The organism is Pedobacter sp. Leaf216, assembly GCF_001421515.1.
GTDB lineage: Bacteria > Bacteroidota > Bacteroidia > Sphingobacteriales > Sphingobacteriaceae > Pedobacter.
Genome location: NZ_LMKM01000036.1, coordinates 1 through 57671 on the forward strand (window position 1 = coordinate 1; position 57671 = coordinate 57671).

Consider the following 57671-nt stretch of genomic DNA (forward strand, 5'->3'; position numbering starts at 1 on the left):
ATATTTTATTACCTCAAACAAAAACTGGTGTACTTTGGCTCGGAATGACTGGTGCACTATGCCTCGGAATGGGTGGTGTAGTATGGGTCGGAATATCCAACCCTTGATTTTAATAAATTCATGTAATGTCTGCCCAATGAGATTAGCATCCTCTCGATTTGAGCCCTTGTAAATGCATGCAAATAATTATTGGTGAGATGCATTTTTCCTTTATGCATTTAACATTTGTGGATTTGCCCCGAGTCGGAAGCCTATATGTTCGTCAGATTCGACTCTTTCGATTTTAAACAAATTCAGCATGTAAATGGATTCCCATCTAACCATTGTTATTGGATTTATTTAATTCAATTTGAGAACGCTGGGTAAAATTTTAAACCGGACTTGCATATTCAATGTATTAACTCATCAGTCCATTTCTTGCATTCGACTATATTTAGATGGTTTAGTAAATCTGCGACAAGTCGGTTTTATTTTTAACTATTCCGGATCAGGAATACGCCCATTTTTGGCAGATTCAATATAAAGCAATACTTGGTTAATGCAAGCACTCAGCTTTTTTTGAATTTGATGTTCCCAAAAACGCATCACAGTAAATCCCTTTTCAGAAAGACTTCTGTTAACCTGCTCATCGCGCTTAATATTACGCTCTATCTTTGCCTGCCAAAATTCAGTATTTGTTTTTATACGCTCTTTTTTCTGTTGCCAATTATAGCCATGCCAGAAATCCCCGTCGACAAAAATGAGAAGTTTATACTTAGTGATATAGATATCAGGTTTTCCCAGAATAGTGTTAGAGTGGATTCTAAATCGCACATTTTTCGACCAAAGAGCCTTTCTCAGTTTGATTTCCGCTTTTGTATTTATCCCCCTAATGCGGGACATATTGAAACTTCTGGCCGCACTCGGCGCCAGTTTAATATCTTTTTTAGTTCCTTTCTTTTTTTTACGAAGGTGGGATGCCATGTCTAGACAACAAAGACCTAGGCTTAAGGTTTTACTGCTTTTTATCTTATCTTTTGATAATGCTAAATAGTATACATAAAGATTTTACGGCATTCCGTAAAAAAAAGCCAAGGACACTTGTTATATTTGGGGGTATCGCTATGATTCCGATTACCGCATGAAGATTCCCTTAATCGGTTTCAAATGGTTAGGGATTTTCGCTAGCGGTTTTTATCAAATTTAAATGTTAATATGCCAATCCCGATTATAGATATTTTTGCAGGCCCAGGAGGACTAGGGGAAGGGTTTTCTGCATTACAGGATGAGCAGGGGGAAAGGATTTTTCGTATTTCGCTCTCTATTGAAAAGGATCCCTTGGCTCATCGGACACTTAGGCTGAGAAGTTTTTTTAGACAGTTTCCGCATGGGGAGGTGCCACAGGAGTATTATGACTTTGTTCGTGGTGAGATTGATATTCATGAGCTTTATAGACGCTGGCCTGACCAAGCCGCGCATGCGCACAATGAGGCTTGGTGTGGAACGCTTGGTGATCCCGACGAACAGGATGTGAATGCTGTATCTGATCAAGAGGTGGACGAGAGGATTTCGACAGTTTTAGAAGGTGAGCGCAACTGGTTACTTATAGGTGGGCCACCTTGTCAGGCTTATTCACTAGTAGGGAGATCCCGCCGTCAGGAAAAGGTATTGAACGAAACCACAGATAAGCGTGTTGGTTTATATAAACAGTACTTGAGGATCCTGGCTACGCACAGCCCCGCGGTGTTTGTTATGGAAAATGTCAAAGGAATTCTCTCTGCCAAGACCAATGAGGATCAGATTTTCTCACGTATTTTGCAGGATCTATCCGATCCGACTATATGTTTTCCGGAGGCCGTGAAGGCCGGTGAAGAATGTCCTGGCTATAGGATTTATTCTCTTACCGGCGAGCCTAATGGATTTGATGAAAATGGAAATCCTCAATATAGGCCGAGTCAGTTTGTCGTTCAGACGGAAAATTATGGAATCCCTCAAACCCGTCACCGCGTGATTCTCCTTGGGGTAAGAAGAGATCTGGATATCCATCCTGGCATTCTGGAACCTAGTCAGGAGGTTAATATTTACGATGTAATCGGCGCACTGCCTCGACTTAGAAGCGGTCTATCCAAACGCATAGACAGTTTTGAGGCATGGAGAAACTTGATTTCAGAGGTCTTCGATAAGGATCTCTCTGAAACCGATCCCTCTATTATTGCTGAGATGAAGCGTGCATTTACCAATACAAATGAATCTGAAAAGGGCAGTGATTTTATTCCAACCGATTTACAACAGATTAACTACCGTGCAGAGTGGTTCAGTGATGAGCGGCTTAATGGTGTGCTCAACCATACCTCCCGATCGCATATGGACGGCGACATTCACCGATATCTTTTTGTAGCCAGTTTTGGAAAGGTTAAAGGACTCTCACCCAAGCTCAGCGATTTCCCTCTATCACTTCTTCCCGCACACATGAATGTAAGGGAAGGGATTGATGACAAGAAGTTTGCAGACCGTTTCCGTGTCCAGCTTGAAAACAAAGCGTCAAAGACCGTGACCAGTCACATTTCCAAAGATGGCCATTACTATATCCATCCCGATGGGAGCCAGTGTAGGAGCCTCACGGTAAGAGAAGCTGCCAGAATACAAACCTTTCCTGATAATTATTTTTTCTGCGGGAACAGGACCTCACAGTTTCATCAGGTGGGCAACGCTGTACCTCCCCTCCTAGCTTATCAGATAGCTGGAGTGGTAAAGGGGGTATTTTTGGAGATAGAAGCCGCCGTTCTCAATGAACACTAATTAACAAAAAATCATTAACGCTCAAAATGAATGAAAAAAATATAGAAAAGCCGAATTTTGAGGACGTAAGTCCGAACCCAGAACATCTGATAAAATCCATAGCTGAGCAGGGATACAACCTAGAGACAGCTCTTGCTGATCTGATGGATAATTCCATTTCTGCATCAGCTGATAAAATCGAGGTCCTCATAAGAATGGATATGGAACCATTTACGCTTTACTTAGCGGATAATGGAAATGGCATGAATAGTGAGGAACTTCGTTCAAACATGCGGTTTCCAAGTAATTCACCAGATGATACAAGGGAAAATATTGACCTAGGCCGTTTTGGGCTGGGAATGAAAACCGCCTCATTTTCGCAGACGAGATGTTTCACGGTAATGTCGAGGAAAAAAGGTACTGACCATTATTCAGCCAGAACTTGGGATGTCGAACATCTGAAAAAAACTGGTGTCTGGGAATTAAAGGTGAATACAGATAAGGAAATAGGCCAGATAATTAAGGAATATCGCAATCTGAGTAATGGACATCTAAACCCTCATGAGGACTTCAAAGCCAATACTATCATTGTGTGGAGAGGTCTTTATAAATTTGAGAATTATCTGGAGGATGACAATAGACAAAGTGCATTGAAACGCGAAATCACTGAGGTTACCTCGGACTACCTCTCCTTGGTATTTCACCGATTCATGGAGCGCAAAGAAATGCCCCTCCGAATTCGGATTAACAATAACCACATAAACCCATTCAATCCATTTCCAATTCAAGAGCAGGATTTCAGGCCCATGGAATTCAAGCAAAGGCATTTTAGTACTGATCTGATCAGAATGGAAGGATTTATTCTGCCATCCAGAAGTATTGACGAAAGTAAACAGCGTTTCTCAATATGGACAACAAAAAACAGGGGTTTGATGGATATGGAGGGTATTTATATCTATCGAGCAGATAGAATTATTCTGTTTGGAGGATGGAACGGTTTAATAAAAAAAGGCCCTAGGTTACAGCTCGCCCGCTTAAGGGTGGACGTAGGGAACAGCGTGGATCACCTCCTACATCTCAATGTTGCTAAATCACATATCGTAATACCCCATGATCTCAAAAACGCATTTGAAAATTACATAGAAGAACTGAAAATTGAAGCTGAGCGAGAATTTTACAACCGCGGGCTAAAAAAATTCACGGGCAAAAAGAAGGAGAGTCCAACTCAGCTATTTGAAAGGATTGCAACAAATAAAGGTGTAATGTTAAAGCTTAACACTAAGTTTGCACTAATAAACAAACTCAGCTCCACTCTGAACCCAGAGCAAGCGGTTTTATTCAAGCTGGTTTCAAAAATGATAGAAACCTCTATTAACAGTGTCCGTCATGCACATCAGGAGAAGGAATTTACCGGAACAGAGGAAAAAGACGGCATCAATTTCAAAGAGCTTGAGCAATGTGTCCAAGAACTCAAAAAATCAGGAATCTCATCAGAAAGTATAAAAGATGATATCCTCCCTAGCCTAGGCTTTAGCATTAGTTCTTTACCCGAATCCCTAATTAATCTCTTAAAATAAATGACCCACACCAACTACATAGAAATCATTAAAAATGTTGTTGCAAGCAAAGCAAAGGAACATGCATCCACAGCTAGGCTTGACACACATTTTTTCGAAACTCTGCCCTCACAGATCAAAGAGAGTGTCCTTGTCATTTTCAGGCTTATGGGCTATGCAGAGCTGGATGATGTCACATTCGCAGAATATTTCCAGATCGCAAAAAAGGAATATCTCTCAGTAAATCCTATTGTTATTGAACCAGCCCATTCCCTGACGAAAAAAGGATTTAAAACTTGGCTCACCGCAGAATACCTTGGCCCAGATTTTAAGTGGAACTATACTGACAGATATTTGAAACTACTTTCAAAAACCGGAAGAAGTGAGAAAGTGATTGAGGAAGTAAGGGATTCGAGTCGTTCAATTGTCGAAAAGATGGGGAATCCCAAATCATCAGAATCTTTTTATACAAGAGGCCTTGTGGTGGGAAGTGTTCAGTCAGGAAAAACAGGCAACTTCAATGCTGTCATAAATCGTTCGGTGGATCTTGGTTATGGGCTCATTATTATACTTTCAGGGATCATGGAAGATCTTAGAAGCCAGACCCAGCTTCGGATTGAAAGTGACGTGGTAGGGGAAGGACTGAATATTGAAACCCAGAAAAACCAGATCAAAGGAGTAGGAAATATTCACAGATTTGGAAAACTTGGTGATAATGAAACTGAGCAGGTAATATCAATAACTTCGTCAAAGTCCGATTTCAATAATAATCTGGTTAATGCAGATTTTTCGCTTAATCACACAAACATCCTCGTCTGCAAGAAGAATGTCGGAGTACTTAAAAACCTAATTATCTGGCTCCACGATTACATGGGTGAAGACAAGAAAAGGCATGACATTCCCTTGCTGATCATTGATGATGAAGCGGATAATGCCTCTTTGAATAATGAAGGAAAAAAAGGCAGGGAATATGCGTCAAAAATTAATGGTCACATACGTGCGCTACTAAGTCTTTTCAACAAAAAAACTTATCTAGGCTATACCGCTACCCCCTTTGCCAATGTACTTCAGGACCGAAATCCTGCAGGTGAAGCAAAATGGATTATAAATACGAAAATTATAAGTGAAGACGGAAGCCTTGAAAAGAAAATTCTTGAACTAGAGGATTATCTATTTCCCGATGACTTTATTGTTCTGCTTAATACCCCTTCAAATTATATCGGAGCGAAACAAATATTCCAGACAGCTATTGAGGATTATCAGAAAGATAAAATACCTTTGATTGAGGTTGTCTCAGACCATATTGCGGAGTTCCCCTCAAGGGTCATGGTTTTGGAAGACGGCAGTTTAATTGGGATAAGGTCATATGGGAACAAAGAGGCATTTGAAGAAAATGGTGGTTATCTTGATTTTGAAGATTATAATCATTACAGAAAAAGCACAAGAGGTTCAAAATCCGGCGATAGTTTTCCTGCCGTTCTTCCGCAATCCTTAAAAGAAAGTATTATTTGCTTCATCCTAGCCACTGCAATCAGAGAAAGCCGAAAAAAAAACATAATCCAGTCGGCACTTTTTAATCCGCATAATACTATGTTGATTCATATTTCACGTTATACCCTATGGCAAAACCGTACCCGAGATCTAACTCAGAGGTATCTTACAAAACTTGAGGGTGACATCAGCAATGACTTCCCATCAGATCCTCAGTCGGTTTATGCTGATTTTGAGCGTCTTTGGTATAAATACTATGCTGCAATTACTGAATCAATACAAAACTATCTACCAGTAAATTACGAAGACCGTTTTATGGCTCCTGTAAGCTTTGAGGCAATAAAAAAACATATACCAGATATCATAAAGGAGATTGAAGTTAAAGCGATAAATAACGTCACCAAAGATAAACTGGAGTATCCTTCTGCATCGCCAAAAAAAATTATAGCAATAGGTGGAAACAGGCTTTCAAGAGGATTCACCCTCGAGGGTCTAACAATAAATTATTTTATCCGATCCACCAATTTCTCGGATACACTGCTTCAAATGGGAAGATGGTTCGGCTACAGGCCAGGTTATCTTGACTGTTGCAAACTTTTCATAACACAAGATTCCGTGGACAAATTCAACTCCACAACTCGGGCCATTGAGGAATTGGAAATAGAGTTTAAAAAAATGGAAGCAAAAGGTAAAACCCCCGCCAATTTCGTCCTAAGAGTAAAAAAACACCCGGGAACACTAAAAATAACCAGACCGTCCATCCTAAAAGGCACTAAGGAAGTAAAATGGTCTTATCAGGATCAGCTGGAACAGACGACAGAATTCAGTGTTAAACCGGAAAAGATCAAACAGATCTGGGAAAGTTTCAAATACAACATCGTGAAACGGCATAGTTTTTCTGATAATGGGCTTGGGTTTCTTACGGCAGAGACAGATAGTGTGGGAATTACAGACATTCTCAAGCATAGCACGAATTTCAGTGTGGAGGACGCGATGAGCATGATAAAATTCATAGAGCTGTGCAATGAAAAAGAGTTCTTGACAAAATGGACAATCGCAATAAAAATCAAAGGCCAGGCGAACAATCGAAGCGGAAAAGGCAAACTTAGCGCTATTGAGTCCGGGTTGAACACTGACATTGATTTAAGCATCCGCAGAGGACCGAAGGATAATGAGGATGGAACACATAATATCTACAGAAAACAGTTTTTGGAAGATTTTAAGTTTACTGCCTCAGGAAGATCGGCAAATATTATATCTTCAGGATCTGATCTTGCCATTTTGCTAAATAATGATGAAAAAACATTAGCGGAAGCAGAGTTCAGAGATCAGATAACTAGGGTCCTGTTAAAAGAGCATAGGGATTGGACAGAAGAAAGAGCGCGGGAAGAAGCGTTAAAGAAAACAATACCTGAAAGAGTATATCGTGAAAAGATGAGTTCCAGGGAAGGGCTCATGGTAATATATCTTTTTGACTCTTGGTACACTTTCCTTCAGGAGAGAGGAAAGGTAGACGGACACTTTAAAGACTTTATCACAAAAAACCAAATCAATCTGGATATACCGATTATTGGTACAGCAATAGGCTTCCCACCTATAGAGCCAGATCCGGGAGGTGTTTATCTACATGGGGATTATGGCTTTGAAGACGAAGAAGAAATGGAAAATACTGAAGAAACTGATCTGGCAATTCCTGAAGATTATAAGACTATATGAGAAAGGAATTCTTAGAAGAGCAGTGGCTGAGACTTTCGGTGGAAAAACCAGAAGGAGGTATAAACTCTATCAGAATATCTGCAGCATGTATTCCTGATTTGTATTTGGGCCTAGATAAATCAGGATCTAGGAACCTGATTCTTGAAATTCCAAAGAGTCTGCAGTTTCGTTTTAAATCAGTCATAAAAGAAAATCTATCAATTGAATTCTTTAACGAGAGTCATCATATCGTGCTCAAACTTATTAAGCATGCTTTTGAGGATCTCTTCAATGATCTGATACTATCTCTTTATGGGAAAATTTTTGAAATGAGTGACCCAAAAGGGTTTGCAGAGGAATTCATACATGCTTTTTATCGATGGAACGGTTTTTTTAGCGGAATGAATTCGCAAAACCTGACTGATGAAATAGTGAAAGGACTTTTTGGCGAGATGATTGTTTTGAAACAACAGATGGAAGCTTCAGAACCATGGTACATTGACTCCATCCTAGATTCTTGGAAAGGCCCATATGATGCAAGACACGATTTTGAGTCTGATGAAAAGTGTATTGAGGTTAAAACAATAGAACATACAAAAACACAGGTTAGAATATCCAGCGAATTTCAGATGGATTTAATACCGGATAAACCGCTTGAGCTTTGTATTGTGTTCTTAGAAAATGGTGGCTTGGAGGGAAAACCTATTTCCGCTCTTATTTCAGCAATCAGGGAAATTATTTACAGCAATGGTGGTGACCTTGGAATATTTGTAGCTGCACTTTCGCGAAAGGGTATTTTTGGAATAGTTCTGCCTGAATATGACCACTTGAAATTCAATCCGATTAAGTTATCTTTTTATGACTGTGCTGCAGAAATTTTCCCAAAATTAACCCCCTCAAACCTTGCTGACGGAATATTTGATGTCAGCTATAGTATCCGTCTTAGTCAGCTGGAAAGCTGCAAATTGTCAGAAAACGCAATCTCATGGAAATAAAAGAATTATTAAAATACAGATCAAATCTATTAAAGGAGTCCACCGATTCCGACCAGTTTGTAAACCAGAATAGTTTTCTATCGCAAGTACTACCATTAATGTATGATGCAAAACTCATAGACAGCGAAGACTATAGCGAGAGTTACTACATATATGATCAGGACAATCTTAAAATAAACGGGTATGCGGTGAATGAATCCGGTGAACGCCTTCAGCTTTTTCTAGTGGATGAGAGCAAACTTGATCTCTCCGCGAAAGCCGACGACTTGAGCATATCAATAAGAGCATACTACGAAAACCAGTTCAAAAGAGCAACAAGATTTGTAAATAAAGCAATAAAGGGCCACTTAAATGATGAGCTTCAGCTTTCAAGTCCCGTTGGAGCACTTGTATCAATGCTTTCGTCGGCCGAAGGTGCTGATCAGTTTGATGTGGTTGAAATATTTGCTATCTGTGCATCTGCAACGGTGGAGTCACGGGGAACCAGTCCACAACCCAAAAAATTGGATTTTGAGGACGAGGAAATCAGTATCAGCTTTAATAAGAACAGAGAAAAAATAACTAAAAAAGTGCTGATTATAAAAAGACTGATAGATCTAAATTTCCTTCATTCAGTTGAAATATCCCGTGGTCAACGTGAAGCACTGGTTATTGATTTTCAAAGAGATTTCAACTATAGTATTGAAGCCATCAAAGCCGCAGATGAAGAAAATTTTGAATCTTACCTGTGCGTACTTCCCGCGTGGATTCTAGCGGATTTATACCGTAAATACAGTACGAGACTACTCGAGAAAAACGTGCGTTCTTTTCTCCAGTTTAAAGGTGTTAATGCTGGAATAAGGGAAACAATAAGACTCAGCCCAGAAAAATTCATAGCTTTCAATAATGGGATAACCATTACGTCTACGGGAAAAACCACATCGGAAAAAAATGGCAAGACTTATATAAGTTCGCTTACAGACTTTCAGATTGTTAACGGCGGGCAGACCACTGCAAGCATATTTTTTACACGAAAAGATGGTTTTTCTGTAGAAAATGTAAAGGTAATGGCCAAAATAAATATAGCTAAAAATGTTTCTGAAGAAGGCTTGGATGAACTTATTTCAAAAATCAGTCGATTTTCAAATTCACAGACCAAGGTTTCTACGGTTGACCTAGGGTCGAGAAACCCTCAGCTTACAAAAATAAAATCACTTTCAGACAGTGTAATGATGCCAAGCGGTAAAAAATGGTTTTTTGAAAAATCAAAAGGAGAGTTCAGTACCCTTGTACGTATGGGGGGAAAGGCGGAAAAAGATTACCCGAAAGAAGTACGCTTCTCAAAAGAGCAACTGGGGAAATACTATACTGCTTGGGGAGAACAGCCTTATGTAGTTAAAAAGGGAGGGGACAAAGTATTCAAATACTTTATAGATGCACTTAGCGGAGATGAGAATGGCAAAGGGAAAGCGTTGATCGACAGGAATTTCTACGAAATGCTTATTTCGAAAGTAATAATATTCCGAAGAATGGAGGAACTATATGGACAAGGGAAAAATGCGATAGGACAGATACGCTCCGCGGTAGTACCGTATTGTATATCGGTCCTTTACGATTATACCGATGCGAGCAGGAGCAATATAGTATTTGATCTTGGAAAAATCTGGGTGAAAGAAACACTTGAGGACGATTTAGAAACGTTTATGAAGGAAATGATGGAACTTATGAATGGGCTAATCAAAAAATACTCAGCCAGCGATGACCTTGGCGAGTATTCAAAGCGCAAAGAACTTTGGGATAACATATCGAAAAGTGAAGAAATAGAAAACCATATGTCCAGCATCAATGCTAAAAAGATACTGGCAAAATATTGCATTAGTAAGGATGAATTTAAGTCCAGACTCGCGAAAAAATCGAAGCAAAAATTCGCTGACCTTGGGATTTTGCAGCAGAATATTATCATTTTCAGCAGGACGGCGGACTACTATAAAAAACTTGGATTGATAATATCGGAAAACATCACCACTACCCAACGCAGTAAAATGGATCATATCATTAACTGCATCGTTAACAAAAATGATATAAATTCCGAGCACCTTGAATTCGAGCGGGAAACCGTACATGCAGTGCAGGCTGCATATCCAGAAGTCTTCGATACCATTCACATAGAAGCTGATGAAGGTTGGCAGTCCGCATTTGAGCTGGTAAGTGGGATCTACAACAAATGTATGGAAGACTCTGGTAACATCATGTCGGCTTTCCAGCGTCAGCGGGAAATTGTAAAAGCCAAAGGTGCTAAATTCTATTCAGTTTACGACGAAATCGGTAAAGCGCTGAGTGATGGCAAGAGCCCCACAATGAAGCAACTTTACAGTGTAAAAACCACAATTTCAATACTCTAATCTAATCCTAACAGCAAAAATTATCTTACCATAAGAAATGAATTTTTAAGCCATTAAATAAATCCTTAAAACAGGTGCGGTGAGTATGGTTTGCTCACCGCCTAGTATAAGGCACCTTCATATTCTGGCTCGAAAAGAAATGATTATAAAAACTGCAAAGATGGAATAATATAAGTACTCTAATTTAAATTCCATCTCTACAATCCCAATTCTTTTTTACTTTTTTCATAATCAGTAATCATCATACCTAAAACATCGTCATAATTTATTTTAGTACTTGGGTGCCCCATATCTTTTCTAAGGGCAATTATTATATCTACGAAATCTTTTAATCCTTGAGCCGGCGTCTTATTACCGTTGCCGGAGGTTCTTTTCCAATAACTAAACTGTTTTAAAGCTCCATCCGAACCATAAATTGTAAGTTCTTTAATAATCTCAAGCATTTTGGAGTCAATATCTTTTTGGGTTTCCTCTTTCTTCAAAATGGTATCTTCAAATAGGCCAAAGAACAAATTGATAATCTTGATGTAAACTTGATATTTTTTATCCGAAAGTTGATTTTGAATACTTATTCTTTTCTCTTTTTCCCTTTGGTACAACCATGAGGTATAGCCTATTACAGCAGTAAGAATTATGGGCAAAGTGGTTAATAATAAAGTTTTAATTAAGTCCATTTTTAAAATAATCTTAAGATTTCTTGTAAGCCTCCGCAAATTTTCTCAACCTCTTCACCAGCTCCGGATTATTTACCTTCACAGTCCCACCTTTTTTTTTATCAAATTTTTCAACTTCATAAGAAATTCCTTCAATTTTATTCAATCGTTGAAGTTCAGACTCTAGTGCTTCTGCAAAGCCTGTGTTAACACGCCCTTGTGGCTCATACAACATCCTATTATCTATTTCAACTAACTCCCCTATCTTATTTAAATTTTCCGCCTCTGGTTGAGTTACATTTGAGTTCCAAGAACTTACCGTTGTATAATTAACATCGAGCCATATAGCAACTAAACGCTGTGATGCTCCGGATGTTTTCACTACTTCTTTGATCCTATTTTTTTGAATACTAATATTATTTTTCCTTCTAGGCATTAAAATTATAATTTAGTACTTGGTACAAATAATTATTTTACTATATTTGTTATCAGTTATTTACAGCGACTAATAGAGTAGGACTAAAACTTACTTTTTACGATGTCACTCATGATAGAAAACCGTCAATTTTCCCTATGAGTAATCGTGAGTTCGCTTTCTATTGAATATTTGTATCTTCGCATACTTATTCAATAGGGCGAACTTCATGGAAGTCTTTTGGGGAACTCAAGCTTAGGCTTGAGCGGTTCTTGACGGTACCACTATCAAAAGCGTTGAAGTTCGCCTTATTGGTGCTTTACCAATTTAGCTTCCTTCTACTTTTGTTGAGTACGCATCGTTTTACATAAAATTAACCGTTTATGAAAACGAAAAAATTAATTGCAGCCATTTACCAGCACCTCCAAGAGGAACTGCATGGTTATTCCCAACAACTCTTATTAAAGAACGTTATTTGTTCTCCATCTTAATACGTGCCAGAATTCCAAGTAAAAATATAGCCCAAAAGAGCGGAAGCTGTGTGAAAGAGAGAGCGCACAAAGTCCCCGCGGGTTAATTTAGCTTGGTACCAGCCCTTTATTGCTGATTAGGCAAAGGTGCAGTACGATGGTTTTTCGCAATCCCAAGGTAAGTATCTTTTTCCTAATAACAAATACGGTTTCCCGTATCCGCACATTAAAATGCGGAAGGGCTGGTTTTTGCCTAAATTTTAACACACCAATAAAGTCAATTTAAAACATGAGCTTAAGCAACCACTATCATTTCGATAGGCTTTACGCTTTAAAGCCTAAGAATCCCGTATGATTTGAAAAAACCAAAGGCAGGTAACCAGAATAGTTAAATAGAAATAGGTTCTTTAATGATGACCTGCCTTGGTTTCCTCGTTTTATTCCCATTCCATTTTTTTTAAATCGACAAACTAGACTCTATGAAAATAAAAATGTTATATGTAGTCATGGCTATGCCATGGCCAATATTCCCGCGCTTCCTAATATCCATTCTTTTCCCCTTGCTGCTGATTTTAGTTTTGACCCCCTACTATGCCTCAGCACAGGAGAGCCTCTCCACTGCAATTGCAGTAGGTCAAAAAATTCCAGAAGTAATCCGTAAAGCCCAAATGATTTCTATATCTCCATACGGAGAACAAATTATTTCCCTATCTGACTTTAGGGGTAAAGCTATAATTATTGATTTCTGGGCAAGTTGGTGCTCGCCCTGCCTTCAGAATATGCCTATTCTGGACAGCTTGCACCGCAATAACAATGCTGATCTACAGGTCATTATGATGAACGCGAGTTCAAGCAAGGACGGCTATTTAAAGGAACGTAAATTTATTCGAGAGTATTTGCTGCAGCATCCAGCTTTTATTACTCCTATTGTACTTAAAAATGATGTTTTCAGGCAGTACTTCGGTTTTACCATTGTTCCGCACTACGTCTGGATCGGAGCAGATGGAATTTTGAAAGCAATTACCGACCACACCGATCTGACTTCTGTTAACATCTCCAGACTGATCTCAGGGGAAAAAATGGAATTAACCGTTAAAGTTAAATAACCATGGGGAACTTAAATTTCAGCACCCATGAAAAAAAATGGGATATTTTACTGGCATCGTCGGCAATTCTTATCCTTTTATTCTCCTTCATGGGCACCTATGCCCAGCCGGCGATACCTTTAGTGGTGAAAGGAAATATTGTTTTTTCAGACGTCAAAGTGCAGGCAACGCTTTCAACTAAGCTCAACGGGCGCGCCAATTCGGATGAGAATGGAAAGTTTTCTTTACCCATTACAAAGTTACCGGATACCCTCATTGTTACAGCTATCGGTTACCGTACCGAGCGCCTTGCAATTATCACTGGAAAAGAAGAATTCAATGTCGAATTGATCATGGATGTATTTGAGCTAAAGAGTGTAGAAATAAATACCGGATACCAGACACTCAAGCCAAATGAAATAAACGGTAGTGTATCAGTTATCAGCTCAGATAAACTCAATGCCCGCGGAGGATCTAATATCCTGGATAGACTGCTCGGACAGACTTCCGGACTGTTGATGAATATTGGTAAAAGTGAAAGCAACGTAATGAATAAAACAGGGCTTTCCATTAGGGGGGCTGGTACTTTTAACGGCCCCCTAGACCCGCTGATAGTTCTGGACGGTTTTATTTACGAAGGGGATATAGACAACATCAATCCAAATGACATTGAAGGGGTCTATATTCTAAAGGATGCTGCCGCGGCATCTATTTGGGGTGCGAGGGCAGGAAATGGCGTTATCGTTTTAACCAGTAAAAAAGGGAAATTCAACCAAAAAACAGAGATCACTTTCTCGGCCAGTCAACTAATAGCTTCACTACCGGACCTATATGCCGTCCCGCAAATGTCTTCTGCAGATTTTATAGAATTTGAACGTGATATGTTCAGCAGGGGATATTATAACGACAGGATAAATTCCACGCCTTATCTGGCCTTATCTCCCGCCGTAGAACTACTGCTCAAACAACGTAGGGGATTAGTTTCCGCTGTCCAGATGGAAGATGGGCTAAGTCAGCTGAAAGAGATTGATAGCAGAAAATCATATCTCGATGAATTTTACACCCATGCATTAACCGCTCAGTATAGTCTGGGGATAAGAGGAGGGGGAGAAAATTATTCATACCTGTTATCGGGAAGTTTTGACAAATTAAAAGGCGGAACTAAAAGTAGTTCTAAAAAAATGAACATAAATCTTTCGCAGTCTTTGAACATTACCAAAAAATTAAGTTTAAACACAAAGATTTATTTCACGAACCTAAATTCGAGGTCAGGTGGGCCGACCTACAATTCGATCAACGTCGGAGGCAGGCTTCTGCCATATCTTTTCTTCAGGGATGCAGATGGAAATCCTTCGGTGATACAAACATCTTATAGAAGTGAATATACCGATACAGTTGCCATTGGAAAATTTTTGAACTGGAAATACTATCCGGCCGAGGAATACAAACATAGCGGAACAGCGGTTTCTTCCCAGGAAATTTTTGCCAACGCAAATCTTGTTTACAAAATATTTGATTTTTTGAATGTCAGTGCCGCCTATCAATACCAGTTTCAATATTCCAAAAATGAGCTTTATAGCGATGAAAACAGCTATGCAGCAAGAAACCTGATCAACACTTTCAGTGAGATCAACCGCATCACAAAAGTGGTCACACGTGCCGTACCTTTAGGCGGGATTAGCAACCAATCGGTCAATGATCTGAACAGTTATACATTAAGAGGTCAGCTTAACCTGGATAAGACATTTGCAAAACATAGGATTAACGCAATTGTGGGTATAGAAATGAGGGAGCTGCGTTCTAAAAGCAATGGCAATACCAGATATGGATATTACCCCGATCCTCTGTCCTATACCGATGCAGATTATGTAAATGCCTATAGAAATTTTCTTTCGGGCAGTCAGCAGAAAATCCCTTCAGGGATATCCCTGAGTGATACCCGCTCGCGTTTTTTGAGTAAATATGCGAATCTGGCCTATACCTTTTTGGATAAATATACAGCTTCAGTAAGCCTGAGGGAAGACGGGTCCAACATCTTTGGTGCCAGTACGAATGACCGGTTCAAGCCGCTCTGGTCAGCTGGTCTGGGATGGTTATTGTCCGGGGAAGAGTTTTATAAACTAGCCTGGCTGCCAAAACTCAGGCTGAAAGCAAGTTTTGGTTATAGTGGCAATATTGACCTATCGAGGACTGCATTGTCAGTCGGTGTATACTCAACAAATGACCTGTCATCCCTCCCCATTACCCGGATTTCAGGCATCAACAATCCAAGTTTACGATGGGAGCAGCTCTCGCAGTTGAGCATAGGAACAGAATTTGAATTCAAGGGAGCAAGGCTGACGGGTTCGATATCCTATTTTCAAAAAAGAGGAAAAGATCTTTACGGGCCGGCACCTTACGACTACACTTCATGGGGGGGATCGAACGTTTTGGTACGCAATGTCGCCGATATGGCATCCAAAGGTATCGAAGCGGATGTTCATAGTCTGAATTTTATATCCGGTCAGTTTAAATGGTCCACAGATGCCTACTTCAACTTTAATAATTCAAAAACAGTCCGTTATTATACCTCATCATCTTCAAGTCTCTTTTCATTGGTTGGCAATGGGAATAGCATTACGCCGGTTATCGGAAAGCCGCTTTATGCAATCGCGGCATACAAATGGGCCGGACTAGATGCGGCCGGTAACCCTATGGGATATCTTAATGGAATGCCCAGTATAGATTATCTCGCAATTTCAAAGGAAGGAAGCACAACAGGAAACAACATCGTTTATCTGGGATCGGCAAGCCCCTTATATTACGGATCAATGATCAATAATTTTCATTGGAAACAGTTTGGTCTATCTTTCAACCTTTCTTACAGGATCGGGTATTATGCCCGCAGGGAAGCACTTTCTTATAGCTCGTTGATGGATTTTGGAAAAGGGAATAGCGATTATGCCCTCCGATGGCAAAAGCCTGGAGATGAGCAGATAACCAATGTGCCCTCTTTCGTTTATCCGGTCAATACGGCAAGGGATGGTTTTTACGCCAACTCTGAGGTCAATGTTATCAAAGCAGACAATATCAGACTGGATTATATCAATCTAAGCTACAAATTCGACCTGAAATTCAAAAGCATGGCACTAAGAAATGTTGAAATATACACCGGTATTCAGAATCTAGGCGTCATCTGGAAAGCCACAAAGCTTGATGTTGATCCCGATTATTTAAACACAATTAAGCCTGTGAAAAATTTCCTCTTTGGAATCAGGGGTGCGTTTTAAACTTATATACTAAGATGAAAAAATATAAATTACTGATCATGCTTTTGCTTGTTGTTATTGTGACTGGCAGCTGCAAAAAATATCTGGACCTTAAATCCAATGCAAAGCTGGTAACCCCGCATACCCTGGCAGATATACAGGGCATACTGGATGACGGAGAATTGCTGAACTTAAAGACCACTCCCTCTATGAACGAGTCTTCGGCAGACGATTTCTTTTTATTGCCTGCTACGTTTAATTCCCTTCCTGTTAGTTTCCAGGCCATTTATAGATGGCAACCCAATGATACGCGCTTCCCAAATGACTGGAGCCTGGGTTATCAGGCGGTTTTTAACGCGAATTTAAGCCTGGACCTTTTGGAAAATGTAGAAAGAAATTCCGCCAATAATATGCAGTGGGACAATATCAAGGGATCGGCATTATTCTACAGGGCATTCCATACGCTCAATCTTACCATGCAATATGCCAAGGTATACAATGAGGCGACCGCTGATGCAGATTTGGGTATAGTGCTGAGGTTATCTTCCGATTTCAATGTGCCATCGGTCCGCAGCAGTGTCCGTAATTGTTATCAAAAGGTTATTTCCGACTTAAGAGCAGCTCTGGAACTTTTGCCCGTGTACCCGGTCCACCTGATGAGACCCTCTAAAGGGGCTGTCAATGCATTGCTGGCCCGTACATATTTATTTATGGGGAAATATCAGGAGGCAAAATTCTATTCCGATGAAGCGCTAAAAATAAATTCTACCCTGATGGACTACAATGGCGACGCTTTCATCGGAGCCCTAACTGCGGCCATACCTTTTAAAAAACTTAACCCTGAAACAATTTTTTATGCAGAAATGGGGCAGATCCAGGTTCTGCATACTGCAACCAGGGGAAGGATAGACACGACATTATATGCAGACTATGCCAATGCTGATCTAAGAAAAACAGGCTTTTTTAATCTTGTCTCGGGATACCCCCAGTATAAAGGTAGCTACACAGGGGCAACATCAGTTTTTTTTACCGGATTGGCCACAGACGAACTTTTTCTGATCCGGGCTGAATGCAATGCATACTTGGGTGAACTGACAGCTGCTCTTTCGGATGTTAATACACTGTTAAAAAATCGCTGGAATAGATCGGTAGTCTTTGTACCAGTCTTGGGAACCAACCGGGAAGATGTACTTTCAAAAATACGTCTTGAAAGAAGAAAAGAGTTGCTAATGAGAGGACTTAGATGGATTGATCTTAAAAGATATAACCGGGAAGGGGCCAATATTGTAATTTCAAGGAAGATCAACAACCAACTGATTACTTTACCTCCAAACTCGTCTTATTTTGCATTGCCCATCCCATCAGACATCATTGAAGAATCCGGCATCGCGCAAAATTAAGCCAAAAATTTAGCTATTTTTAAGAAAAACCAGGGGGCCGAAAGACCTCCTGGTTTAATTGATAAGTTCATCACACTGTTGATCGGGTTACTCTGCCTCGCGGTTCAACTTTGTAATAGATCCATCTGCTGATCCGGTAACTACAGCCCCGAATGCTGTTGAAGAAGCAGTCAGATTTGCACTTGCTTTTAATGTAGCAGAAGGGGTGCCAGGATTGTTAACATAAGTATCCTCAATACGGATAGAACAAGCCTGGTCAGTACCAGAAGGACATTCAAGTCCATCAGGGTCATAAGTCCAGTTACTTTCAGTTTCAACATCGCCAACAGTCATCGCAGAAGGACCGGTATAATGAAAAGTATACTTAACCCTTTTCTCTGCCGATAAATCTTTACCGGGTGTGAAGGCACTTTGTGTCAACACTAAACCGAACCCCAACATTAGGGCTGCAAGGTTTAAAATTTTACTTTTTAGCATAGTAATTACTGCTTTATTGCTTTTGAAAAAGCAGACGAAAAAGTTTAGTTTAAATATATAGTTGCACTTCAGCCTGACCGGATAAACGGCAAAGTACATGGTTCATCCCGGGTTTATCTGCCGGGCATTTAATTAATCAGTACTGTGCCCGGCGTCCCCCTTTCTTTTTTAATTCAACAAAAAGACAGTTAGCATTTATAACCATGAAAAATATGTCAAACCAGAAATGTGTCTTCCAGCTCATCTTAGAGATCATCCCTCCGCAGCTGCATGGAATTTTGGGAAAGAAGTGACTTAAAGCCAGGATGACATAGATGGTAAAGCCAAAGAGTAGCAACAGGGAAATCAATAATCCCGGTTTCCTCTGGTTTAAAATCAGAAGAATGACTGTCGAGGCTTCCAGAATCGGCACCACATAAATCAGCACCAATATCACTGCACTGGAAAAAGGTTGCTGGTGCATTTGTCGCTGAAACAGGGCTAAATCAGCAAGCTTTATAAACAGGGCATAAGACCAAAGCAAAATGAGCAGAAACAATCCCAAAGAATTGAGATATGAACATGTTGGGAATTTCGCGCCGCTTGATTTTACAGAATATTTTCCTGTATCTTTTATCGTTTCCATAACAATTATCTGATTACAGATTAAAGTTCGGATGGATCCAGATGACAAACCCTACAGTATTTTGGTAGATTTCAATCTCTTTAATTTAGGGCAAATACTCAAATTTTTATGACAGATTTAGGTGGAATAAGATACCATTTAAGACTTTTAACGGTATAATCGCTTTATCCTGTAGAGGTATTTTGATTCAATGTTCAGAATCGATGCCAGGATATCATGAATGGGAAGATAGATGAGTTTTGGATGGTGCCGTTTAAAATAAAGATATCGATCTGCAGCATTGCTGATCCTCAGCATAAGCTCTCTCTCCTTACCAGCATGTAGACTTTCTTCGTAGATTTCCAGCAGCATCCGGTAAAGGCGGGGTTCTTTCCTGGCAAGCTCATCTGCCTTTGCGAGGTTGAGCGCAAATCCTCTACTTTCTTTAAGAAAGCCAATATACTCGATTGATAAATCACCGGTAAAAAAACCTGCAGAAGGTAAAAAGAAACCGCTTTCCATAATCCAGGCTGTATGTTGCTCCTGGCCAGAAACAAAATAACCCCTTACCAGCCCATGTTCGATAAAATAGATTACCGGAAAAGAATATTCCGGAGTACTCACCAATAAACCTTTCTCAAAAACCTTAGGCACAAAAATATCCAGCAAACAATCAACAAGATGTTTTTCCGCAGTCCGCAGGTTTAATAGTTTATCTATGAGTCTTTCCATTTTCACAGGTAACTGTTATCGTAAATCAGTAGATAATCAAGGATCTGTTCATGCGGGTAGGCTTTAAATAAGTCCGGATGATCTGATCTGTATTCTTCGTAAAAAGCTTTTTTACCCTTTGCCTTTCTGCAGTGATATTCAATTAAACCCCAGGTATGCGTATTATCTTCAATTCCATCCGCAATTTTCTTTAGTTCCATAAAACGGGCGCTTAATTTCAAAATTGCCGCAATCTCAACCTGTACCAGTAAACTTCCCTTTAGCACCTCAATATCACTTCTGTTTTGATACTGACCGAAAGGATTGCCTTCGCTGGTGATAGCGCCCGGAAAAGAAAACCTAACCGTCCTCGCTGGATATTCTCCACGTGCCGGCCTGACAAAACGGATATATCCATCAAGGATAAACCAGATATACTTTTCCGCTTCCCCTGCGTTTTTGATAATCTGTGTAGATTGATATTCTACCAACTTTAACAATGGACGAAGCACCTTACGCAGGCCCGGGCTTACATAGCCATACCAATCGAGCTGCCCGATCAGTAGATCATATTGAATGTTGTCAATCATAATAAAAGTTTAAATTTTCCATACCATCAAAATTCCTGCACCATGACCGAAGGATAAAAAAACACCTTTGCCAGTCATTTGCAATAGCTAATAAATAAGGCCCTTAAAACAAAAAATATTATATATCCTTGTCGAATTATTATATAACCTGTCCTAAGGGCACTAACAAAAACTACTTCTCAATAACCATCTGTATCTCTATCAACCATAATGATTACCTCAACCCCTTACTCAATTTCGCCTGCTCAAATGCACTTCATATTGGATTTTTATTTGTTTATATCATAATTTATTATGTGAATAACCTAAATGTCCATGCGAACGACATAAATGACCATGTGAATGACATATACCTCGCCATCAGATCCATCAGCCTAAAGTGTTGGCTTTACCCACATCAGAAATTTTCATCTCACGATCCTTTTAAAATATCCTGAATTCACAATTTTTTCTAACACCATAAATGCAAATGAAACTCCTTATCACATATCTGTCAAGTGGCAAAAACTGCCACCCCAAGCCACCCCCTTAATTTTTATCTAATTGTTACTAAAACCTTTATAATTATGGAAAAAGCTCAGCCTTTTATGGCAAGTAGGGAAATAATCATAATTCAGGTGGAATTTATGTTACTTCCAGGTGAGTTTTTTAATGTTTCGAGGTAACATTTATTACTTCTTGAAGAGATTCATGGGCCAAATACAAGAAAAATGGCAAAAATGCCGAATACTTTTTGGTAAGAATCCTGCTGTGTTTACAATATTATGACAATCAACCTATGTTCAGTTGGCACAATAATTAGGTTTTTTCTTCGGTATATGCAGAAGCAAAAGAAGGGACGGCCCAGAGAATTGGGTTTGCAGGCCGAAAATGTGCGAGGGGAGAACCAAGCTGTCTGTTTGCTTTTTTTGAACTTGAGCTATCCGAACGTTCGGATTCAACGTTGCATACCTCGTCCCCGCTTCCTTGACTTTTTACGTCTCCGTTTTTCAGCCTCCTCAACAGTATCAGCCGCAATATCGGGAACATAAACAGGCGCTATCAATACCTCTAAAAAGTCTCCAACTGATTTACCTGTCACCTGCAACATATCACCGACAGAAGAAAACAATCCTTTATCTACATCACGAGCAAGATCATTGGCTACTGATCTACTTTGATAACTTTTAGCAGCACCCTCCAGCAGAACATCTAGCTGCTCCCTTTGCTGTAAAGTGCCATTCTTTAAAATATTGGCATAGGCCAGGGTATCCCTGAGGTTGCGCTCAAAGCCAAACTGCTCATCAAACAAACGCTCCCCACATTGCTTAAAAGCCATCCGGTCAAACTGCCCCATTTTTTTAGAGTGCTCAGCATTTTTACCTTTCGAGCTGTTCATAGGGCTCAGCTTTATTTTATTGGTGATATCCCTGCGGCTGACGATTACCTGTATATGCAGCTGGTTTCCACTCTTTTTTTCTCCGCGCTTCCGGCTACCATCTTTAACCGCTGCATCCTTATGGCTATAATACCGGTTATGCTCCACTTTACCAAACCAGAGCAAATCCTTATTGCCGGCAATCCCAGCTCGTTTAAAGTTCCTGGCATATTCATCCATTACTTTCTCTGTATATGCTTTCAGCACATTTTTCATATCAGAATCCCCAACCGATTTCCTTAAGTGCTCGAGTTCCTTTTGGCTTGGGCTGATGTTGATCAGGAAAAACTTCGCCTCATGTCGCCCCAGCTTGGCATTGTTTCCATCCAGTGCCCTGCGCACATCATAGGCCTCCACATCCTGATGGTTTCCATTGAACCATAGTTCCGGCTGCTTTAGCTCCTCCGTGCGGTTCTCCTTTTCCAGGTAATTTACCAATCCTCCACTGCTGCCCTCGTTACTCGCTTCCTTATTGTCCGTAATATTGATGAACATCGTTATAAAAGGTCAATCTGGTTTTTGGCGATCCTGATCAGGTCCTCTTTCTCCTTGGCCGAGGTCATTGTACCAAAAGCATCCCTGTTTTTGATGTAAGTGCCTAATATGTAGTGAAACTGTTTTTTAAGCTGCTCTTTGGTAGATAGTTTCATTAGGATGCTTTTAAGCACTACATCTGTATTCGATAGTCTGCTGCTGTAGTTTTTTCCAGCTGATAAAAGTTCATCCTGTCCACTAGCTAGCGTACCACTTTTTTTCTCCAACTCTTTAAGAATGTTATTGATATCACGTTGGTTACCCGTCATCCGATCCACCTCTCTTTTGATCGGAATAAGCAGGTCATTTTCCTGGGTCTTGATAAAACCGATGTAATCCTTGTGCTGTTTGAGCAGTGTATTCTTCAATAGCTCATCGTTAATGTCCAGTGGATCTTTCTTACTCCGAAAGAAGTAATCCACCATCTGCGCAAAAACCAGCCGGTTCGGGCGGCCAAGCTTTTGCGCGATCTTATCCATTTTGACCGCGATCTGTGCATTATATTTTATGGTTCTTAACGTTTCCATTTTCAGCTCTTCGTTGTTCATTAATTAACTTGTTATATACATTACGGTATATATTGCCCCATAGATATGCAGCTATATGACTATGCATATATCTGTATATCCCGAACCCTGCAAAGGGTTCCTTTTTCTTTAATCCTATCGCCACCAGCGGCCAAGAGAACCCCCGGAGGGTTCTCTAAACAGCCTTTACGCTAGCGTAAAGGCTAAGATGGTGAGGCTCTGCCCAACCACCGCTTGCTCCTTTTTTTGGAAATGAAAAAGGACCTTTTGCATACTGCCATAACCCCTCAAAGTTTTTTAGTGAAAGACCGATCCCAACAAATCTCCCATAAGAATTATTCAAAAAAACTATTTTAAAATGCTCAGATTATTATGTTATACTCACAGATCCTTAAGATAAATTGCAACTTAACACAGTCTCGTTTTCCAGGTTCCAAGATACCCGGCTTCCGAGGAATGGGTTATAGGATGGGCTATAAAAGATGTACCCAAAAACCTGAAGTTCACCAATACACTTATGATAAGTTGAGGTTGAATAGATCTTGGATGAACGCATGAGCCTGCTCCGGCTGACCTGAAAAGGGTGAGTCAACCCAGAATTTTCCGAAGCAAAAATCAGCGCAGCCAAGAGACTCACATGAAACGCCGAAAGCCTTTGATCCGCGTAAATCCGGTCTTTGAGATAATCAAGGTTTCTATTTATGCTCCCCATGTGCCTCCCCCCGAAATAATCGTTTGACAACCGCATTCTCTGGCGTACCATTACCCAGGATCCGCCTGATATCCTCATGGCTAAAATATACGATGCGGCCAATTTTGGTAAAGGGCAGTTTACCGCTGACCCGCAAGTGCAGCAAAGTACCTGCAGAAATTTTCATCAGTTTCCTGACCTCAGAACTTTTGAGGTATTCATCAGGCATTGCCGTTTGGAGCGGAACAATTTTTTTGATCTCTTCGATCAGATCGCTTTTTAGTTCAAGCAGATCACTTTTGGTAACCAGGTCTAAGTTCATGTCTCTTAAAATTTAATGATCAATGCTCTCCAGCTAGCCATAACAAGAAGCTATCTATTTGGAGATTTAACATCAAAGGTGAGAACAGAAACATGTAATCAGATGCCCAATGGAGGTGTTTGGGCATCACTGCGCTTTAAACTACGCTAATGTTGGTTAACAGGCTTAACCGGAACAATATCAAAAGCCCTATCCTTGTCAGATATGAAAATATATTTAGAAGAGTCTTCAGAAGAAAAATAATTCTGTGCAGTTGCCAAAGGTATTGGCTTATCTCCATGAACAAAATTCTTTGCAATCATCTTATACCATGGACTATGCCCCTGAGTGCTCACCAGTCTTTTGCCATTTGGCAGCATCAGTTTTTGAAACTGGCGCATGAGATCCATAAATGCCGCTATATTACCACTGTTGATTACAATTTTTTCACTCGCCTCATACTGCAATATTTCATCGAGCTGAGTCTGTAAATCTGCTAATTCATCTTTGAGCAACGCAATTTCCACATCCCTTTGACGCAGCATCTTTTCTGTCGAAGTGTTTACTTTCCACTCATCAATGGTATATAAGAATCCTTGGAAGGCTTCTAATTTATCCAGGTTGGCAGAGTGAATTTCATATTCAGATTTAAATGGGTTTTTAGCTGAATAAAAAGTAATTCTTCTTTGGATGCTCTGGTTTACCTTGCGGAAGAAAGTTTCCCTTCCATCCGGGTTCCGTAGCAGATAATGGTTTAAATGGAAATCATAAAATGCTTTATATTCACCGTATGGCAGGCCATAAAGCTTCAGTGCAAAGAAATTATCTTCTAATTTTCTGTTAGAGAATATAGGATTGCCTATCTCATATGGATGTGCGGAGAAGTCGAATCTCCCCCTAAATTTAAAAAAACGTTCTGTCATGATAAATTAGCGAGTGGGAGTTCCCTTTCAGTAACCAGACAGGGAACTGTTAACAATTTATAGCAATATACAACTATTCAGGTCTGCAGACAACTTCCGGCTTTCGCCGCTTCTGAAGTTGTTTTTTAACAGTACAACCTTTGGATGGAAGCACCCTCGAACACTGAGTCGACAAAGGCAAAGCATCAATTTCGAATACCGATCCCTATCCAATCTCCTCACCAGATCTAGGTTCACCTGGTTAATCTTCCTGAGTATCCATCACCTCTGGCGTTATAGTGAATTATCCGCGCCATGCAAGAAAAAGGTCTATTTAAAACTTAATCGATTTAGGATGTATGAAATGGGCTTTTTTTTATATTTCGATTTGACTTTTTTTTATGACTTTCAGGCTAAAATGATATATTTGAATTCGTCTCTGGACTAAAAAAACGCTCTCAGGTGGTAGCAGCTTATCATCGTGAAGGGAAATATTTAACTAATCAATTATAGAAAATGAGTATAAGATGCATTGTAGTAGACGATGATGTGGCAGCGATTGAGGATATCACCGAATATATTCATCGAATGCCGGAGTTGAAATTATTGAGGACCTTTCACGATGCGATAGATGCCTTGCAATATGTAAAGGATGAAGGGGGAATTGATCTTATGTTTGTGGATGTGGATATGCCAGTGATTAATGGAGTGGAACTTTCTTCTCTTGTCAAAACGCATGTCCACTATATTATATTTACAACTTCTCATTCCAAGTATGCACTGGATGCCTTTGAAGTCAATGCGACTGGGTTTCTTTTAAAGCCTTTTAATTTTGCTCGATTTTTCCGGGAATTGCAGAAGATTCTGGTAAAATCGGAAATTACGGCCCTAGAGCCAAAACAGGATTACGTCTATATCAAGAGTAGAGACGAAAACACGAAATTAGTGAAAGTACGTTTTGCAGATATTGTGGCGTTGGAAAGTCAGTTGAATTATATTACTGTCCATACCGAGAAACGCAAATTTACAACTCACCTTAGTCTTAAAGAAGCAATCGAGATTTTAGCCCGACCGGATTTGTTTGTGCAGGTGCATCGTAGTTTTGTAGTATCCAAGGAACACATTGAAAGTATGGAGGGCAATACCTTATCGATGACCGGTGGATCTAAGTTTACCATTAGCGAAAGTTACCGCCAACATCTTCATGATATTGTCAATAGCAGAGTTTTGAGGCCGCGTATCAAATTGTAGTTTGCAACGTGGCTTATGTCATTTATCTGATCACTCCTGTTACTGTATAGGTGAGGGACGTAAAAGTTGGATCAATTGTGGTGTCTCCATAGGTTTTTGTTTTAGACAGATAACGGAATACTGTTCTCTTAACTAACTTCTTGTTGTTCTTCATATTTTTTTTTCGAACATAATCAGTCAAGCCAGGGGTGTAAAACCGCTGGGATACAAACACTCACTTCTGCTATGAACAGTTTATTTTTAGTGATCAATAAAAACTTCGAGCGGTTCGTCCAAGAATATCGGATTCATCTTCTATGCTGGATGGTTTATATTTTCTATGAATCTGTGCTTACCGGATTTTTCTCTGGTAGATTCGGAAAAATGGAAAACTACGTCGTACACTATTTTCTCAATATTAACCTGTTTTATCTACACGCACACTTTTTCGGAATGTTGATAGTGAACCGTGGACGGTGGAGTTTGGTAAGTATAGCTCCCCTGGTTTTGGCTGAAATGATATGTTATGGACTGTTGCTGGGTACTTTAAACCATTACTTTACAGATTACAACCAATCTCTTCCGGGAAACTTCTTAGGTATCGACCACAAGTTTATCATTGGTGCGACTTACCGTTCCATTTTTTTCATCATGATATCGACAGGCTATGTTTTTTTTAAAAATTACTGGATGGAAAAAAGACACGCCGCACAATTACGTATTGCGCACTTGGAAAGTATTATTCAACAAGAAGTTATGGAAAAGCGGCTGGAGGTATCCAAAAATGCATTCATGCGGGCTCAGGTTAATCCTCATTTGTTATTTAATGCCTTGAGCTTTATTCATAGAAGAATTCGGAAAACGGACGAAATTGGCGGGGATATGGTGATTCATTTAGCCGATTTGATGCGTTTTGCGATTGACATTGATGATCATGATGTGGAGATTCCAATACTCGAGGAAATTGAACAGGTAAAAAGTTTTATATGGATTTTCAGCAATATTCATGCGCGGAATTTTTATCTCGACTTGCAGTTAGAAGGTGACCTTGCAGAAGTAAGGATTATTCCTTTGATCTTGGTTACTTTGATAGAAAACATGTATAAACACGGTGATCTATCAGGTGGTGATACTCCTGGAATAATGTCTGTTGTTCATTCTGCGAATAGTTTGGAGATCAGTACGTGGAATAAGATTGCACCAATGGCGAGGGCTCATAGTTCAAATAGGGGGCTGGTAAATCTAGAACAGCGTATCAAATCGGTGAAAGCCGCAGATAGTTTGGTAAACTTCGGTGCTGTTGATGACTGTTTTTTTGTCAATATCAGCATAAAGACTAAAAAAGAATCTCTGGATTACCAGACGTAGCATTCGTCCCGGATTTGACCTAATTGGTCCTCGAAATGCTAGTTTTCGTATAACCTGCTGAGAAATGAGGTATTGTTTTTCGATTTTGCGATGGCGAAATTGCTATTTAATCCCTTTCAGATTATATGTTAAAAGAATTGAAAACCACCCTAGAGGCTATATCCCAATGGTCAGCAGCTGATCAGGAATATGTTCATCATATTTTAAACCAGATTATTGCCCTTAGAGATCAAGAGCCTGAGGACCGGGACGCTGATCAGGAGAGTTATCTTCAGTTGGCGCGGCACGGCTCTTTTATGAAAAAACTCGCTGGACACTTTTCTTCTGCTATTCTAGTAGATAGTCAAATGGGTAAGTTTTTGGTTGATCCTGAAGATGTTGTAGTAGGACAGTATCTAAGGCATTCGGGAACTTATTCTGCAGAGGAACTTTCGAAACTTTCGGCTTTTGTAAATCCCACAAGCAGAGTGCTTTTCGTAGGCGCGCATATCGGTGCCTTGTGCATTCCAATAGCTAAGATTGCCGGTCAGGTGACCGTTATCGAGGCAAATCCAATTTCTTTTACGTTATTACAGCAAAATATCCTACTGAATGGATTGAAAAATTGTTTGGCTTTTAATGTGGCAGCGAATGATACCGATACCGTGATCAGTTTTATTCAAAATAGGGCTAACTCTGGAGGCAGTAAACGAAAACCCATTAAAGACGCTTTCATGTATAATTATGATAAACCAAATGAAATCCAGGTACAGGGCGCCGCACTAGATGTTCTTTTGGACGGAAGTTTTGATATCGTAGTGATGGATATTGAGGGTTCGGAGTATTTTGCGCTGAAAGGCATGCCGAAAATACTCGAATCCTGCGAGTTATTAATGATGGAGTTTATCCCACATCACTTGATCAATGTGGCAAATATATCAGTGACGGATCTAGTGTCCACCCTTAGCGCTTTTGACGTGCTTACTATTCCTTCCCTGGGCAAACAGGTTTCAGGACCTGAGATCCTGAATACCCTTCAAATGATGTTCGATCAACAGTTGGCTGATGATAGCCTGATTTTCAGTAAGACTACACCTCGAGTGTAAATTTATTATATACATCGAAGCGTTCGTCAAGATAATGTGCGTATTGCAAAAATCTTGCATAAGATGGCTTTTGACGAAATTCATTTAATATATCTAGTAGCTTTTGCTCTAGTTGAGGATATAGTTCTTCGAAGGAATAATCTGCTATATCGCCAGTCAGGTTAATATAGAAATGGCCATTTTTACTGTAACGCAATTCATAGCCCTTTTCCTGAGCATTTGGGATGAAGTCCCGGACTATTTTCCATACCTTTTCTCCCGGCCTGGTAACGCTCCATTTCAACAGGTTCCGGTGCATAAATAGTGGCTGGCCGCTGAAGTCGTGTTGTACCATGGTTGTTCCGGTAAAACCATCTGAATCACTAATATATCCACAGGTGGCAACCGGTTTTACAATCATGTGGAAAGATTGTTGGAGGAATATCCACGCGAACTTGAATGTGTCTTTATCACCGTAGAGCATTTTGTGGAAGATGTCTGCACGTTCATTAAAGAAAAGGGCAAGGTTGAGCGCTTTCCAGCAAAGGGATTTATCGATTAATATCTGGCCACTTTCTTGTTCAGGTACCTGGTACTCTTCACATTCGGTGATCTTCCATATAGGATTTTCAGGTGAGGTTAACCAGTAATCCGGCCAGAATATGGCTCCGTTTTGAGTATATTCAGTTGATTGGAATAGGAAAGATGGATCCTTTAAGGGAATATTATCTGCATCCAGAAACAGGATTTCTTTGAACGAACTGTTAACCATGGCGAGTGGTTTTAGCATAACGCCACTGAGTTGGGTGGGTGAAATGTCGTAGAAGTTACGGCATTTAACGCCATATTGTTCAATTTCGTTTATCATTTCATTAGACATTTCGTTACCAAGATGCCAGATTTCGATGGGTAGGTGGCAACCAATATATCTTAAATGTTTTACTAAAACGTAGGCGCAGGTATAATATTTTATTCCTCCGGCACACATCACGATCCCTTGTCCTGAAAACTTTTCTTGAGGATATTGATGGAAAGTGGCTAGGTGTTGATGGCATAACATTTTGATTTGTTCGATGGCTTCGTCTTCCAAAAGAAAGCCTACATCCCTTATTCCGGATGGAGTGACGTTGAAATTTGACATAACTTTTTTTTAAGATATCCAGGTGTGTAGCCAGTAGTGAAGTAACGGTGCGGTGATCTCTCCTGAAGGTGGGTTCCTAATTTCACTGTAGTCGTATGCAAATACTTCTTTCACTGGAATTGATTTCATATTAGTATTGGGATGCTTAGCTAGGCTATCTCGCATTCTAAAAGGGCCAGAGTAACTTGGGGTAAATAAGTTTTCCCTTTCTCGGCTTTGGTAAAGTTGTGCGATATCCAGGCTTAAGTTTAATAGGTAGGGGTCTCCGGCACTAGCGCAAAAATATTCAGAGGCGAGCGTCTGGTTGCAGGGGTCACACAGCATGTAACCTGTAGGATACTTGAAGGATAGGTAAATGAAGCCTTGTTTGTCCAAGAGTTCAACATCCCAGTCGACGTAGTATCCTCCAAAATGATACACAACTAGATATCGACCAATATCAGCTGCTTCGGCATGGTTTCTGGCGTTAATAAATGCATCGTAGGCAAAGCGATAGTATCGAAAGATAAATTCTGAGAGTTTGCTGTCATCCCAGATATTAAATTCGAAGTCATTTCCCAATTGGTCGCGCCAGGAAAGCAAGCATCTGTCAATAACTTCATTGGTTTTCGCCCCAAGAATGTGATGAACGATTCCCGGTATACTGTCAGATGGCTTTGGTGAGTGTTGCTCGGAGAGTGAGGATTGATTAACCATTTTTCTTAAACATTTTAATAATATTTCCAGTGAACCGTTCCAGAAGTGTGAGCTGTTCGGTAATAATGTCGGCATCAGCAGTAAGCCCGTCCTTTAGACGGACAGGACGCTCTCCATCAACTTTGACTATTTTATTGATGCTGATTCTGGCCGAGAATATGCTGTCGCGGAGTGCGGCGTCAGCGATTTTATCCAGTTTCCCATATACCATTCCGTATTTTTCATATGGAAAACTGTGGAGCTTAATTAGGACTTGCTGCCCTGTTCTGACTTTTCCGATTTGGTACTGGGGAATTGTAATTTCACCGAAAAAGTCTTCATCACCTGGATTAATAATAAATATTTCCTGGTTTTGAAAAACATTCTGGTTGAGTTGAATAACACCTGCGAACACGACGCGTCCGTCGATTGGAGCGCTTAGTACGTTTTTGATTTGCCAGGCCCTGATTTCGCTTAAACATCTATTGATGGCCTGTTGAAATTTAGTTTTCTGAATGAAAATGGTATTTTCCACGTCGAGGATTTCTTTCTGTTTGGAATTTTCCATCGAGTTGTTTTCCAGTACTGCGAGTTCATTGCTATTTTTGGGAAATTTCGAGGAAAGATATTTATTTTCCTCGTCGATAAATTCGTTTGTTGATATCACTTTTTTCTCATAGAGCTGTTGGTAGGCTTTATAGGTCCGCTCCCTATTTTTTTCCTCCCGTGTTTGCAATTTACCTTGTTCTTTGATATAATTTTCCTTTGCTTGAGATATGGCAAGGTCGCGTATGAGTAAGACTTTCTTTTGCTGATAAAATCCATTCTCATCAGTTGCTTGATATTCCTGGTACTGCTGATAAAGCTCTTGGTAAACGTCCTGAAGTTCACCCAAATTTAAGTCATTTGGGAATGAGTAAGGGAAATTTTTGATTTTCCCCGAGAAATATGCTCTCAGCTTTTCTACTTGCTCGACCATTAATTTGATATGTTCGGGGTTGGCTGAAGTCTCCAAAAAACCCAAGGCATCTCCTTTTTTTACCCATTGGTTATCCTTGACGAGTATGGAGATAAGTTTACCGTCGTGCTTGGCCATAATGGATTTTGGGGAGTTAATGGAGTTTATCTTAAGAGGTACTTTCACGATTTCCGGATACTTGATAATAGAAGAAAATCCAATGAATAGTAGCAAGATGCAAAGCATGAGGGTAATCCCCCATCGGATTATCCAACTGGGGATGGCAGATATCACATCTTCCAATTCCTGACTATTTACTTTTTTGTAAATCAGTTTCTCCTTTTCCATATTCATTAAAGCTGTTCGACTAAATGCAACTGATTTTTAACTAATTTGTAATACGCCCCTCTGTTCTCGAATAACTCTTCGTGGGTTCCCTGTTCGCAGATTTTTCCTTTCTCCAAGACAACAATATTGTCTGCGTTCTTGATCGTACTCAATCGATGCGCAACGACCACAACCGTTTTTCCGATAAAAAAATCTCCCAGGTTTTCCATGATTACTTGTTCATTGTTAGCATCTAGAGAGTTTGTAGCCTCGTCAAAGAAAATATAGGATGGGTTTTTATAGGCTGCGCGGGCAATCTGGATGCGTTGTTTCTGCCCCTGACTGATTCCTTTTCCATCTGCGCCGATCTTAGTTTCTAATCCTAGTGGTAGCTCTGTGATAAAATCCTGGATGTTAGCAATCTGAATGGCTCTGTTTAACTTTTCCATGTCCGGGTAATCGTCTCCTATGGCGATATTATTTGCTATGGAATCTGAGAAAATGTAAGCGTCCTGAAGAACCACTCCGCATTCACTCCTCCAACTTCTAAAGCCTATGGAATCCAGGGGTTCTTGACCAATTTTGATTTCTCCTTTTTCTGGCTGGTAGTAACGGAGGATCAATTTCAATAGCGTGGTTTTTCCGCTTCCGCTCATGCCTACAATAGCAGTTGTTTTTCCTTCCGGGATTTCCAAATTAATCTCCGATAAAACCGGATCCAAACCTACTCCGGGATAGCTGAAGGTGACCTGGTTGAGTCTTATGCTTCGGTCGTCGGGAAGTCCTTCTTTGTAAGAACGTTCCGGATCCTCTTCATCTTTCATCGCGTGTACTTCATTCAGCCTTTCCAGTGACAGCTTGGCGTCCTGAAGTTGCTGCATAAATCCGATCAATTGTTCAATAGGGCTATTAAGCTGACCGATAATGTATTGCACAGCAATCATCGCACCAAGTGTGAGTACATCGTCAACTACAAGCCTGACTACCATATAAGTGAGGATAAGATTTTTAGCTTCGTTGATGAAGAATGCACCTGTAATCTCAATCTGTCCCATCCTCATCGTTTTCACGCTGTACTTAAACAGTCTGGCCTGAATCTTTTCCCATTCCCAGCGCTTTTGTTGTTCGCTATTGTTCATTTTAATTTCCTGCATGCCTGAAATCAGCTGTACGATATTGCTTTGGTTTTTGGATGAAAAATCAAAGCGTTTGATATCCAGGTTCTTGCGAACTCTTAAGAATGCGTATACCCAGATGCTATAGACAATGCTGCTGATGATGAGTATGAGGAAAAGTGTAATATTGTAATAAATCAAAACGATGGAAAAGAGTACCATATTGAACATCGAAAAAGCGACATTCAGGGTAGTTCCAGTCAAAAAGGACTCGATACGCCGCTGATCGGAAATTCGCTGCATGATGTCTCCGGTCATTTTGGACTCAAAATAGCTGATGGGCAGTTTCATCAATTTGATTAAAAAGTCTGTTAAAATTTCCAGGTTAATCCTTGTACTCATGTGTAACAGTATCCAAGAACGAATAAAGTCGATGGACATCCTGCTGAAGGTCAAAACGCTCTGCGCAATCATCACAATGACAATGAAATCAAGTTTTTTTGAGCTGATGCCAATATCAACCATTGACTGGGATAAGAATGGTAGGATGAGTTGGAAAATACTGCCACAAAATAGCCCCAACATCAGTTGGATGACCATTTTTTTATGTCTGGATAAATAGGATAAAATATAGTTCCAGTCTAGTAAATTGGCTTTTTCCTCTTCTTCCTGCTCGAAAAATGCTGGTGATGGTGATAACATCAGCACTACCCCTTTCCATTCTTCCATTTGCAGCGTGCTGATCCAGTGTTGTTTGAATTCTTCCTCGTTGTAAACAATGAGGTCATTAGCCGGGTCTGCTATATAGTACTTTCCCTTTCTTATCTTGTATAGAACAACAAAATGATTCTGGTCCCAGTGCAATATGCAGGGCAGCTCGATTTCATGGATTTGCTGGAGTGTCAGGCGAATGCCGTTGGTCCGGAAGCCGATCTTCTCCGCTGCTCTGCTAATACCCAGTAAGGATACCCCTTCCCGGTTAATTCCGCATAATGCCCTCAGCCTTTGCATTTCCATTTTCTTTCCGTAATATTTGGCTATGATCCTAAGGCAGGTAGGGCCACAGTCCATTTTTTCATGTTGTTGATAAAATGTGATCTTTTTCAAATTCAAGGCTATTTAAATCTGTACTGCACTACGTTTGAAAAGGGAATGATAATGATGGCTGAGCATATAATAAAGCACCAATTCAACAATATTCTGATCGGTGACGAAATATCGGTTCATCATCATATGAATAAGGCTTTTGATGATTCCTGTGTATAGATTTTCATTACAATCCTGCTGGCATCGGGAATGGATTTGAATGAGTAACCGATGTTGAACTTCTCTTTGTTTATGGAGGTTTGAACTGGTCTGACTAAGGTACTCAAGAAGATCATTTTTATTTGTCCTTTGTTGGGTTCTCAAAAATTCCATATAAGACCTGGATGGCTGTAATTTTTTTTTATAGAAAGCAAATAGTTCCTCGCAGATGGAATGTCTTTGACTAAAATTTAGCCCTGCGTTATCCAAAAGATCATTGGCTAGCGCTGCAACCCGAAGCCAATCTCCCCTCGAGGAAGTGTGTTCTGCGATGAGATCCAGGATTTGAAAAGAATTAATTGAAAATAATTCTTCTATGTCTTCGATATTCGACGAACCATAGCGTTCGAGTTCTCTGAAATAGGTACTGTATTGGATATCTAAAATTTCCCTTTTTTCCACTGCTTGGGAAAACATATCCCGGATCAGTATAACCACTTTTGTGAAATCATCCACTTGAATTAAATGGAATCTTAGGCGCAGGTGACATCCTTGTTCGTCCTTGAATCTGATAAAGAAGAATTTTGATATCCAGCCATTCAATCGGAGTTCTCTTACTAAATGTGCGACATCGCTTTGAAGCAAATCTTGCTGCTTGGAGAAACTACAATATATTTTACAATATAACCATTCACTTCCTAAAATAAATTTACGCTGCATTTATTGCTCAGTTTTAAAGAAGTTAAAAAAACATTCATTGTTATGCCCTCCAAGGGATGATTGGACCAAAGGTGTTTCTTCATTGAAAAGATATTCTTCCAATACAATTGTACCCTTCTTCAAATCTGTCAATAAGATCTCGCAGAGATCCCTGTCATGAAAATCGATATACAGTTTGAAATCAAAACTTTTCTTCAACCATACCTTTCTGGGTATTTTACGTGATTTTTGGAGTTCGAGTAAGCTCTCTCTGTTGACTTTTTTGCCAGAAAAATCAACAATGCTGATGAGCCACTTTGCTAGTATGAGAATAACCCGATCCTGGTAGCAAACCCTAGGAAAATAATGATGAATTGGTCGGAAATCTCCCCAATCCAAAATAAACCGGTACTTGGTATTTTCTTGTACCTGCATCGATGAAAGGAAATAATAAAGCGGACTGGTATGGTTTTCATATTGATGAGCTGTGGTATTCCGGGGTATAATTTTTTTACCGATTTTCTTTGAGATTAATATCAGCTCATATTTACGGTCTATGGATAGATACAGATCACTGGCATCGACTGCATGATTTCTGTCTGCCGGCTCGTTCATGTAAGCGATTTCATGCTGATGAAGGAGCGGTCGAGAGATCAAGGCTGAATTGTTTTCGGTTTCAGGCAAATAGGTTATTTCGGCAAATACTGTATCTTCGGGCAGAAATTTTTCTTCATGTGCAACAATGTCTTTTGCAAGTTGGTGAATATCTTCATTTTCGCAGGCAAAACGACCGAGTATGTTAGCACTTGACGTGCTTCCGGCAATTTTGATTGAGATTAATGGTGATGGTCCACTTTCAAAAATTTCAGTGCCTACTATAAATGTACTGGGAAGATTGTCAGCATATTCAGGACGGCGGTTGAAGTCCTTATCTGTGATATTGATATATGGAGCGCCAGCTTTAAGGAACTCCCAATATTTGTTTGCTAAAAAAGCGTTCTGCGTCGGAAGGGGTGGATTTTCTTCTGCATCCCGGGTAAAATGACCAATGAAGGGGTTCCCCACTAGTGTGCTTTCGGTAAAATAGGCGAATCCGATTCCAATGGTGGGATCTAGGGCTTCCAACAATGGGATTTCCTGGTGTTCATATCTCGCAAAAAACCTTTTCCTAAAGTCTGCGATTAACCCATTTGGGTGCTCGGCGCAGAGGTTAATCAAGGAAGGAAGAGCCTTAGCGATGAGCCGGGGGATATCTTCATTTAAAGTGATATTTGCTTCAGTGATATATAAATTGGTTTTCAATGACCTGGTCTCAGCAAGCTGACTTTGGCCTGTCATCAGGGTAATTTTTTTTTCCAATTGGCGGATGCTTTGGAGTTTGCTCCCGACCTTTTTGGCATTAACCTTATCGATTTCGCCTGACATCCAGATCAACTGCCGCCGGATATCCTGGACGGCACTTTGATCAAAACCTTCAAGTTTTTTAACGAGAAATTTCATGAAGTTTGGCTTAGAGAGTGAAATGCCAACCTCGCTTACGATAAGCTGGGCCTTAATCAATTCCTCCACGAAGCTCTCTGCTTCCTGAGAATCTTCAGCATAACCACCATCGATCAAATATTTGCTAATTTCCTCAATATAAGTTCCTTTCGCAGCTAATGTCAAGATATCAGACAGATAGGAGGTAACCGGAACCTTTGCTACATCAAAGTTTGACTTTCCATTTTTGAGTGTACGTTCCAGGTACCTGAATTGATTTGAAAATTGATATAACGAGGTGTTAGTGTAGTAACGTTGCTTTTGTGTAAACTCACGGATTGAATTTAATTGTTCAATAATAAAAGCATAAAAGCCTAAATTAAGTGAGGTGACTGCTGTCATTTCCGGGAGCGTTGGAATATTAAATTGTGTTTGTTTCTCGATCCTTCCTACTCCGGACGCCGCAAAGATTCCAAATGGTGTGCATCTGGTGCTCATTCTGGTTGTATATTTTCGCACTGTAGAGGAAAGTTTGTCTGATAAACCTTTGCTTCTACCCTTTTCTATAGCTAGGTGCAATTCAGGAGACGCTAAAAAAATGGATTCTTTGATCAAATCATTTTTCGCAGGATCATTGGCAGCTAAAAATCGATGATCAAAAGTCGGTGTTCTAAATAGAAACCTAGGGAAATAAAAATAGTCTGCCATAAAATTTTAATAATTTGATCTGAATGCGGAGAGGCTTAGTTAATACCGTTCCCCAGTAAGGGAAACGGTATTGGTTGATTATAAACAAGAATTCATAATCCCTGTTTTACAGGAAATAGTTGGCGGAACAGTCACTGTACAACCATTAATAATGTTTGTGGTGATAGCGGGGCTTGTGCTACCAACACAAACATGGTTAAGCACGAGTTGACTTCCAGCGCTTTCGTTTTCACCACCCATGATTTTTCTCTCTTCTGCTTCCGTCAATGAACCAACGGTAAGCTTGTCTAAGCTCAATTTGATTTTTTTCATAATTTTGTTATTAGATTTTTAACTGGCTCAAGATAGAAATCACTGATGGCAAAACCTCGTAAATTTCGCTCTAAAAATATACATTTGCGTATTTTAAAAGCTACATATTGTCGTTTGGGTTAATGTACTGTCGAGGTTGTACAAACTGGACAACCATTCATTACATTTTAGGAAACAGATATACCGGCTGAGATACATACCGTATTAACGAGCAGGTTACTTCCGCTACTATTGCCACCCATGACTTTTTTTCCCTCAGCTTCTGTTAGTGAGCCGACGGTTAATTTTTCCAATGTTAATTTGTTTTTTTTCATGCTTGAAGGGATTAGTTAAGTTTTTATTTTAAAGGGAAACGTGTTTTTTTTGACGTATTCTATTAGATCAACATAATGTCGCTCCATTTGCTTATTTGGGGGCTGGTTTCTTTGCATTTGAGTCGTCGATCGGTAAGGAAGGATGAGATGCCGCAAATGCCATCCAAAAAGTCGAGATGGCGGTTATCTTCATGCTCAAGTGCAAGAATGGATAGTACATTCTCCCCAATGAGCCTGCGGGTTTCTTGGAGCCAAAATTCACTAGTGTGTTTAAATTCTATTACCCCTGTACGCTCGTAGATTCTATCAAAAATTAAAGCGACGCCTGAGGTGCCATGACAAAGACCTGTATCACTAATCAGGGTATTCCCAGGAGCAGTTCTAATGGTAGTTTCTTTGAGCATCTCTAACCAAAGTGCGGTATCGGTTTGATGATTTAAAATAGAGGAAGATTTATGCAGTATATTAAGGATGCCAAGGTCGCCATAACACCAGCCTAGTCTGGAATGTTGCAAGGTATTCTCGTTGTAATAGGCGTCTAATGGAATATATCCAGGAAAAAAGCTCATTCCTTCCATACGCTGGATGTTGTTTTTATAAAAATTAATGCTGCCAGTCGTTAGTCTTTGCAAACGATCATCCTGAACATTGTTTTCTATACAGAGTGTGAAAAATCCCAAAATTGATGCGTTTCCATGCGCCAGGCCGAAGTCGTACGCTTTAGCGTCTATCGCTCTTAGATGACTTGGCCACTTTAATTCGTTTTGGTCTTCCACCGCACTTTTTTCAAGATAATCAATCATCAAGCGAATTTGAGTGGTATTTCCTCGCTTAAGGAAATACATTGACAATCCCAGTGCACCATGCAGAAAATCCCAGTTCCCTTCCATCAGGTAGTATTGCATGCAACTAGCCAAATATTGGTCGATATGAAAAAAAAACTCTTGCTCATTGTAGAATAAAATATCGTTGTCTTTTAGGTACATCAGAAATAAAGCCTGACCTGCAAGACCATCACAGAGTGTAGGTGATAAGCTATCCTTTGAAGCGATATGTTTGAGCATGGCCTGTATCGCTTCCTCTAAATCGTCTTGATTATCCCGGCCTTCCAACATTTGGAGTGCTTGTGAGAGCAGCCAGCCTCCTATACCGCAAAAAAGGGAATAGTTGTCATCAAAACACGCTAGACCCTTTTTTTCTGACATCCATAAATGGATGTCTTCACTTAAATGATCCCGAATAATTGCTGATTGATTAGCGTCCATTTTTTGCCTCCTCTATTGCTACTTTGAGTACATTGTCTTCTCTTTGTTGATAGGATGCCACGGTAGGTTCTACTTGGATATCAGGAACGATGCCGATCGCGTGATGTTTGGAGCCATCTCCGTTTTGGGTGAAAAGCCCCGAAAAGGTCATCCGGTATTTCCCCTGCATGAGTAGTACATTGATTGTTCCATTTGTTCCTGAAGTGGGTTGACCGATTAATTTGCCCAATTTAAAATATCGTATTTGTGCTAAAAAGGTCTCTGAGGCACTCTGTGCACTGGCATCAGTTAAAAAGTAAGCCTTTATTGATAGGTGTCTGTCAGCTGGTCTTGAAACCGCTATAGCCCTGTCGTAGCGGTTATTCGTCATATTGGGCCAAAGAATTTCCGGAAAGGAAAACAGATGAATCTTTTGCTTTTTTGTCTGAAGCAGGTTAATGATATCAAATACTTGGTCGTCTACCGGATATCCTCTCATATCAAATATTACTGCTTTAGCCTGTTTAAGGGTATCGATCATTTCCTTACTGAAACTCCGCCTGGTCAAATCAAAGTAGTAGATATCGCTGGTAACCCAGCCGCTTTTGCGCTCAAAGTCAGATGATTTTCCTGATCGATATTGAACTGCTGGTCTTGTCCTTTTCAGGAATATTGTTGTATCCTCTCCATGGTGATTCAGTTTTAGTTGCAGTTCACTTTTATCATCTCCATTACTGAGCCTTGTGAGTGCAGCCATGTCCTTCCATTGCGGTGAACCTGAGATGAGTTTCTTTTGATTTTCAATATATTGGGCTGCCCCCAGACCATTGATTTCAATTACCTGATCACCATTTGCGATTTTTGATTTCAATTGATCATCCAATATCCCTTTGATCACAACCTGCTCTCCAGCACGTGCGAATAATAATGGAGCAGATAAGCTATCAGGGCGATGGGAACCGTCAAAGAAATCAATCATGATGTGTCCATCATTCAGTGCTGTTGTCATTTCTTTCAAGACCTTGATAAATCCATCAGAATCCATTGCCTTAAAAGCTGCCTTGGCTGAATGGTTGAAAAGGCTGTCGGGATGATGTTCTACATCCCGCCAGTACGGAAATGAGTGTCTGAGTACGTTCCATGCGATCACTAAATTACCCAGACGTACCTCTAAAAAACTCCCCGCTTGATTGCTTCTATGTGCTTTATCTTGTGCGATTGCTGCTTGAAATGCAAAAATATCTTTCTCTGCTACAAGTGGAAAAGTTCGAGTGGCGTCGCCTGGAACTGCTGTAGGCACCATGCATCGTATACCTGGGACCATTTCCTCATCGATATAATCTCCTAGATGATGTTTTCGACTAAATAGTGGCGCTGCTAATGTATCTTTTGCTGAGAGAATGATAGTATTGGTAAGAGGCTTGTTCTCTGCGGCAACATCCTTATTCAACTCCAGTGGGATGCGTTTATTTCGATCAAGGATTTCCAGCTTTAGATCTTTGACATCCAGGTTTAGTCCATCTAGCAATTGCATTCCTATCGCAATTTCTTCTTGCGAGGACGTAATAGTCCTTTCGAGTTGGAGGGATTGCGCCGAAATGTTAGTGTGTATTTCGGGGGAGGGGCGAGATTCCAGTGCATTGCGATAAAAAATGGACAATTCCCGGTCATCAGACTTGTTTTGATTCCGGATCCGCATACTCAAGCGGTATTTCTTCCCCTGATAGGCTGATACGTTAGCGCTGGCAATCAGGATTGGTTGCGGACGTTTTTCTTCCGGTAATAATGGTGGACGGTTTAGCCTGATACTTTTGAAGAAATCATCTCTTCCGTATAAATTGAATCCTTTGTGTTGCCAAGATACAGTTAGCGGGCTTGCCACATCCCGTGGTATTTTAAAATCAATCTCTGTCTTTATTTTTTTTGCCGAGGTGTAGAATTTTGCAGTAGGGGCTATCGGGGAGAAAAGTTCCCGGAGTTTCAATAATAATGTTTCATCATCTGGTACATCAATAATTTGTTTGGCTCCATAAATAGCAAAGCCCGACCAGTATTCTTGCTTTGCCTGATCAGCAGGATGGAAAAACCTTACGTAACCATAGCTTTTTGCAAAAGCCATTATATTTCTTTGCTGCCGCCAGCTCATCTGCGCGCATGCCACGCAGATGGAGGAAATAAATAAAAAAATAAACAAGAGAAATTTATGCATAGTTAGTTGTAGGGTGTAGTTGAACTTGTTTGATGTAGGTTTGAAGTAATTTGGCCCTTTTTTGATGCGAAAAGTTTCGAAAATGGAAATCTTGCTTCCCAGGGGTAAGTGAGAACAGTTCAGATAAGTGAGCCTGATCGAAGGCCAGTAGATCATTTGATTTAAGATGCTTCATTGATGTCTTTGTATGCATGAAATGCTGGGTATTTAAAATAGAAAGACCCAGCAAATGCAATTTGTATATCAATCCCTGATTTGGATAGTTAGTCAGATCAATGGCAACAAGCTCAGATGATAATGCCAATTTGAGAATTTGCTCTTCGGATTGGTCATCAAGAAAAACAAATTTTTTCCTCAAATGCAGCTCGTTTGGGAATTTGGCTGTAATGTCGTGTCCGAAAATGAAAAAGCGTTCATAAGTTTTTTCGCATGCGAAGAACAAACGTTTCAGATCTGCCTGATTCATTCCTTTTACAAAGATAGTCATCGCCTTCAAATGATGTTGATTTTCAATTTTACCTGCCTTCCTGATGAGCGATAAGTCAAGGCCATATTCCCATAGTTTGAATTTTGCTGAGGAGATCGCGAACTCCTTTTCAAACGCTTGTTTGATCTTCTGGGTCGAGCAGAGAATAAGCGCACTGGCGGATATAAGTGTTTGTATTGAGTTTGGGGTTGTAGCCGGATCTTTTTGTTTCTCGTGTAATTTGGGAGAAATACGTTTATGCATTACATCTGTTTGATCTATTTGCTCAAAAAAACTAATGAGTTTTCCAGCCCGATGTTGAATCTCAGGTGCAATAAATGCTATCTCCAAACCATCGATGAAAAATATCAGTTCTTGATCAGGTTGATGTATTGTATTTAATTCCAAATAATCCAAGATCCTTTTAGAAAGAGTCATATTTGAGGCCGCAGTTTCTGGATTTTCTCTCCAGTAAATATAATGGCTAAAGATATTTCCCCTATTTGAGACTCTGAGCGCTGCTGGTTTCTTTGTTAGAATTATTAAGTGTAAGGCTTTGAAAATTCCTGAATTTGCAGATAGGAATTTTGATAAATAAGCATCGGTTTTCTTTTCAGTAATGATTAATAAAATGGTGGTGTCTTTCATACTGCTCTTTTTAAAATGCCAAGGATAATTCATGCCAATCCGCTCTTCTGTAGTCTAGTCTACTAAGAATTGCCATAGCCAGACCTGAGATGCCATCGAGTCCAATGTTTTTGATTTGAGGCTGATAAGCAGCTTCAATGATATCATCCCCAATATTTAAAATCAGGTAAGATATATACGTGTCAATCGCTTCTTCAAGAGGACCTTTTTTTAGACTCATATTAATATGTTGAAGAAGCGAAATGGTTTCGGTGTGCAGAGAAACGCCCAGAATTGAGAAATCAGCATCTTTGCAATCCTTTACCATGTTTAATATCATTGCCGGGAAATCTTCGTTTGCTAGAATATTTTGAATACCGGAACTGTAAGAAATGTAATAGGTTTTGATCAATAGATTGAGGCATACTACCCAATCTTTTTCTATGCTATAATCTTTAAGGGTTGCGTACAACTGAACAAGGTTCTCGTTGTTTTTAGCAAGCAGTACTTCTCGATAGTCGCTAGCAATCTTTTTACAAATTCCTTTGTTCAAGGTAGCGTTGAGCAGCCCAACGGCTAAGTACATATCTTCGGATAAATTGATCAGATTAATCAGGTCTTTCTTCTCTCCAATGATCCTTCTCATGTTCAAATGACTAATTGGATCTGGAATTTTTGCACTTTTCCCCACATGCTCAATGTGCAGAATAATCCTCTCCAATTGCAAGAGCAGATTAATGTCTTGAATCTCTTCCGTCTCGATTGGGTCGATTTTTTCGAGGAGATACCGGGTCACCCCAACAGAATCACGGTGCAAGTCAACATGTAGCGATTTTTTTTCTACCCTGAAATCAATTTCTGTAAAAATGGTATTTTGATCAGAAATATCAACAAAGTCTCGTGCTGACAGGTATCTGATTGCAGCCCCAATTCCCGTCAATCCGACGGTATAGTCGATGTTGTTTCCTTTAAGATCTGTGATTGTCTCTAAAAGCAGTTCATTTGCAAAATCAAAAAGAATCTGTTCATCACGATATTCACTATAATGGTATAAAAATACTGCGGAGCCCATTTTACCTAAACTTAGGCTTCTGTCGCTGGAAAAATTTGCATTAAGTAATAGCGCCGTACTGATGCGTTGAAGCAGCTGTTCGTAGGTGGCTGAGATTTCATAGTTCCTGTTCATAAATCATTTAAATTAGTTCTTCATCCCATTCAAGGATATAAGATTCGAGTCTGTCCTTCTCCATATTACTCACCTTTATATATTCATTGTAGCTATTTAGGGTCTCTTTCTCGTCGGCGAAATGTGAATTCAGCCCACGCTTATGATGTAGATGAAATAAAGGCCCTTTTATCCTGCCAAGGTTATAACCCAAAATGCGCGCCCTTTTATTGATTTCCTGATCTTCAAAGCCCCATCCGACGAATCTGGGGTTATCTAGTCCCATGTTGATAAAGGCCTGACGGTCCAGTACGCAACATCCTCCGAAAGATGGCATGGCAGTCTGAAAATCTCCCAGGTATTTATGTAAAGGGGCAAGATCGAGTTTTTCTACAAAATATTTCTTTAAAGCGCCTCTGACGTTAATAAAGTTACCATCATAGGGGTAGCAAACCTGAAGTATTCCTTTTCTCACTTCAATGACGGCCCGGTAGATTTGATCTGCTGGGATCACTACGTCACAATCGTATTTGATCACAAGTGTAGTACCAGCTTCTAGAACCATCCAGTTGTTATACAATTCCCGGTAGAATAATGGATTTGAATCCTTTTTAAAAACATAATCCACTCCTTCGGGAATAAAGAAGTCCGTTAATTTTCTGTACCGATCTCCTTCAACTACTAAAATTTTTGCATTGAAATTTTTACGCAGATAGCGTAGAATGGTTGAGGCATTTTCAAGTCGGTCTTCACTTTCAATTCGTAGGGGAATAATAAAAGTTACATCGCTGCATTGGTAAATTTTATCTTGCGCACATTGCCGGATCATATCAACGTATTTGTTGCTACAGGTATTATGCTGAACATAGTCCAAGTACTTCCCGTAAGGTACAGTCTCTGCATAATTTCCCTTGAAAAACAGTGTTTTAGCTTCTGTTGGTCCAACGCCAGCATTATGGAAAATCTTTTTATTTAACCATTCCGTTTGATCATGAAAAGGCCAGCAAAAATCAAGGTCTTCATGGAGTTTCACTTCTGCTCTTTCTAAAGCATTCCATAGTATCACCCACATATCCGAACACCAACTTGATATTGGGGTATATTTACGGCCTTGATTTTTATACTTTTGATAGTATAGCCGCTCATACTTATTTTGCGTGGAGGTTAAGAATTGGTAGAGAATGTTACAGTCTATTTCAATTTTCTCCCAAAATTTACTATCAACGTTCTTTAAAAGTGTCTGTGCTCCACCTGCATTTTGATCATTTTTTCTGATTAGTTCCTCCTTGAAACCGAGAACCTCACACATTCCCGTAAGCAAACCGGGGGCGCAGCGATCAATATATGCTGAATCTAAATAGGACCTGGTGTCGGAGAAATACCAGGTATCACCGATGCATAAAAAGTCGAAATCAGGTATAGAATCGGTGAAAACAATATCTGTGTCATGGTAGAAAATATGTTCAACCGATAGCCACAAATGTTCCTTGAAATGTTTTGCGATGATGTGAGGTCTGACCGTTGAAACATAGGATTTTTCTATTCTGTTATCTGCATAGTAAAAAAATGAGACGTCGTCAGAATATTGGTCCGTGAGGTCCTTGAAATGTGGATTAATCCCTTTATCTGGGTCATAGGAAATCAGAATATGGTAATTTTCCTTGATGATATTGAAGGATTTGAAATTAAGGATTTGAATTTCAAGTTGCCACATGAAATAATCGGTATCTGGTAATGCGGAAAGAAAGATCATTAGATTGATTTGCTTGAATTCATATTTTGTTCCTGTGCAGCTAAGTTCAGGACAGACCTTAATGTTTATTGCCCTTTTGTAGCTCAAGAATTGAAGGTAATTGAATGAGACATCGGTACCAAAAAAGTTGGATGAGTCGGCCCAAATTGATGTCGGAAAAGGGATTCTATTATATGAAAGGGGAAAAATGGGAGTTTGGGGATTCATCGGTTAAAATTCGCGTACTGCTTTACTGATTCATCCCTTAAATCTAACTATTTATATAATTATTTTCCGCTCAGCACCTGCTTTTAACTATACTTACCTGACTTAATTATTACGCAATCATTATGAGAGTTCAGGCAGGCCAGGTTATACGAAATCTTAGAATCAATCATCAGTTGAGCCAGCAGCAAGTTGCTGATAAACTTAACATCAGCAGACAAACCTATGTAAGGTTTGAATTGAATGTGGTAGAGCCTACGCTATCACACTTTGCTTTACTGGCTTCTTTATATAGTTTTGATTTTCTCGACATCATTCGATTAATAAGCGATCGGAATTTTCAAAATAGTCACTAGTTTGAGTATAGAATATGGTTCTATTAAGGATCGGCAACCAATTTCAATCTGAACTCTTGGAAGCATATATCCTGGTGTTTCGATAATATTTGGATAGTGAATCTCAATTATCCTAGGGTCCTGATCACTCGCAACGGCATCAAAACCTTTATCTTTAAAGCAAGCATGTAACTCTTCAAAAAAAGCACTTGTCTACATTCTCCTGCAGTCTTTCTTAGGTTTGTACGTTCTCTTTTCGAGAGATTTCCTGTGAATACTAGAAATTTTCTATCAATTGAGAAGGCCACATCTTCAGAAATCGTTCTATCAATTCCAAGCCTTACTTAAAGATGCCCCCCCTTTGAATACTAAAGCTCTTCCTACTTCCATTTCAAAGATATTACTAAGCGTTTGAGTTACCCACCAATCCTTTTCGACAGCAAAGCAGGCATTCCTGTTTGATTACTAATAGTATTAAAGATAGCTTCTTTTTATGCTGGTTCTATATCATAGAAATTAATCACATTGCTTTCTTTACTATTGGCACCAGATTTCGATCAAAAAACGACTTAGTTGAAATACAAATTTTCGGCAGTAATGGCGCTTTACTGCCAAGAGTTTGGCAACAAAAGGCATTTACTTTAAGAGAAATGAGCGCGCATTTTTTAGGAGAATTGATTCAAAGCATTAATTTTACATACTACAGGTTGTAATGTCAACACTAAATTTTGATCATTGAACACACATCAGATTACTCTCAAGGTCAAGGATTATTTTTAAAACTTCTGGCAATAGGAATATTCGCGAGTCGCGAATTGAAAAATATTTTAAGAGAAGCTTGATAAACACTAATTATTATTAAGCCTCTAATATTTCAGAATAGTAATACGATAGCCGCATTTTAAACTAAATCTCAATGATCAAATCTTCCTCATAGCCATTATACTTCTCATTCAAATAGCCATGTGGATTACAGATGATTTCAGTTTTTCCAATAGTATATCTGGCAGGCGTGTGTATATGGCCATGAATCCAATACAAAGGCTGATGCTCCAAAATCACATCTTCAAGGTTTGAAGCATATGCAGCTGACAAGGCATGATCTCTATAAAGCTCGGGTATCGACTTCACACTAGGAACATGATGGGTAATCACCACATTCTTAAAGCCACTTGATTCTTTGAGACTTTTTTGTAGCCAAGATTTTGATTTTTGGTGAATCTGGTAAGTATCTATTGATCTTAATTTTGAATATGCCGGATCAACGCGTATCTGTGCATAATCGTTCATTCTAGTCTGGCAAATAATGCCAGACTCCACAGGATTTCCAAATAAGCTAAAGTCAGTCCACAAAGTTGCACCGTGGACCTTATGCCCTCAAACTCAACCATATTATTTTCAAGGACATTTACATTTGAGTTTTTGGATGCTTCAAGTATTTTGTTGAGTGTCTTCGGGTATGATCCTTTATAATTGCTATCCCTTTTCCTTCTGCTGCTTCTTTTACATCTCTCTTAAAGGATTCCTTTCCGTCTTCTCCCTGATTTGCTCCCTCATTTACCTTCTCTTTTGCTCCCTCATTTGCTATCTCTTTTCCTTCTGCTGCTTCTTTTACATCTCTCTTAGAGGATCCCTTCCGTCTTCTCCCTGATTTGCTCCCTCATTTGCTATCTCTTACAGGCGAAGGAACAGATACACTTATTGCAGTTTTCACTACAATTTGATGCAATTTTCATACGCCATCCCTTATGGCTTACGTTCTGCGGCACGTTTTGAGTTTAGGAAAAAAAATATTTAGCTATCAAATTCAAGACTAAATTTCCATGAAACCGAAGATAGCTTTTTTTTCAACTGCTCAATATTTTCAACCAGATCTTGAAAACTAGGTGGATTTTGTTCGTAAATCATTTCGCTTTTCATCTTGTTATAGTCGACTTCCCAGGCTCTGATGAAATCAGCATGCGGAATAGGATCTAATGTTAGTGGATTATGCTTGTTATAATCTACGCCACCAATTTTAGCATATTCATATCGATGGGCGACAATCGTCTCATATAAATTTTTGTCTTCAATAGCAGATAGAATTTTCTCATTTTGTGATAGATGATAAACATCATACATGTGGCGACTCAATCGGTCGACACGAATTTTTTCAACAGGCCGATTAAACTCTTCATGTAGTAAAAACAATTTCTCCAAAAAAGTTCGTTCCGCATCAACGGTTGGCACACTAATAAAAGGGGACGCAAATTCACCTTCTGGATAAGTTTCATCTACAAGAGAACCAAATTCTTTTATCGAATATGGTTCGATTAAGGATCGGCAACCAATTTCAATCTGAACTCTTGGAAGCATATATCCTGGCGTTTCAATAATATTTGGATAGTGAATTTCAATTATCCTAGGGTCTTGATCACTCGCAACGGCATCAACAACCTTTAATTCTACGGCATCAAAACCTTTATCTTTAAAGCAAGCTTGTAACTCTTCAAAAAAAGCGCTTGTCGTATATTCTCCTGCAGTCTTTCTTAGGTTTGTACGTTCTTTTTTCGAGAGATTTCCTGTGAATCCTAGAAATTTTCTATCAATTGCTAAGTCCACATCTTCAGAAAATCGTTCTATCGATTTCCAAGCCTTACTTAAAGATGTACCCCCTTTGAATACTAAAGCTCTTCCTACTTCCATTTCAAAGATAATACCAAGCGTTTGCGTTACCCACCAATCCTTTTCGACAGCAAAAGCAGGCATTCCTGTTTGATTACTAATAGCATTAAAGATAGCTTCTTTTTCTGCTGGTTCTATATCATGGAAATTAATCATATTGCTTTCTTCATTATTTTTTGTACCCATACTGGAGCCAAAGAAATATCATGTTCCAAATCTTTCTTATGCTCTTTTCTTAAAAGGACAAGAATTTTTTTTTCTTCTTCTTCACTTAATTTACCATTTCCAATTTCCTTTAAAGCTTGGATAACCAGGCGACTGATTTTCCCTTTTGCTAATAAGTTACTTGGAGTTGATTTTTTAAAAGTAATTGTTCTTTTCCCAATTTTTATTTCACGTGGGGAGCCATCCGTAAGTAAAACGATTTTCATCGGAATTTGTGTACTTAGCCCTAAAGCATTTAAAGCATATATTCCTGTAGGGACTGTACGTATCTTATCACGTTTAGCAATTGCTTGGGCAATCTCTTCAACAGATGGTATAACAGCACCAATATATTTACTTTCTTTGGGTCTTACATAAATGCCTTGAGCCACGCGAACAATCTCCTCTTTATCAGTCAGCCGTTCCAAAGCTTTCCTTACAGCTTCTGATGAACCACATTTACTAAAATCATCAGGAAAGAATAAAGTTCCCTTTGGCCTTCTCTTTATTAAACGTTCTATTTGTTTCTCTATACTTTCCATTAGACCACACCTTTTATATTGTCACAAATTTAATCAACATTTGTGACAATATCATCATATTTTCTGTCACAAATATTGACAATATTTGTGACAGAAAAAAATCATAAGCAACATTAAGAATAACATCTGAAATAGAACCATACTTAGCAACTATCTGATTAAGTTGTTGATTATCTTTAGTTACATGACCTAAAACCAATCACGGCATTAAGTGCCGCATCCGCATCTCGTGTGAGAAATTAAACTGATAGATCATGTTAGTTTTAATATCCTCTTGTCTATACATCTTTTGCAATACCTTTGTTGAAACTTTGTAATCGATCAGATCTAGGAAATAAATCACACCTCTTTTTTCCATAAAGCTTGTTATTTCGATCAGATATAAATTAAATGATGAAAATAACAAACAATTTGATTTGGCTGACCAGGCAAACTAATGCTCGATGTCCCTGCTACCTTGCTCACAATATATAAACTAAGCTAGCCTTAAAACAATACAAGAAAAGCAAGCTAACCTTAAATTACCATCCATTTTAAGGTTAGCTTGCTTTTGACCTTAAAGATACAACGATCCAACTCTTAATACTATGCGTCAAATCAGCGGAAAAGCTCTTCATAAAACAGCAACTGTGTGTATTAACTAATATCAATCTATCTAAATAGCTTCATAACTTTCGTATCACCAGTATCCTCTTCATCCTTATTCCGTTCCAGAAGTTTCTCCTGTAAGGCGGACATTTCAGTACTAACTTTAGTATCGATCACCTTCGCATAATGCTGGGTAGTTTTTAAGCTATTGTGGCCAAGCATCTGGGATACCGTCTCAATCGGCACACCATTGGAAAGCGTAATAGTCGTCGCAAAAGTGTGCCTGGCAAGATGATACGTAAGAACCTTAGTGATGGTACAAAGATCTGCGATCTCTTTGAGGTACCCATTCATCCTCTGGTTAGTGAGCACCGGCAACGCCACTTTTCTCCATCGGCATATCCTGTGGTTTTTATACCTTTCAAGAATTACTTTCGCCTCATCCAACAAAGGGATGTGACAGGGTGTTTCCGTTTTCTGCCGTTTGATGAATATCCATAAATTACCGTCATCACCCTTTGTAATCTGATCCGGGCGAAGCTGCTTCACATCTATATAGGAAAGGCCTGTGTAGCAACTGAAAATAAAAATGTCACGAACGATATTTAAGCGCTCAAGTGGAAATTCCCTGTTTTTAATTCTATCCAACTCTTCCATATTTAGAAAAGTCCTTGCCTTAGCTTTAGCAGTATTGCGATAATTTAAAAATGGATTACCGACTATCCACCCGGCGCCCAGGCAATACAGCATGATTTTTTTCAGGTGAACAATATATTTCCGGGCAGACATCGCATTATTTCCTCGATCTATTCTAAGAAATAACTCATAATCGGTGATAAATTTAAAATCCACCTTTTTGATGTTAATGTCCTGAACCTCATATTTGAGCTGAAGAAATTGTTTAACATGTCTGATGGAACTTTGATAGGTTTGAAACGTGCTATAACTGTATCCTTTACCAATCAGTTTTTCCATATTGTCATTGTGCTTCTGATAAACTCTCAGCAGGCTATGGTTAGAGGTATTCTTTCCGGTAAGATGATCCCTCAAGACTACCGCTGTCACCACATCTTCCTTTTCAACAAGAGTGGTATGAAACCGTCGAACTTTTGAGGCCAGCGTGTCCAGATAATCATTAAGTTCCCGGATCTCCTCGCGCAGGCCAGTGCCTTTTCCTTTAAGCGCCGACCAGAAGCTGGGAATAATTTCCCTGCCGACAGAATATTCCGAATGTTTTCCTTTCACAGTAATCCGTAAATAGATGGGCATCATCTCGCCCTTGATAAAATTTTTTGGTCTTTTCAGATAGAATAAAAGATGAAAATTGTAACTCATAATGATACATTTAAAATTAAACAAATGTACATTTGAGCCAGTGAGTCATCAAGATGTTCGTTAGCCGAACGAGCTGTAAATCAATATCTTACAAAATAATCCAGCACCCGAACATTTCGGAATAATTCTGGTTTTGATATTTCAATCAATTCACTGACCTACAGCATTTTACAAAAAATAGTCAATTTTCGACTCACTAAAATTAACCATTCAGAATGGTCGAAAACGGGTCTTAATGTGTTATAAAAACCAAAACAAAGTCTTGAAAATCAACGATTTGCGCGACAATGTTCTGGTTTGAATCCAAGGAAGTGGTCCCGACGAGAATCGAACTCATATCTAAAGTTTAGGAAACTTCTATTCTATCCGTTGAACTACGGGACCGTTTATTTTTGCTCCGGCAAATATAGCAAAAGTTTTGTCGCAAGAGAATTCATTTTAAACAACTCTACAGAAAGAAAATTAACAAAAGTCTAGCTAAAAAGCCTTATCAAAAGCCATATTCAGCAATAAACCATATACCTCTAGTCATGGTTAAAAAACTGTACTACTCACCATAATAAATCTTTAAAATAGCTTGATCTTTGTTTTAACAAAATGATTTAGAATATGAAATTAGCAAACAATAAAATACTTATAACCGGAGGCGCCAGTGGTATAGGCTTCGGACTAGCGGAAAGATTTATACAGGAAAATAATACAGTAATTATTTGCGGAAGGCGTGAGTCGGCATTGGAAGAAGCTGCCAAAAAATTACCCTCTGTACTTACTAAGGTTTGTGATTTAAGCACTGAAGCCAACCGAACTGAACTTTATAACTGGATTGCCGAAAATCATAGCGACTTAAATGTATTGGTAAATAATGCTGGCATTCAAAATTGGATGGATATTAACGATAATGATTTTTATCAAAAAGCTGAAGATGAAATTACCACTAATGTTTTAGCTCCGCTCCATTTAACAAAACTTTTTACAGGTTTGGATTCATTGGATACAATTATTAATGTTACCTCTGGACTGGCTTTTGTGCCGCTATCGGCAGTGCCTGTTTATTGTGGCACAAAAGCATTTTTGCGCTCATTTACACTCTCTTTACGGCATAGCCTCAAAAATTCAAAAATTGAAGTTATCGAAATGATCCCGCCAGCTTTGGATACCGATTTAGGTGGTAAAGGCATCCATAATGTACATCCTGCTGTTAGTGATTTTGTAGAATCAGTTTTTGAACAGATGAAGGAAGGTAAAACGGAATTAACATTTGGAACAAGCGGCGACCGGGCAAAAGCAAACAATGAGGTAATCGCTGATTATTTCAACCGGATGAACCCTTAATTAAAATTGAGTCGTAATTTTAACACAAAAAAGCCATCTGATTTGCATCAAATGGCTTTTTTGTTGCAGTTAAACCAAGTATTACCTGATTAGACTACCTTCCTGAAATTTTTCTGCAGGCGCAACAAAAGTCAGTTTTCCTTCCGAATTTTCAGCCATTAAGATCATTCCTTGAGATAAAATCCCCTTGATTTCTCTTGGTGCCAGGTTTACAATCATGCTTACCTGTTTACCTATAATATCTTCAGGTTTATAGTCTTCAGCAATGCCAGAAACTACTGTCCTTTCATCAATGCCCGTATTTACCGTAAGTTTTAATAGTTTCTTGGTTTTTTCAACTTTTTCAGCTGCAATTATTGTGGCTACACGGATATCCATCGCAGAAAAATCGTCAAACTGTATGTTTTCTTTTGCCGGAACAGCAACTACATTACTGGCTGCATTACTTGCCTTGCTTTGATTAAGTTTTTCAATTTGAAAGTCGATCTCCGCATCTTCAATTTTATCGAACAGGAGCACAGCTTCACCGATTTGATGACCACGTTTCAACAAGTTAACACCACCTGCATTTTCCCAGTCATGGCCACCGTTTATCAACATTTTCATTAATTTTTCAGCTGTGAAAGGCAGAAAAGGTTCAATCAAAATCTGAATATTGGCTGCAATCTGAAGCGCAAGATGTAAAATCGTTCTAACCCGGTCTTCGTCGGTTTTAATCAATTTCCAAGGCTCAGTTTCTGCCAGGTATTTATTTCCCAAACGGGCAACATTCATCACTTCGGATAAAGCTTCTCTGAAACGGTAATTTTCAATCGATGCTGAAATTTTTGCAGGATAGCCAGCCAATTCATCAATAACTGCCTGGTCTACATCGGTTATCTGCATACAGGTTGGTACCGTGCCACCAAAATATTTATGCGTAAGCACCACTACACGGTTTACGAAATTTCCCAATATTGCAACAAGCTCATTGTTATTTCTTGCCTGAAAATCTTTCCATGTAAAATCATTATCCTTCGTTTCAGGGGCGGTTGCAGTTAATACATAACGCAGTACATCCTGTTTTCCTTCAAATTCTCTCAAATATTCATTCAGCCAAACTGCCCAGTTTTTAGACGTCGAGATTTTTTGTCCCTCTAGGTTTAAAAACTCATTTGCAGGTACATTATCCGCTAGAGTATATTCGCCATGAGCCATCAACATCGCCGGGAAAATAATACAGTGGAAAACAATATTATCTTTACCGATAAAATGCACCAATTTGGTTTCGTCGCTTTTCCAGTACTCTTCCCAACCGCATTTATCACTCTCATAGCTGCTGATGTAATATTCCTCAGCCTTCGGGTTCCATACATCTAGCTTGGCGTAATTACACAGCTCTTTTGTTGCAGAAATATAGCCTATAGGGGCATCAAACCATACATAAAGCACTTTTCCTTCTGCATCGCGTAATGGAACACGTACGCCCCAATCTAAATCACGCGTCATCGCCCTTGGCTGCAAACCTGCATTTAACCAGCTCTGACATTGCCCATAAACATTCGGCCGCCATTCTTTGTGGCTTTCGATATAAGTTCTTAACCTTTCTTCGTATTTATCAAGCGGCAAAAACCAGTTTTTAGTTTCTTTTAAAATTGGCTTATCGCCAGATAATGTAGATTTAGGATTGATTAAATCAGTAGCATTTAAAGTTGAACCGCAATTTTCGCACTGATCGCCATAAGCATTTTCATTGCCACATTTTGGGCAGGTACCGGTAATATAACGATCGGCTAAAAATTGCTTTGCTGTAGCATCATAATACTGCTCAGTAATTTCTTCAGTAAAAACACCTTTATCGTATAAAGTTTCGAAAAAATCAGCAGCTGTTTGATGGTGCGTTTGTGAAGATGTACGGTGATAGATATCAAAAGAAACACCAAACTCTTTAAAAGAGTCGCCAATTATTCTGTGGTATTTATCTACCACTTCCTGAGGCGTAATTCCTTCTCTTTTGGCCTTTAAAGTAATGGGCACCCCGTTCTCGTCAGATCCACAGATGAATTTCACATCACGTTTATTCGACCTCAGGTAACGCGCATAAATATCTGCAGGAATGTAAACACCGGCAAGGTGTCCAATATGAACCGGTCCGTTGGTATACGGTAGTGCTGCAGTTACGGTATATCTTTTTATTTTACTATTATCCAAAACAATTTTTATTAATTTGGCAAAGATAAGTGTTTTGAAGATGATTAAGCAGCCCCCATATTTAAAAAAAGGAGATAAGATTGCCCTGGTTTGTCCGGCAAAGAAATTACCCAAACCTATAAACCATGCTATTGAAATATTAAAAAGCTGGGGACTTGAGGTCGTTATTGGCGATAGTGTATACGCCAGCCATCACCAGTTTGCCGGAAATGATGATTTAAGAACCAGCGATATTCAAAGATTTCTGGATGATTCATCTATAAAAGCGATAATTTCCGGTCGGGGAGGTTATGGTGCCATCCGCATAATTGACGGATTAAATTTTAACGAATTCGACAAAAATCCAAAATGGTTTGTAGGCTTTAGTGATATTACTGTTATCCTGTCGCATCTTATTGCACAATGCAATACACAATGCCTGCACGCTCAAATGCCTTATACATTTGATGAATCAACCAATGAAGCATTAATTTCTTTAGAGAACGCTTTATTTGGGCAGAAGCAGACTTATGAATTTGAAAGTACATTTAAAAACAGGGCAGGAGAGGTAAATGGAATTTTAATCGGTGGCAATTTAACTTTACTGGCCATGTTACAGGGTTCAGTCTCAGAAATGGACTTCAAAGATAAAATTTTATTTATTGAGGATGTTGGAGAGCACGAATATAGTATCGACCGCATGTTACGCATGTTAAAGCGGGCAGGCAAACTCAGTCATTTAAAAGGACTGATTGTGGGCGCATTTAATGAAATTGAAGAAGAAAAAATTTCTTTTGGTCAAACCGCTGATGAGGTAATTTGGGAAATTGTAAAAGAATACGATTATCCTGTTTGCTTTAATTTCCCAACAGGACATATTAATAACAATCTTTGCATGACATTAGGTGCAGAGGTAAACTTAAAAGTAGAAACAACTAACGTTCAATTTAAATATTTATAAGATGGCAATTTTAGACAATTTAGGAAAATACCGTAATACCGGATTGTTAATATTACGTATTGGCTTAGGGATAATGTTTATTATCCATGGTTTCCCAAAACTTGCTGGCGGCCCTGATGGCTGGACCGGACTTGGCGGTAGTATGAAAGTAATCGGCATAAACTTTTTGCCAATATTTTGGGGCTTTATGGCGGCAGCAACTGAAACCTTTGGCGGCTTTCTTTTAATCGTAGGCTTGTTCTTTCGTCCGGCTTTAATCTTATTGATTTTTACTATGATTATCGCATCATTGGTACATTTTGGCAAAGGCGATGGATTGGCGGGTGCTAGCCATGCGATTGAACTGGCTATTGTATTTTTTGGATTGATCTTTATCGGCCCTGGAAAATATAGTGTGGATAAGAAGTAGGATTACTTGTTAATTCTTCTTTTTGAATAAAAGGCTTGGAAATTTCCAAGCCTTTTTTGGTCTATTAATTTTAATTTTGAACAATCAATTTATTGTTTTGCACTTCATTTGCCGAAATTGGCCAAATATAACCCGCCGTGTTGAAGGGTATTGCTGGCGCTGAACCCTGAGTGCCACTTTTCGCCGCAAAGCCTGCACCTAGCCTCATGACATCAGGAGATCTAAATCCTTCTCCTAACAGTTCGATTCTTCTTTCTGTTAAGATTGTGTTTTTCAGATTGGCTGGCAATAAATCTGCTGCAGGAAATACATAACCTGGATTTGACCGCTGTCTTACAGCTGTTAATAATGCAATAGATCTTACAGGATCTGTCACCACGGTAGCCTCAGCGAGATTCAATAATACTTCAGCATACCTGATTACAGGAATATAATCTGTATAAGGAGAAGGCTTTTTGAATTTAGTCAAATAAGTATTGGCACCAGAAACTGTTGTTAATCCCTTTCTGGCATCGGTTGAACCAGTTGCGAATACAGGATTGGCCAAAATACCTGTAGGATTTAGGAAATATTCTTCATTTCCACCTGCCTGATTTGGAGAAACATTGTAATAATATGCCAACTGGTTCTGGGTGCCTGGAGCATTTAAATCTGTCATCGGGAATGATAAAGCAGCTTCAGTAGCAGTTGCATTACCTACATAGGCACCACCAAATATATTACTAATATTAGCCTCTAATTGAAGAGGCGTGCCTGTTGTTGCCTTAAATGGAGTTGTTGCACTAACAATTTTATTACCTTCAGTAACGACTGAAGACAAGTTTCCCATTGTAAGATATACCCTGGTTTTAAATGCGATAGCTGTATTTCTTGAAGCCCGAGTGGATATTGCTGTTGCTGGTAGCGTTAGTGCCAAGTCTGGCTCTGCTTCATTTAAATCTTTTAAAATCTGTGTATATACTTCAGCAACTGTACTTCTTTTTAAGTCGTTTCCAGTTAAATCTTTCTCTCCTTTAAGTCTTAAAGGAACCCCTAAGCTAGCACCATTATCTGTAATAAAAGGTTTGGCATACAGTTGTAATGCGCTATAATAACAAAATGCTCGCAGAAATTTAGCTTCTGCAATATATTGTTTTGCTACTGCGGGAGTAAGTAAGGAAGCATTAGCATTAACGCCCTCAATAACTAGATTTGCCCTGTTAATTGCAGCATAAATTGCACCCCATAAATTTACTACTTCATTAGTATTTGATACTAGGTTAAACCTCCATGTGTCTAAACCTGTTACCCCATTAGGCTTATTTACTATAAAATCCTCACCACGGATATCATTGTAGATTAAATATCTTCCACCATAGAACTGGCCATTCTTTACCCCAGCGTAAATGCCATTTACCTGTGAAAGGATCCTGTCCGGATTATTAAATGCCTCTTCAATTGGTAAGGATGTATCTGGAGCCGTAGTTAAGAAATCTTTTTTACATGATGATGCAAACAGCAAGGGAGCAGCTATAAAAAGATATTTTATTTTATTGATTATTTTAATTTTCATGATTTCTAATTTTAAAATCCAACATTAATACCAAACGTAAATGTTCTACCCGATGGCACTGAGTTTCTATCCACACCTGGAGCTAGGTTACCACTATTTCCAGTAGTGGTTGAGTTACCGTTTACAGAAACCTCTGGATCCGGACCTGGATAACCAGATATAATCAAAAGATTACTTGATTGTGCGTACACCCTAACATTCGAAACACCATATTTACTTAACAGTGTTTTTGGCAATGTATAGCCTAAGGCCAGGTTTCTAACTTTTAAAAAATTCCCGGTGAAAACGTTTTGTGATTGTGCAAAAGCAGATCCGTTTGAGGTATTGTCACCATAAACAACACGAGGAATATCAGTAATCTGACCTGGCGTGGTCCA

46 protein-coding genes and 1 tRNA gene (1 of these 47 running past the window's edge) are annotated in these 57671 nt (G+C 39.3%); 15 read left to right on the forward strand and 32 right to left on the reverse strand.

Going from position 1 to position 57671, the window contains the following annotated elements:
* Nucleotides 1–477: 477 nt before the first annotated feature.
* Nucleotides 478–963, reverse strand: a complete 486-nt coding sequence (locus tag ASE74_RS21780) for a very short patch repair endonuclease (protein WP_082458889.1) — start codon at nt 961–963, stop codon at nt 478–480.
* Between the two features lie 231 nt (nt 964–1194).
* Here ASE74_RS21780 and ASE74_RS21785 point away from each other — a divergent pair, with 231 nt between their 5' ends.
* The 5 genes from ASE74_RS21785 to ASE74_RS21805 are packed head-to-tail and all read left to right on the forward strand — an operon-like array spanning nt 1195 to nt 10875.
* Complete coding sequence (locus ASE74_RS21785; protein WP_055914037.1) at nt 1195–2778, forward strand: DNA cytosine methyltransferase; 1584 nt, start codon at nt 1195–1197, stop codon at nt 2776–2778.
* A gap of 26 nt (nt 2779–2804) precedes the next feature.
* Complete coding sequence (locus tag ASE74_RS21790) at nt 2805–4334, forward strand: ATP-binding protein (RefSeq protein WP_055914040.1); 1530 nt, start codon at nt 2805–2807, stop codon at nt 4332–4334.
* Complete coding sequence (locus tag ASE74_RS21795; RefSeq protein WP_055914043.1) at nt 4335–7520, forward strand: Z1 domain-containing protein; 3186 nt, start codon at nt 4335–4337, stop codon at nt 7518–7520.
* Nucleotides 7517–8494, forward strand: coding sequence for a PD-(D/E)XK motif protein (locus tag ASE74_RS21800; protein ID WP_055914046.1), 978 nt, complete (start codon nt 7517–7519; stop codon nt 8492–8494). Before ASE74_RS21795 ends, ASE74_RS21800 begins: the two co-directional genes overlap by 4 nt.
* Nucleotides 8485–10875 carry an AIPR family protein gene (locus ASE74_RS21805; RefSeq protein ID WP_082458890.1) on the forward strand — a complete coding sequence of 797 codons (2391 nt, stop codon included), beginning with the start codon at nt 8485–8487 and terminating at the stop codon, nt 10873–10875. Before ASE74_RS21800 ends, ASE74_RS21805 begins: the two co-directional genes overlap by 10 nt.
* 197 nt (nt 10876–11072) lie before the next feature.
* Here the strand turns inward: ASE74_RS21805 and ASE74_RS21810 are convergent, their stop codons facing one another.
* Together ASE74_RS21810 and ASE74_RS21815 are read right to left on the reverse strand one after the other, a co-directional pair.
* Nucleotides 11073–11549 (reverse strand): hypothetical protein, encoded by a 477-nt coding sequence (locus ASE74_RS21810; RefSeq protein ID WP_055914049.1) that lies wholly within the window; start codon nt 11547–11549, stop codon nt 11073–11075.
* 13 nt (nt 11550–11562) lie between these two features.
* Nucleotides 11563–11964: a hypothetical protein gene (locus ASE74_RS21815; protein ID WP_055914052.1), complete on the reverse strand. Its 402-nt coding sequence runs from the start codon at nt 11962–11964 to the stop codon at nt 11563–11565.
* A 928-nt stretch (nt 11965–12892) separates the two neighbouring features.
* On the opposite strand from ASE74_RS21815, the gene ASE74_RS21820 reads away from it, so the two are divergent.
* Genes ASE74_RS21820 through ASE74_RS21830 form a run of 3 tightly spaced genes read left to right on the forward strand, consistent with a single transcriptional unit; the run spans nt 12893 to nt 18146 of the window.
* Nucleotides 12893–13519 (forward strand): TlpA disulfide reductase family protein, encoded by a 627-nt coding sequence (locus ASE74_RS21820; RefSeq protein WP_055914055.1) that lies wholly within the window; start codon nt 12893–12895, stop codon nt 13517–13519.
* A gap of 2 nt (nt 13520–13521) precedes the next feature.
* Complete coding sequence (locus tag ASE74_RS21825) at nt 13522–16767, forward strand: SusC/RagA family TonB-linked outer membrane protein (RefSeq protein WP_055914061.1); 3246 nt, start codon at nt 13522–13524, stop codon at nt 16765–16767.
* Nucleotides 16768–16781: 14 nt separating this feature from the next.
* The gene (locus ASE74_RS21830; protein ID WP_055914064.1) at nt 16782–18146 is read left to right on the forward strand and encodes a RagB/SusD family nutrient uptake outer membrane protein; all 1365 of its coding nucleotides are present in this window, start codon (nt 16782–16784) and stop codon (nt 18144–18146) included.
* Nucleotides 18147–18233: 87 nt separating this feature from the next.
* Here ASE74_RS21830 and ASE74_RS21835 read toward each other — a convergent pair whose 3' ends face one another.
* The 8 genes from ASE74_RS21835 to ASE74_RS21870 form a co-directional block, all read right to left on the reverse strand.
* Entirely contained in the window at nt 18234–18623 is a 390-nt protein-coding gene (locus ASE74_RS21835; protein ID WP_055914067.1) for a hypothetical protein, read from the reverse strand.
* A gap of 136 nt (nt 18624–18759) precedes the next feature.
* Nucleotides 18760–19248: a MauE/DoxX family redox-associated membrane protein gene (locus tag ASE74_RS21840; protein ID WP_055914070.1), complete on the reverse strand. Its 489-nt coding sequence runs from the start codon at nt 19246–19248 to the stop codon at nt 18760–18762.
* 147 nt (nt 19249–19395) lie between these two features.
* Nucleotides 19396–19959: a Crp/Fnr family transcriptional regulator gene (locus ASE74_RS21845; protein ID WP_055914073.1), complete on the reverse strand. Its 564-nt coding sequence runs from the start codon at nt 19957–19959 to the stop codon at nt 19396–19398.
* A gap of 2 nt (nt 19960–19961) precedes the next feature.
* Nucleotides 19962–20528 (reverse strand): hypothetical protein, encoded by a 567-nt coding sequence (locus ASE74_RS21850; RefSeq protein WP_055914076.1) that lies wholly within the window; start codon nt 20526–20528, stop codon nt 19962–19964.
* Nucleotides 20529–21465: 937 nt separating this feature from the next.
* Entirely contained in the window at nt 21466–22440 is a 975-nt protein-coding gene (locus ASE74_RS21855) for a DUF5712 family protein (protein WP_055914079.1), read from the reverse strand.
* A 2-nt stretch (nt 22441–22442) separates the two neighbouring features.
* The gene (locus tag ASE74_RS21860; RefSeq protein ID WP_055914082.1) at nt 22443–23027 is read right to left on the reverse strand and encodes a BfmA/BtgA family mobilization protein; all 585 of its coding nucleotides are present in this window, start codon (nt 23025–23027) and stop codon (nt 22443–22445) included.
* Between the two features lie 674 nt (nt 23028–23701).
* A complete protein-coding gene (locus tag ASE74_RS21865) occupies nt 23702–24019 on the reverse strand; it encodes a helix-turn-helix domain-containing protein (protein WP_157255502.1) in 318 nt (105 codons plus the stop codon).
* 146 nt (nt 24020–24165) lie between these two features.
* Nucleotides 24166–24921, reverse strand: a complete 756-nt coding sequence (locus ASE74_RS21870) for a hypothetical protein (RefSeq protein WP_055914085.1) — start codon at nt 24919–24921, stop codon at nt 24166–24168.
* Nucleotides 24922–25416: 495 nt separating this feature from the next.
* On the opposite strand from ASE74_RS21870, the gene ASE74_RS21875 reads away from it, so the two are divergent.
* The 3 genes from ASE74_RS21875 (at nt 25417) to ASE74_RS21885 (ending at nt 28583) form a co-directional block, all read left to right on the forward strand.
* Nucleotides 25417–26151, forward strand: coding sequence for a LytTR family DNA-binding domain-containing protein (locus tag ASE74_RS21875; protein WP_055914088.1), 735 nt, complete (start codon nt 25417–25419; stop codon nt 26149–26151).
* A 225-nt stretch (nt 26152–26376) separates the two neighbouring features.
* Nucleotides 26377–27498, forward strand: a complete 1122-nt coding sequence (locus tag ASE74_RS21880) for a sensor histidine kinase (RefSeq protein ID WP_082458892.1) — start codon at nt 26377–26379, stop codon at nt 27496–27498.
* A 125-nt stretch (nt 27499–27623) separates the two neighbouring features.
* Complete coding sequence (locus ASE74_RS21885; RefSeq protein ID WP_055914094.1) at nt 27624–28583, forward strand: FkbM family methyltransferase; 960 nt, start codon at nt 27624–27626, stop codon at nt 28581–28583.
* Here ASE74_RS21885 and ASE74_RS21890 read toward each other — a convergent pair.
* The 13 genes from ASE74_RS21890 to ASE74_RS21945 form a co-directional block, all read right to left on the reverse strand.
* Nucleotides 28567–29703 (reverse strand): hypothetical protein, encoded by a 1137-nt coding sequence (locus ASE74_RS21890; RefSeq protein WP_055914097.1) that lies wholly within the window; start codon nt 29701–29703, stop codon nt 28567–28569. The genes ASE74_RS21885 and ASE74_RS21890 overlap by 17 nt on opposite strands.
* Nucleotides 29704–29712: 9 nt before the next feature.
* A complete protein-coding gene (locus ASE74_RS21895) occupies nt 29713–30399 on the reverse strand; it encodes a glycosyltransferase (protein ID WP_055914100.1) in 687 nt (228 codons plus the stop codon).
* Nucleotides 30392–31684 carry an HlyD family secretion protein gene (locus ASE74_RS21900; protein WP_162235834.1) on the reverse strand — a complete coding sequence of 431 codons (1293 nt, stop codon included), beginning with the start codon at nt 31682–31684 and terminating at the stop codon, nt 30392–30394. Before ASE74_RS21900 ends, ASE74_RS21895 begins: the two co-directional genes overlap by 8 nt.
* A 5-nt stretch (nt 31685–31689) precedes the next feature.
* Nucleotides 31690–33885 (reverse strand): peptidase domain-containing ABC transporter, encoded by a 2196-nt coding sequence (locus tag ASE74_RS21905; RefSeq protein WP_082458901.1) that lies wholly within the window; start codon nt 33883–33885, stop codon nt 31690–31692.
* A gap of 12 nt (nt 33886–33897) precedes the next feature.
* On the reverse strand, nt 33898–34743 hold the full coding sequence (locus ASE74_RS21910; RefSeq protein ID WP_055914108.1) for a thiopeptide-type bacteriocin biosynthesis protein: 846 nt from the start codon (nt 34741–34743) through the stop codon (nt 33898–33900).
* Nucleotides 34744–36909, reverse strand: coding sequence for a lantibiotic dehydratase family protein (locus ASE74_RS21915; protein WP_055914111.1), 2166 nt, complete (start codon nt 36907–36909; stop codon nt 34744–34746).
* Nucleotides 36910–36987: 78 nt separating this feature from the next.
* Nucleotides 36988–37221: a hypothetical protein gene (locus tag ASE74_RS21920; protein WP_055914114.1), complete on the reverse strand. Its 234-nt coding sequence runs from the start codon at nt 37219–37221 to the stop codon at nt 36988–36990.
* 167 nt (nt 37222–37388) lie between these two features.
* Nucleotides 37389–37535, reverse strand: a complete 147-nt coding sequence (locus tag ASE74_RS24865; protein ID WP_157255503.1) for a hypothetical protein — start codon at nt 37533–37535, stop codon at nt 37389–37391.
* 62 nt (nt 37536–37597) lie between these two features.
* Entirely contained in the window at nt 37598–38800 is a 1203-nt protein-coding gene (locus tag ASE74_RS21925) for a lanthionine synthetase LanC family protein (RefSeq protein WP_082458894.1), read from the reverse strand.
* Nucleotides 38790–40988 carry a S41 family peptidase gene (locus tag ASE74_RS21930; protein ID WP_162235835.1) on the reverse strand — a complete coding sequence of 733 codons (2199 nt, stop codon included), beginning with the start codon at nt 40986–40988 and terminating at the stop codon, nt 38790–38792. The genes ASE74_RS21925 and ASE74_RS21930 overlap by 11 nt, the downstream gene beginning before the upstream one ends.
* The gene (locus ASE74_RS24940) at nt 40981–42102 is read right to left on the reverse strand and encodes a hypothetical protein (RefSeq protein ID WP_162235836.1); all 1122 of its coding nucleotides are present in this window, start codon (nt 42100–42102) and stop codon (nt 40981–40983) included. The genes ASE74_RS21930 and ASE74_RS24940 overlap by 8 nt, the downstream gene beginning before the upstream one ends.
* A 10-nt stretch (nt 42103–42112) precedes the next feature.
* Nucleotides 42113–43267 carry a hypothetical protein gene (locus tag ASE74_RS21940; RefSeq protein WP_055914126.1) on the reverse strand — a complete coding sequence of 385 codons (1155 nt, stop codon included), beginning with the start codon at nt 43265–43267 and terminating at the stop codon, nt 42113–42115.
* A gap of 7 nt (nt 43268–43274) precedes the next feature.
* Complete coding sequence (locus ASE74_RS21945) at nt 43275–45086, reverse strand: galactosyltransferase-related protein (RefSeq protein WP_235526196.1); 1812 nt, start codon at nt 45084–45086, stop codon at nt 43275–43277.
* A 242-nt stretch (nt 45087–45328) separates the two neighbouring features.
* Here ASE74_RS21945 and ASE74_RS21950 point away from each other — a divergent pair, with 242 nt between their 5' ends.
* Nucleotides 45329–45559 (forward strand): helix-turn-helix transcriptional regulator, encoded by a 231-nt coding sequence (locus tag ASE74_RS21950; protein ID WP_055914131.1) that lies wholly within the window; start codon nt 45329–45331, stop codon nt 45557–45559.
* An 885-nt stretch (nt 45560–46444) separates the two neighbouring features.
* Here ASE74_RS21950 and ASE74_RS21955 read toward each other — a convergent pair.
* From ASE74_RS21955 to ASE74_RS21975, 5 genes are all read right to left on the reverse strand, one after another.
* The gene (locus tag ASE74_RS21955; RefSeq protein ID WP_055914134.1) at nt 46445–46828 is read right to left on the reverse strand and encodes a hypothetical protein; all 384 of its coding nucleotides are present in this window, start codon (nt 46826–46828) and stop codon (nt 46445–46447) included.
* A 504-nt stretch (nt 46829–47332) separates the two neighbouring features.
* Entirely contained in the window at nt 47333–48388 is a 1056-nt protein-coding gene (locus ASE74_RS21960) for a nucleotidyl transferase AbiEii/AbiGii toxin family protein (RefSeq protein WP_200912345.1), read from the reverse strand.
* Nucleotides 48355–48948, reverse strand: coding sequence for a DUF6088 family protein (locus tag ASE74_RS21965; RefSeq protein ID WP_055914137.1), 594 nt, complete (start codon nt 48946–48948; stop codon nt 48355–48357). The genes ASE74_RS21960 and ASE74_RS21965 overlap by 34 nt, the downstream gene beginning before the upstream one ends.
* A 651-nt stretch (nt 48949–49599) precedes the next feature.
* On the reverse strand, nt 49600–50871 hold the full coding sequence (locus tag ASE74_RS21970) for a site-specific integrase (RefSeq protein WP_082458896.1): 1272 nt from the start codon (nt 50869–50871) through the stop codon (nt 49600–49602).
* Nucleotides 50872–51183: 312 nt separating this feature from the next.
* Nucleotides 51184–51255: transfer RNA gene (locus ASE74_RS21975), tRNA-Arg, on the reverse strand.
* A gap of 225 nt (nt 51256–51480) precedes the next feature.
* On the opposite strand from ASE74_RS21975, the gene ASE74_RS21980 reads away from it, so the two are divergent.
* Nucleotides 51481–52203 carry an SDR family oxidoreductase gene (locus ASE74_RS21980; RefSeq protein ID WP_055914141.1) on the forward strand — a complete coding sequence of 241 codons (723 nt, stop codon included), beginning with the start codon at nt 51481–51483 and terminating at the stop codon, nt 52201–52203.
* A gap of 81 nt (nt 52204–52284) precedes the next feature.
* Here ASE74_RS21980 and metG read toward each other — a convergent pair whose 3' ends face one another.
* Nucleotides 52285–54393 (reverse strand): methionine--tRNA ligase, encoded by a 2109-nt coding sequence (gene metG, locus ASE74_RS21985; RefSeq protein WP_157255504.1) that lies wholly within the window; start codon nt 54391–54393, stop codon nt 52285–52287.
* Between the two features lie 16 nt (nt 54394–54409).
* On the opposite strand from metG, the gene ASE74_RS21990 reads away from it, so the two are divergent.
* A complete protein-coding gene (locus ASE74_RS21990) occupies nt 54410–55333 on the forward strand; it encodes an LD-carboxypeptidase (RefSeq protein ID WP_369800234.1) in 924 nt (307 codons plus the stop codon).
* A gap of 1 nt (nt 55334) precedes the next feature.
* Nucleotides 55335–55742: a DoxX family protein gene (locus ASE74_RS21995; protein ID WP_055914147.1), complete on the forward strand. Its 408-nt coding sequence runs from the start codon at nt 55335–55337 to the stop codon at nt 55740–55742.
* 70 nt (nt 55743–55812) lie between these two features.
* Here the strand turns inward: ASE74_RS21995 and ASE74_RS22000 are convergent, their stop codons facing one another.
* Nucleotides 55813–57294, reverse strand: a complete 1482-nt coding sequence (locus ASE74_RS22000) for a RagB/SusD family nutrient uptake outer membrane protein (RefSeq protein ID WP_055914150.1) — start codon at nt 57292–57294, stop codon at nt 55813–55815.
* A gap of 11 nt (nt 57295–57305) precedes the next feature.
* Nucleotides 57306–57671, reverse strand: the 3' portion of a protein-coding gene (locus ASE74_RS22005; RefSeq protein WP_055914152.1) for a TonB-dependent receptor. It continues 2787 nt past the right edge of the window; the window shows 366 of its 3153 coding nt (coding positions 2788–3153); the start codon falls outside the window, past its right edge; its stop codon occupies nt 57306–57308.

What these genes read in the sequence shown, in the direction of transcription:
- ASE74_RS21780 (WP_082458889.1), bottom strand. Translation starts at nt 963, where the DNA reads ATGGCATCCCACCTTCGTAAAAAAAAGAAAGGAACTAAAAAAGATATT.
- ASE74_RS21785 (WP_055914037.1), top strand. Translation starts at nt 1,195, where the DNA reads ATGCCAATCCCGATTATAGATATTTTTGCAGGCCCAGGAGGACTAGGG.
- ASE74_RS21790 (WP_055914040.1), top strand. Translation starts at nt 2,805, where the DNA reads ATGAATGAAAAAAATATAGAAAAGCCGAATTTTGAGGACGTAAGTCCG.
- ASE74_RS21795 (WP_055914043.1), top strand. Translation starts at nt 4,335, where the DNA reads ATGACCCACACCAACTACATAGAAATCATTAAAAATGTTGTTGCAAGC.
- ASE74_RS21800 (WP_055914046.1), top strand. Translation starts at nt 7,517, where the DNA reads ATGAGAAAGGAATTCTTAGAAGAGCAGTGGCTGAGACTTTCGGTGGAA.
- ASE74_RS21805 (WP_082458890.1), top strand. Translation starts at nt 8,485, where the DNA reads ATGGAAATAAAAGAATTATTAAAATACAGATCAAATCTATTAAAGGAG.
- ASE74_RS21810 (WP_055914049.1), bottom strand. Translation starts at nt 11,549, where the DNA reads ATGGACTTAATTAAAACTTTATTATTAACCACTTTGCCCATAATTCTT.
- ASE74_RS21815 (WP_055914052.1), bottom strand. Translation starts at nt 11,964, where the DNA reads ATGCCTAGAAGGAAAAATAATATTAGTATTCAAAAAAATAGGATCAAA.
- ASE74_RS21820 (WP_055914055.1), top strand. Translation starts at nt 12,893, where the DNA reads ATGAAAATAAAAATGTTATATGTAGTCATGGCTATGCCATGGCCAATA.
- ASE74_RS21825 (WP_055914061.1), top strand. Translation starts at nt 13,522, where the DNA reads ATGGGGAACTTAAATTTCAGCACCCATGAAAAAAAATGGGATATTTTA.
- ASE74_RS21830 (WP_055914064.1), top strand. Translation starts at nt 16,782, where the DNA reads ATGAAAAAATATAAATTACTGATCATGCTTTTGCTTGTTGTTATTGTG.
- ASE74_RS21835 (WP_055914067.1), bottom strand. Translation starts at nt 18,623, where the DNA reads ATGCTAAAAAGTAAAATTTTAAACCTTGCAGCCCTAATGTTGGGGTTC.
- ASE74_RS21840 (WP_055914070.1), bottom strand. Translation starts at nt 19,248, where the DNA reads ATGGAAACGATAAAAGATACAGGAAAATATTCTGTAAAATCAAGCGGC.
- ASE74_RS21845 (WP_055914073.1), bottom strand. Translation starts at nt 19,959, where the DNA reads ATGGAAAGACTCATAGATAAACTATTAAACCTGCGGACTGCGGAAAAA.
- ASE74_RS21850 (WP_055914076.1), bottom strand. Translation starts at nt 20,528, where the DNA reads ATGATTGACAACATTCAATATGATCTACTGATCGGGCAGCTCGATTGG.
- ASE74_RS21855 (WP_055914079.1), bottom strand. Translation starts at nt 22,440, where the DNA reads ATGTTCATCAATATTACGGACAATAAGGAAGCGAGTAACGAGGGCAGC.
- ASE74_RS21860 (WP_055914082.1), bottom strand. Translation starts at nt 23,027, where the DNA reads ATGAACAACGAAGAGCTGAAAATGGAAACGTTAAGAACCATAAAATAT.
- ASE74_RS21865 (WP_157255502.1), bottom strand. Translation starts at nt 24,019, where the DNA reads ATGAACTTAGACCTGGTTACCAAAAGTGATCTGCTTGAACTAAAAAGC.
- ASE74_RS21870 (WP_055914085.1), bottom strand. Translation starts at nt 24,921, where the DNA reads ATGACAGAACGTTTTTTTAAATTTAGGGGGAGATTCGACTTCTCCGCA.
- ASE74_RS21875 (WP_055914088.1), top strand. Translation starts at nt 25,417, where the DNA reads ATGAGTATAAGATGCATTGTAGTAGACGATGATGTGGCAGCGATTGAG.
- ASE74_RS21880 (WP_082458892.1), top strand. Translation starts at nt 26,377, where the DNA reads ATGAACAGTTTATTTTTAGTGATCAATAAAAACTTCGAGCGGTTCGTC.
- ASE74_RS21885 (WP_055914094.1), top strand. Translation starts at nt 27,624, where the DNA reads ATGTTAAAAGAATTGAAAACCACCCTAGAGGCTATATCCCAATGGTCA.
- ASE74_RS21890 (WP_055914097.1), bottom strand. Translation starts at nt 29,703, where the DNA reads ATGTCAAATTTCAACGTCACTCCATCCGGAATAAGGGATGTAGGCTTT.
- ASE74_RS21895 (WP_055914100.1), bottom strand. Translation starts at nt 30,399, where the DNA reads ATGGTTAATCAATCCTCACTCTCCGAGCAACACTCACCAAAGCCATCT.
- ASE74_RS21900 (WP_162235834.1), bottom strand. Translation starts at nt 31,684, where the DNA reads ATGGAAAAGGAGAAACTGATTTACAAAAAAGTAAATAGTCAGGAATTG.
- ASE74_RS21910 (WP_055914108.1), bottom strand. Translation starts at nt 34,743, where the DNA reads ATGCAGCGTAAATTTATTTTAGGAAGTGAATGGTTATATTGTAAAATA.
- ASE74_RS21915 (WP_055914111.1), bottom strand. Translation starts at nt 36,909, where the DNA reads ATGGCAGACTATTTTTATTTCCCTAGGTTTCTATTTAGAACACCGACT.
- ASE74_RS21920 (WP_055914114.1), bottom strand. Translation starts at nt 37,221, where the DNA reads ATGAAAAAAATCAAATTGAGCTTAGACAAGCTTACCGTTGGTTCATTG.
- ASE74_RS24865 (WP_157255503.1), bottom strand. Translation starts at nt 37,535, where the DNA reads ATGAAAAAAAACAAATTAACATTGGAAAAATTAACCGTCGGCTCACTA.
- ASE74_RS21925 (WP_082458894.1), bottom strand. Translation starts at nt 38,800, where the DNA reads ATGGACGCTAATCAATCAGCAATTATTCGGGATCATTTAAGTGAAGAC.
- ASE74_RS21930 (WP_162235835.1), bottom strand. Translation starts at nt 40,988, where the DNA reads ATGCATAAATTTCTCTTGTTTATTTTTTTATTTATTTCCTCCATCTGC.
- ASE74_RS24940 (WP_162235836.1), bottom strand. Translation starts at nt 42,102, where the DNA reads ATGAAAGACACCACCATTTTATTAATCATTACTGAAAAGAAAACCGAT.
- ASE74_RS21940 (WP_055914126.1), bottom strand. Translation starts at nt 43,267, where the DNA reads ATGAACAGGAACTATGAAATCTCAGCCACCTACGAACAGCTGCTTCAA.
- ASE74_RS21950 (WP_055914131.1), top strand. Translation starts at nt 45,329, where the DNA reads ATGAGAGTTCAGGCAGGCCAGGTTATACGAAATCTTAGAATCAATCAT.
- ASE74_RS21955 (WP_055914134.1), bottom strand. Translation starts at nt 46,828, where the DNA reads ATGAACGATTATGCACAGATACGCGTTGATCCGGCATATTCAAAATTA.
- ASE74_RS21960 (WP_200912345.1), bottom strand. Translation starts at nt 48,388, where the DNA reads ATGGGTACAAAAAATAATGAAGAAAGCAATATGATTAATTTCCATGAT.
- ASE74_RS21965 (WP_055914137.1), bottom strand. Translation starts at nt 48,948, where the DNA reads ATGGAAAGTATAGAGAAACAAATAGAACGTTTAATAAAGAGAAGGCCA.
- ASE74_RS21970 (WP_082458896.1), bottom strand. Translation starts at nt 50,871, where the DNA reads ATGAGTTACAATTTTCATCTTTTATTCTATCTGAAAAGACCAAAAAAT.
- ASE74_RS21980 (WP_055914141.1), top strand. Translation starts at nt 51,481, where the DNA reads ATGAAATTAGCAAACAATAAAATACTTATAACCGGAGGCGCCAGTGGT.
- ASE74_RS21995 (WP_055914147.1), top strand. Translation starts at nt 55,335, where the DNA reads ATGGCAATTTTAGACAATTTAGGAAAATACCGTAATACCGGATTGTTA.
- ASE74_RS22000 (WP_055914150.1), bottom strand. Translation starts at nt 57,294, where the DNA reads ATGAAAATTAAAATAATCAATAAAATAAAATATCTTTTTATAGCTGCT.